This window comes from Micromonospora sp. NPDC049044 (genome assembly GCF_040649215.1).
GTDB lineage: Bacteria > Actinomycetota > Actinomycetes > Mycobacteriales > Micromonosporaceae > Micromonospora.
This window is the reverse complement of the sequence record NZ_JBEZFA010000006.1, coordinates 1-57,671: the sequence shown is the minus strand read 5'-3', so window position 1 is coordinate 57,671 and position 57,671 is coordinate 1. Positions and strand designations below refer to the sequence as shown.

At 71.2% G+C, this 57,671-nt stretch carries 47 protein-coding genes, 1 pseudogene and 1 riboswitch (1 of these 49 running past the window's edge); of the genes and pseudogenes, 27 read left to right on the top strand and 21 right to left on the bottom strand.

Features of this window, described 5'->3' with window-relative positions:
• Positions 1-391, bottom strand: partial view of a UDP-N-acetylglucosamine 4,6-dehydratase (inverting) gene (gene pseB / locus AB0B85_RS06525; RefSeq protein WP_357404256.1) — the start only. 593 nt of this gene lie to the left of the window's left edge; 391 of the gene's 984 nt are visible here — the first part of the coding sequence; its start codon is at positions 389-391; its stop codon lies beyond the left edge, outside the window.
• Positions 392-755: 364 nt separating this feature from the next.
• Here pseB and AB0B85_RS06520 point away from each other — a divergent pair, with 364 nt between their 5' ends.
• Entirely contained in the window at positions 756-2,489 is a 1,734-nt protein-coding gene (locus tag AB0B85_RS06520; RefSeq protein ID WP_357404254.1) for a glycosyltransferase family 39 protein, read from the top strand.
• A gap of 95 nt (positions 2,490-2,584) precedes the next feature.
• Here the strand turns inward: AB0B85_RS06520 and AB0B85_RS06515 are convergent, their stop codons facing one another.
• The gene (locus tag AB0B85_RS06515; RefSeq protein WP_357404252.1) at positions 2,585-3,121 is read right to left on the bottom strand and encodes a GNAT family N-acetyltransferase; all 537 of its coding nucleotides are present in this window, start codon (positions 3,119-3,121) and stop codon (positions 2,585-2,587) included.
• A gap of 73 nt (positions 3,122-3,194) precedes the next feature.
• On the opposite strand from AB0B85_RS06515, the gene AB0B85_RS06510 reads away from it, so the two are divergent.
• The 7 genes from AB0B85_RS06510 (at position 3,195) to AB0B85_RS06480 (ending at position 11,864) form a co-directional block, all read left to right on the top strand.
• Positions 3,195-3,446, top strand: a complete 252-nt coding sequence (locus AB0B85_RS06510) for an acyl carrier protein (RefSeq protein WP_357404250.1) — start codon at positions 3,195-3,197, stop codon at positions 3,444-3,446.
• On the top strand, positions 3,443-4,708 hold the full coding sequence (locus AB0B85_RS06505; RefSeq protein WP_357404248.1) for an AMP-binding protein: 1,266 nt from the start codon (positions 3,443-3,445) through the stop codon (positions 4,706-4,708). Before AB0B85_RS06510 ends, AB0B85_RS06505 begins: the two co-directional genes overlap by 4 nt.
• Positions 4,701-5,456, top strand: a complete 756-nt coding sequence (locus AB0B85_RS06500) for an SDR family NAD(P)-dependent oxidoreductase (protein WP_357404246.1) — start codon at positions 4,701-4,703, stop codon at positions 5,454-5,456. The genes AB0B85_RS06505 and AB0B85_RS06500 overlap by 8 nt, the downstream gene beginning before the upstream one ends.
• Positions 5,440-5,937 carry a hypothetical protein gene (locus tag AB0B85_RS06495; protein ID WP_357404244.1) on the top strand — a complete coding sequence of 166 codons (498 nt, stop codon included), beginning with the start codon at positions 5,440-5,442 and terminating at the stop codon, positions 5,935-5,937. The genes AB0B85_RS06500 and AB0B85_RS06495 overlap by 17 nt, the downstream gene beginning before the upstream one ends.
• A 125-nt stretch (positions 5,938-6,062) precedes the next feature.
• Positions 6,063-10,739 (top strand): DUF6531 domain-containing protein, encoded by a 4,677-nt coding sequence (locus AB0B85_RS06490; protein WP_357404242.1) that lies wholly within the window; start codon positions 6,063-6,065, stop codon positions 10,737-10,739.
• On the top strand, positions 10,736-11,284 hold the full coding sequence (locus AB0B85_RS06485; RefSeq protein ID WP_357404240.1) for a hypothetical protein: 549 nt from the start codon (positions 10,736-10,738) through the stop codon (positions 11,282-11,284). Before AB0B85_RS06490 ends, AB0B85_RS06485 begins: the two co-directional genes overlap by 4 nt.
• Positions 11,285-11,381: 97 nt before the next feature.
• A complete protein-coding gene (locus tag AB0B85_RS06480; RefSeq protein ID WP_357404238.1) occupies positions 11,382-11,864 on the top strand; it encodes a hypothetical protein in 483 nt (160 codons plus the stop codon).
• Between the two features lie 24 nt (positions 11,865-11,888).
• Here AB0B85_RS06480 and pseI read toward each other — a convergent pair whose 3' ends face one another.
• Both pseI and AB0B85_RS06470 read right to left on the bottom strand, forming a co-directional pair.
• On the bottom strand, positions 11,889-12,941 hold the full coding sequence (pseI, locus tag AB0B85_RS06475; protein WP_357404236.1) for a pseudaminic acid synthase: 1,053 nt from the start codon (positions 12,939-12,941) through the stop codon (positions 11,889-11,891).
• Positions 12,942-13,071: 130 nt separating this feature from the next.
• Entirely contained in the window at positions 13,072-14,241 is a 1,170-nt protein-coding gene (locus AB0B85_RS06470; RefSeq protein WP_357404234.1) for a glycosyltransferase, read from the bottom strand.
• 297 nt (positions 14,242-14,538) lie between these two features.
• On the opposite strand from AB0B85_RS06470, the gene AB0B85_RS06465 reads away from it, so the two are divergent.
• From AB0B85_RS06465 to AB0B85_RS06445, 5 genes are all read left to right on the top strand, one after another.
• The gene (locus AB0B85_RS06465) at positions 14,539-15,846 is read left to right on the top strand and encodes an acyltransferase (protein WP_357404233.1); all 1,308 of its coding nucleotides are present in this window, start codon (positions 14,539-14,541) and stop codon (positions 15,844-15,846) included.
• Positions 15,847-15,934: 88 nt separating this feature from the next.
• Positions 15,935-16,318, top strand: a complete 384-nt coding sequence (locus AB0B85_RS06460) for a hypothetical protein (RefSeq protein ID WP_357404231.1) — start codon at positions 15,935-15,937, stop codon at positions 16,316-16,318.
• A gap of 134 nt (positions 16,319-16,452) precedes the next feature.
• Complete coding sequence (locus AB0B85_RS06455; RefSeq protein WP_357404229.1) at positions 16,453-17,223, top strand: hypothetical protein; 771 nt, start codon at positions 16,453-16,455, stop codon at positions 17,221-17,223.
• A 284-nt stretch (positions 17,224-17,507) separates the two neighbouring features.
• Positions 17,508-17,649, top strand: a riboswitch (cyclic di-AMP (ydaO/yuaA leader).
• Positions 17,650-17,879: 230 nt separating this feature from the next.
• Positions 17,880-18,728: a C39 family peptidase gene (locus AB0B85_RS06450; protein WP_357404227.1), complete on the top strand. Its 849-nt coding sequence runs from the start codon at positions 17,880-17,882 to the stop codon at positions 18,726-18,728.
• Between the two features lie 133 nt (positions 18,729-18,861).
• Positions 18,862-19,608, top strand: coding sequence for an alpha/beta fold hydrolase (locus tag AB0B85_RS06445; RefSeq protein WP_357404225.1), 747 nt, complete (start codon positions 18,862-18,864; stop codon positions 19,606-19,608).
• A 32-nt stretch (positions 19,609-19,640) separates the two neighbouring features.
• On the opposite strand, the gene AB0B85_RS06440 is transcribed toward AB0B85_RS06445, so the two are convergent.
• From AB0B85_RS06440 to AB0B85_RS06425, 4 genes are all read right to left on the bottom strand, one after another.
• Positions 19,641-21,329 carry a CDP-glycerol glycerophosphotransferase family protein gene (locus AB0B85_RS06440; RefSeq protein WP_357404223.1) on the bottom strand — a complete coding sequence of 563 codons (1,689 nt, stop codon included), beginning with the start codon at positions 21,327-21,329 and terminating at the stop codon, positions 19,641-19,643.
• A gap of 34 nt (positions 21,330-21,363) precedes the next feature.
• Complete coding sequence (locus tag AB0B85_RS06435) at positions 21,364-22,881, bottom strand: bifunctional cytidylyltransferase/SDR family oxidoreductase (RefSeq protein WP_357404221.1); 1,518 nt, start codon at positions 22,879-22,881, stop codon at positions 21,364-21,366.
• 145 nt (positions 22,882-23,026) lie between these two features.
• Positions 23,027-23,803: an ABC transporter ATP-binding protein gene (locus tag AB0B85_RS06430; RefSeq protein ID WP_357404526.1), complete on the bottom strand. Its 777-nt coding sequence runs from the start codon at positions 23,801-23,803 to the stop codon at positions 23,027-23,029.
• Positions 23,804-23,837: 34 nt separating this feature from the next.
• On the bottom strand, positions 23,838-24,731 hold the full coding sequence (locus tag AB0B85_RS06425) for an ABC transporter permease (protein WP_357404219.1): 894 nt from the start codon (positions 24,729-24,731) through the stop codon (positions 23,838-23,840).
• Positions 24,732-24,909: 178 nt separating this feature from the next.
• Between AB0B85_RS06425 and AB0B85_RS06420 the strand changes: the two genes are divergently transcribed.
• From AB0B85_RS06420 to AB0B85_RS06410, 3 genes are all read left to right on the top strand, one after another.
• Positions 24,910-25,548 carry a TetR/AcrR family transcriptional regulator gene (locus AB0B85_RS06420; protein ID WP_357404217.1) on the top strand — a complete coding sequence of 213 codons (639 nt, stop codon included), beginning with the start codon at positions 24,910-24,912 and terminating at the stop codon, positions 25,546-25,548.
• A gap of 123 nt (positions 25,549-25,671) precedes the next feature.
• On the top strand, positions 25,672-27,792 hold the full coding sequence (locus tag AB0B85_RS06415) for a DUF6077 domain-containing protein (protein WP_357404215.1): 2,121 nt from the start codon (positions 25,672-25,674) through the stop codon (positions 27,790-27,792).
• A 215-nt stretch (positions 27,793-28,007) separates the two neighbouring features.
• Positions 28,008-29,771, top strand: coding sequence for a CDP-glycerol glycerophosphotransferase family protein (locus tag AB0B85_RS06410; protein ID WP_357404213.1), 1,764 nt, complete (start codon positions 28,008-28,010; stop codon positions 29,769-29,771).
• A gap of 58 nt (positions 29,772-29,829) precedes the next feature.
• Here the strand turns inward: AB0B85_RS06410 and AB0B85_RS06405 are convergent, their stop codons facing one another.
• Entirely contained in the window at positions 29,830-30,168 is a 339-nt protein-coding gene (locus tag AB0B85_RS06405; protein ID WP_357404211.1) for a DUF952 domain-containing protein, read from the bottom strand.
• A gap of 101 nt (positions 30,169-30,269) precedes the next feature.
• Between AB0B85_RS06405 and AB0B85_RS06400 the strand changes: the two genes are divergently transcribed.
• From AB0B85_RS06400 to AB0B85_RS06390, 3 genes are all read left to right on the top strand, one after another.
• On the top strand, positions 30,270-30,581 hold the full coding sequence (locus AB0B85_RS06400; RefSeq protein WP_357404209.1) for a hypothetical protein: 312 nt from the start codon (positions 30,270-30,272) through the stop codon (positions 30,579-30,581).
• 87 nt (positions 30,582-30,668) lie between these two features.
• Positions 30,669-31,325 (top strand): response regulator transcription factor, encoded by a 657-nt coding sequence (locus AB0B85_RS06395; protein WP_357404207.1) that lies wholly within the window; start codon positions 30,669-30,671, stop codon positions 31,323-31,325.
• 9 nt (positions 31,326-31,334) lie between these two features.
• Positions 31,335-32,771: a HAMP domain-containing sensor histidine kinase gene (locus AB0B85_RS06390; protein WP_357404205.1), complete on the top strand. Its 1,437-nt coding sequence runs from the start codon at positions 31,335-31,337 to the stop codon at positions 32,769-32,771.
• 8 nt (positions 32,772-32,779) lie between these two features.
• Here AB0B85_RS06390 and AB0B85_RS06385 read toward each other — a convergent pair whose 3' ends face one another.
• The 4 genes from AB0B85_RS06385 to AB0B85_RS06370 all read right to left on the bottom strand — a co-directional run bounded on the left by AB0B85_RS06385 (position 32,780) and on the right by AB0B85_RS06370 (position 37,141).
• A complete protein-coding gene (locus AB0B85_RS06385) occupies positions 32,780-33,742 on the bottom strand; it encodes a TAXI family TRAP transporter solute-binding subunit (protein WP_357404203.1) in 963 nt (320 codons plus the stop codon).
• A gap of 81 nt (positions 33,743-33,823) precedes the next feature.
• On the bottom strand, positions 33,824-34,567 hold the full coding sequence (locus tag AB0B85_RS06380; protein ID WP_357404201.1) for a hypothetical protein: 744 nt from the start codon (positions 34,565-34,567) through the stop codon (positions 33,824-33,826).
• 111 nt (positions 34,568-34,678) lie between these two features.
• Positions 34,679-35,476, bottom strand: a complete 798-nt coding sequence (yaaA, locus tag AB0B85_RS06375) for a peroxide stress protein YaaA (protein WP_357404199.1) — start codon at positions 35,474-35,476, stop codon at positions 34,679-34,681.
• A gap of 51 nt (positions 35,477-35,527) precedes the next feature.
• The gene (locus tag AB0B85_RS06370) at positions 35,528-37,141 is read right to left on the bottom strand and encodes a hypothetical protein (protein ID WP_357404197.1); all 1,614 of its coding nucleotides are present in this window, start codon (positions 37,139-37,141) and stop codon (positions 35,528-35,530) included.
• A 172-nt stretch (positions 37,142-37,313) separates the two neighbouring features.
• Here AB0B85_RS06370 and AB0B85_RS06365 point away from each other — a divergent pair, with 172 nt between their 5' ends.
• Positions 37,314-38,354: a phosphatase domain-containing protein gene (locus AB0B85_RS06365; RefSeq protein WP_357404195.1), complete on the top strand. Its 1,041-nt coding sequence runs from the start codon at positions 37,314-37,316 to the stop codon at positions 38,352-38,354.
• Between the two features lie 203 nt (positions 38,355-38,557).
• Here the strand turns inward: AB0B85_RS06365 and glgB are convergent, their stop codons facing one another.
• From glgB to AB0B85_RS06350, 3 genes and pseudogenes are all read right to left on the bottom strand, one after another.
• Positions 38,558-40,660 carry a 1,4-alpha-glucan branching protein GlgB gene (gene glgB / locus AB0B85_RS06360; protein ID WP_357404193.1) on the bottom strand — a complete coding sequence of 701 codons (2,103 nt, stop codon included), beginning with the start codon at positions 40,658-40,660 and terminating at the stop codon, positions 38,558-38,560.
• A 197-nt stretch (positions 40,661-40,857) separates the two neighbouring features.
• A pseudogene (locus AB0B85_RS06355) lies at positions 40,858-42,903 on the bottom strand (maltotransferase domain-containing protein); the annotation flags it as partial.
• A 105-nt stretch (positions 42,904-43,008) separates the two neighbouring features.
• A complete protein-coding gene (locus AB0B85_RS06350) occupies positions 43,009-43,785 on the bottom strand; it encodes a hypothetical protein (RefSeq protein ID WP_357404191.1) in 777 nt (258 codons plus the stop codon).
• Positions 43,786-43,943: 158 nt separating this feature from the next.
• On the opposite strand from AB0B85_RS06350, the gene AB0B85_RS06345 reads away from it, so the two are divergent.
• Entirely contained in the window at positions 43,944-44,108 is a 165-nt protein-coding gene (locus tag AB0B85_RS06345) for a hypothetical protein (protein WP_357404189.1), read from the top strand.
• A 20-nt stretch (positions 44,109-44,128) separates the two neighbouring features.
• Here AB0B85_RS06345 and AB0B85_RS06340 read toward each other — a convergent pair whose 3' ends face one another.
• On the bottom strand, positions 44,129-45,379 hold the full coding sequence (locus AB0B85_RS06340; RefSeq protein WP_357404187.1) for a DUF222 domain-containing protein: 1,251 nt from the start codon (positions 45,377-45,379) through the stop codon (positions 44,129-44,131).
• A gap of 105 nt (positions 45,380-45,484) precedes the next feature.
• Here AB0B85_RS06340 and AB0B85_RS06335 point away from each other — a divergent pair, with 105 nt between their 5' ends.
• The 3 genes from AB0B85_RS06335 (at position 45,485) to AB0B85_RS06325 (ending at position 47,377) form a co-directional block, all read left to right on the top strand.
• Positions 45,485-46,429, top strand: coding sequence for an inositol-3-phosphate synthase (locus AB0B85_RS06335; RefSeq protein ID WP_357404185.1), 945 nt, complete (start codon positions 45,485-45,487; stop codon positions 46,427-46,429).
• Between the two features lie 115 nt (positions 46,430-46,544).
• Positions 46,545-46,943: a fluoride efflux transporter CrcB gene (gene crcB / locus AB0B85_RS06330; protein WP_357404183.1), complete on the top strand. Its 399-nt coding sequence runs from the start codon at positions 46,545-46,547 to the stop codon at positions 46,941-46,943.
• Complete coding sequence (locus AB0B85_RS06325) at positions 46,943-47,377, top strand: CrcB family protein (RefSeq protein WP_357404181.1); 435 nt, start codon at positions 46,943-46,945, stop codon at positions 47,375-47,377. The genes crcB and AB0B85_RS06325 overlap by 1 nt, the downstream gene beginning before the upstream one ends.
• 119 nt (positions 47,378-47,496) lie before the next feature.
• Here the strand turns inward: AB0B85_RS06325 and AB0B85_RS06320 are convergent, their stop codons facing one another.
• Positions 47,497-48,405: an aldo/keto reductase family oxidoreductase gene (locus AB0B85_RS06320; RefSeq protein ID WP_357404179.1), complete on the bottom strand. Its 909-nt coding sequence runs from the start codon at positions 48,403-48,405 to the stop codon at positions 47,497-47,499.
• 140 nt (positions 48,406-48,545) lie between these two features.
• Between AB0B85_RS06320 and AB0B85_RS06315 the strand changes: the two genes are divergently transcribed.
• Positions 48,546-48,995, top strand: a complete 450-nt coding sequence (locus AB0B85_RS06315; protein WP_357404177.1) for a helix-turn-helix domain-containing protein — start codon at positions 48,546-48,548, stop codon at positions 48,993-48,995.
• A 10-nt stretch (positions 48,996-49,005) separates the two neighbouring features.
• On the opposite strand, the gene glgA is transcribed toward AB0B85_RS06315, so the two are convergent.
• Positions 49,006-50,211: a glycogen synthase gene (glgA, locus tag AB0B85_RS06310; protein WP_357404175.1), complete on the bottom strand. Its 1,206-nt coding sequence runs from the start codon at positions 50,209-50,211 to the stop codon at positions 49,006-49,008.
• A 72-nt stretch (positions 50,212-50,283) separates the two neighbouring features.
• On the opposite strand from glgA, the gene glgC reads away from it, so the two are divergent.
• Both glgC and pgm read left to right on the top strand, forming a co-directional pair.
• Entirely contained in the window at positions 50,284-51,516 is a 1,233-nt protein-coding gene (gene glgC, locus AB0B85_RS06305; protein WP_357404173.1) for a glucose-1-phosphate adenylyltransferase, read from the top strand.
• A 31-nt stretch (positions 51,517-51,547) separates the two neighbouring features.
• Positions 51,548-53,191 (top strand): phosphoglucomutase (alpha-D-glucose-1,6-bisphosphate-dependent), encoded by a 1,644-nt coding sequence (gene pgm, locus AB0B85_RS06300; protein ID WP_357404171.1) that lies wholly within the window; start codon positions 51,548-51,550, stop codon positions 53,189-53,191.
• Between the two features lie 137 nt (positions 53,192-53,328).
• On the opposite strand, the gene AB0B85_RS06295 is transcribed toward pgm, so the two are convergent.
• Together AB0B85_RS06295 and AB0B85_RS06290 are read right to left on the bottom strand one after the other, a co-directional pair.
• A complete protein-coding gene (locus tag AB0B85_RS06295; protein ID WP_357404169.1) occupies positions 53,329-54,249 on the bottom strand; it encodes an NAD(+)/NADH kinase in 921 nt (306 codons plus the stop codon).
• A 90-nt stretch (positions 54,250-54,339) separates the two neighbouring features.
• A complete protein-coding gene (locus AB0B85_RS06290) occupies positions 54,340-57,444 on the bottom strand; it encodes a M14 family zinc carboxypeptidase (protein WP_357404167.1) in 3,105 nt (1,034 codons plus the stop codon).
• Positions 57,445-57,671: the final 227 nt, after the last annotated feature.

The following is a 57,671-nucleotide window of genomic DNA, read 5'->3' as shown; positions in this document are numbered from 1 at the left end:
CCTTGTCGGTGGAGAGCGCGATGACCTTCTTGACGCCGGCCTCGATCGCGGCGTCGACGACGTGCTGGGAGCCGGTGATGTTGGTGGCGATGTACTCGGAGGGGTTGTACTCCGCGGTGTCCACCTGCTTGAGCGCGGCGGCGTGCACCACGTGGTCCACCCCGTGCATGGCCCGGGTGAGCCGGTGCCGGTCCCGGATGTCGCCGATGAACCACCGCAGCCGCGGGTCGTCGCCGAGCTGCTGACGCAACTCGTACTGCTTGAGCTCGTCGCGGGAGAAGACCACCACCCGGGCCGGGTCGGCCTCGGTGAGAATGTGCTTGAGGAACGTCCTGCCGAAGGAACCCGTTCCCCCGGTGATCAGAATGGACGATCCATTCAACTCACTCAATTTGGTGCTCCCGTGGTCGTGGATGAACGGGCGGCCCTCGGCCGGCCGACCGGGGTGAGACGCTAGCCATGGCGGGTTAACTCCCCGACGCTCACGGGTTAACCACGACCCCTGCTCGTGTGAATGCCGAACACCGCGTAGGCAAACACTTCCGGCCCGCCCGCAACCGGCCTGACCTGGCCGGATCGGGCCGCTACAGTGACCGCGCGAGTGACCCGGCAGCCCTGTCCGCGGCCGGCTCCGCGTTCACCCGACATCCGCATCGGCTCGGTGCGAGCGGGTCACCCCACACGTCACCGGCGCGGGCCGAAGGCCCGGCCGGTCGATGCCGAGACCGGTCCGGCCGGCAGTTCTGGAGGCGTTCATGGCATCCGCTAGCGACGTGATCGAACGGCCCGCCGCACGGGCGCGCACACCGGACCCCGCGCCCGCGCGGCGCTGGCTGGTGCCGCTGCTGCTGGTCGTCGGTTGGGTGCTCAGCGTCGCCTGGCGGATGTGGTTGTCCCGGCACATCGTGCTGCCGATCGCGCACACCGACGAGGACAGCTACCTCAACACCGCCCGTGCGCTGGCCGGCGGGCCGGGCGGGTTCAGCAGCGAGAACGACCTGCTGCGCCGGGTCGGGTACCCGATGCTGATCTCGCCGGCGTTCCTCGGGGACCGGGATTTCACCGACGCCTACCGGATCGTCCAACTGATCAACGCGATGGCGAACTCGACGCTGCTGCCGTTGGCGTACCTGCTCGCCCGCCGTCTGCTCCGGCTGCCCCGGCCGTACGCGCTGCTCGGCGCCCTCGCGGCGGCGACCCTGCCAGCCACCGCCTTCTACGCCGGCATCGCCATGATCGACACGGTGATGGCGCCGCTTGTCGTCGGCTGGCTGCTCGCCGTGCACCGCTGGATCGAGCGGCCCGGACCGCGCGCCGCCGCCACCGTCGGCCTGCTGGTCGGCGGGTTCCACCTGCTGCACTCGCGCGGCCTGGTGATCGTGGCGGTGCACGCCGGGTTGGTAGTGCTGCTGTTCGTCCGCCGCCGGATCAGCCCGCCCACTGTGCTCGCCGCGCTGCTGCCGGTGCTCGCCATGGCGCTCGTCAACGCCGCCGTCATCCGCTACCTCGGCGACAAGGTCTACCTGCTCGGCAGCACGCCGGGCGGCGGCACCGTCGACGCGGTCGCCTCCGTCCAGGGGGTGGTCCGCGTCGGCGCGGGCGTCACCACCCAACTCTGGTACCTCGTGGTGATCACCTTCGGGATGGCGGGAGTGGCCTGGGCCGCCGCCGTGCGCGAACTCTGGCGTCCCCGGCACGGCGACGCCGCCCGCTGGACGATGGGCGTGGCGCTTGTGGTGACCGTCGGGGTGGCCGGCGGGGCGTCGGTGATCCTGGCCGGCATCACCGGCAAGCCGCTGGACGCGATCTACGGACGCTACGTGCAGATGTTGGCACCGTTCTGGCTGCTGGTCGGGCTCGGGGTGCTGCTCACCGCCGGCCACCGGGTGGTGCTGCGCCGGGCGGCCGTCGCGGTGGCCCTGCTGGTCGGCGGCGGTGCGCTGATCGCCGTCCGACTCGCGTACGTGGCCAGCCAGGGCCACCGGTTGCGCTACGGCGGTTTCAGCGCCCCGGACCTGGCGGCGTTGACCGGGGGCTGGCGCGAGATGCGGCCGGTGCTCGGATCACTCGTCGGGATCGGCGGCTGCCTGCTGCTCGTCGCCGCAGTGCTGCTGCCCCGACTGCGGTTGCCGATGCTCGGCGTCCTCGTCGTGGCCAACCTCGTCACCATGCAGGTGATCGAGCAGCGCATCGTGCGGCCAGCCGTCGCGAGGACGTCGCCGACGCCCCGGGTCGCCGACATCGGGGTACGCCCCGGCGAGCGGGTCTGGGCCTCGACCGGCGTGCACTACGTCATGCGGTTCAACCTGAGCCACCAGGTGAACTGGACCGACGTCCGCTGGTTCGACGAGCAGCCGCCGGCCGCGGCCCAGGTGGTGTTCGCCAGCTGGGCGCCCGGCCAGCCGGACGACTGGGACGGCACCGCCTACGGGTTCGTCCGGCTCGGCGGCAACCCGGTGCAGCACTGGGCGGCGTGGCGGCGGGCCTGACCCCGGTGGACATCCGCTGTTTCGTGAACGGCGGATGTCCACCGGGAACACCATCGGTTAATGATTCAGGTCCATTATCCGAATGGGTCCGACAATCAACGCTGGCGGCGGTCGGCGCGAGCCAGGGAAATCGGGATGACGGTGATTTCCCGGCCGCCGGACAGCTCCTGTCGCGGGGCGCCCTCGACGAATCGGAACCGCCGGTTCATCTGTCGTACGACGGTATTGTGACCGAGTACCTCGCCGTCGAGTCGATCCAGGTGCAGCCCGTCGAACGCGTACTCGACTGCCTCCCGCATGACCCCCAGCCAGGCGGGCAGCGTCTCGTCTCGTCCAGCCAGCCCGTCGGCGTCCAGATAGAAGCCCCACGCCCCCGTGCGGGGACCGTCGAACCGCAGGTCGAAGAAGGTGACCACGCCGCAGGGCCGATCGTCGCGGACGTACACCAGCACCCGCCGGGACGGGTCGTCGCGGACCGCCGACCACCACCGGGCGTGCTCGTCGGCGGTGATTTCGTGGCTGGTCTTGCTGACCTGACGGTTGGTTTCCTGATTACGCCAGGACAACATCAGGTGAACGTCGTCCACGGTCGCTTCGCGCAGCACGGGCGTCTCGCTTTCTTTGCTGTTCACGTCCGGTCGGAGCACCTTACCCGGGCGTACCGGCAAAGCAGATATGCATTCGTTGGGTTGTAGACTGCGGCGCATGGACGAATTGAGTCGCGCGCAGATCCGCGACCTCATGGCTCAGGTGTTGAAGAACCAGGACAAGGAGCTGCCCGCGGACGACGCGGCGCAGTTGCGGGAGATCGGGTTCCGGTCGCTCGACTTCTCCGAGCTGGCCCTGCGGGTGGAGGACGAGACGGGCGAGGAGCTCAACTTCGACGCCCCCGGCCTGCGTCGCATCGCCACCGTCGGCGACGTCCTCGACTTCCTCGTCGAGCTTCAGCACCAGTGACCGTCGCGACGGCACACGATCACGCACCCGTACCCCGGGAGCCGGCCGGCGTCGACAACCGGATCGTCGTCGGCGGCGCCGCGCTGACCTGGCGGGCGCTGCCGACGCCGACGCTGCCCGACCCGGCCGCGGTGCTCGCCCACCGCGGTGTGCACGCGCTCGCCGCCGCTCGGCAGCACGCCGTGCACGGCACCGAACTGTTGCTCAGCACCGCGGGTCGGGTCGACGCGGCGATGCGGACGGAGTTGCAGGCGGCCGGGTTCACCGTCAGCGTCCTCGACGACGACGGCGTGCACCCGAGCGGCCCGGCCCGGCCCCGAGCCGCCGAGCCCGGCCGGCTGTGGCTGCTGACCTCGGGCTCGACGGGGCGCCCCAAACGGGTCGGGCACACCCTCGACACGCTCACCACGGTGCGGGCCGAGCAGCCCGACCGGACCTGGCTCTGCCCGTACGCGCCCGGCACGTACGCCTGGTGGCAGGTGGTCACCCTGTCGCTCACCCAACCCGGCCAGCACCTCGTGGTGGTCGAGCCCGACGAGCTTGACGACTGGCCGACCATCGCCGCCGCGCACGGGGTCGACGCGGCCTCCGGCACCCCGACCTTCTGGCGACGTACCCTCTACCGCGATGCCGCCGCGCTGGCCCGGGTGCCCCTGCGCCAGCTCACCCTCGGCGGGGAGCCGGTGGACCAGGCGATCCTGGACCAGCTCCGCGCGGTGTTCCCCACCGCCCGGATCTCCTGGATCTACGCCTCGTCCGAGGTGGGGGCGTCCATCGTGGTGCACGACGGGCGGGCCGGCTTCCCGGTCGACTGGCTGGACCGGCAAACTCCGGGTCGGCCGACGCTCTCCGTGCGCGACGACGAACTGGTGGTCAGCTCCCCGCACCACGGGGTCGGGTTGTCCGGCCCGATCCACACCGGAGACCGGGTGCAGATCCTCGACGACCGGGTGCTGATCACCGGCCGGCTCGACTCCGACGAGATCAACGTGGGTGGCAGCAAGGTCTCCGCCGGGGTGGTCCGCGGTGTGCTGGCCGCGCATCCGGCGGTGGCCTGGGCCCGGGTGACCGGCCGCCGTGCCCCGGTGCTCGGCCGGATGGTGGTCGCCGAGGTGGTCCACACCCCCACCGCGCACCCGGATGTCGACGAGGCCGCGCTGGTGCGCTGGTGCGCCGACCGGCTCCCCGAGCACGCGGTGCCCCGCCGGATCCGCGTGCTTGCCGACATTCCCGTCAAGGAGACCCTGAAGAGCGATGTCTGAACCCGTCGTCACCCCGCTCGTACCGCCCAGCACCGTGGTCCTCGTCTCCGGCGGCTCCCGGGGGTTGGGTCTGGCCGTCGTCACCGACCTGCTCGACGCGGGCGTCCGGGTGGCCGCGTTCGCCCGCACCGTCACGCCGGAGCTGGACAAACTCGCCGCCGAGCACCCCGACCGGGTGCACGTCGGCTCGGTGGACGTCACCGATCTGCGGGCCGCGCAGAGCTTCGTCCGCGAGGTGGAGCAACGCCTCGGCCCGATCGACGGCATCGTCAACAGCGCCGCCGTCGGGCAGGACTCGCTGCACGTGCACACCACCACCGACGACATCGCCCGGATCATCGAGACCAACCTGACCGCCCCGTTACAGCTGACCCGGCTGGTGGTCCGCCGGATGCTCGGCAAGGGCATGCGCGGGCGGATCGTCAACATCACCTCGATCTGCGGGCAGCGAGGTTTCCCGGGTCTGGTCGCGTACTCCGCCACCAAGGGCGGCATGGACGCCGCCACCCGCTCGCTCGCCCGGGAGTTGGGCGGCCGGATGCTCGTCAACTCGGTCGCCCCCGGCTTCTTCGCCTCGGAGATGTCCGCCGTGCTCGGCCCGACCCAACTGGACCAGATCGTGCGCCGCACGCCGACCGGTCACCTGACCGAGCCGGCGGAGGTCACGCCGGTGGTGCGGATGCTGCTGCGGGAGCACACCAACATCAACGGCCAGGTGATCGTGGTGGACGGTGCCGCCGCCATCTGAGCCGGCCCGGCTGGTCCGGCCCCGCCCGGTGCCGGTGCTGCTCGCCGCCGCCGAGCAGCACCTGCGGATCGGCGTACCCGCCGACCTGACCGACGCGGTGACCCGCAGCCACCTCGACGACGGCCGCTGCGTCGGCTGGTACGGACCGACGACGCCCGGGTGGCGGGTGGCGATCGACGCGGAACGCGCGAGCGCCCCGGTGCCTCCGGCACTGGCCCGCCGGTTCGGGGTGGACGACTTCTGGGCGCGGTGGACCCGCGCCGAGTGCTGCTGCAAGCTCGCCGACGTGCCGGTGGCGGCCTGGTGGCGTCGCCACGGCCTGAGCACGCCATCCGACGGATTGGCGCTCTGGCGCACCCTGCGGGTGGCCGACCTGGTGGTCACCGTCGGCGTCGCCCCCGCGCCCAGCGCTGTCTGCGCGCCCCGGCGGTGCCGCCACGCCCGGCTTCGTGCCGGCGCGGAGCGTGCGGGCCGCGGCTGAGCGCGGCTCGCTGTCCGCGGCGTCCAGTTGGGCTGCCTTGTGACAGCGGCACCCGCGCACCGTCGGAACGCGGAGCCGGAGGTGTGCCGCGACGGAGACCGGCCCTCGCATCAACTTCACCCGGGATGGCCAGGAGTTGTTTATCCACCCGTTGGTGGGTAGCGGTCTCGGCGGCCTACTCAGATGGCGCGAACTGCGACGGAGGCAGTGGCCATAGTTCGCCGGATGTCTATGTTCGAATGACTGTGGGGCGACCTCAGCGGAGTTCGCCCTTGGTCAGTCGGTGCCGGGCGGGTAGCTGTCCTGTGTCGGGCGCTGCGACGGCCGCGGGCTGGTTGGCGTGGACACGGGGGAGGTCCGGCGCGGTGGCTGAGTTTCCGGGGCATTTGTTCAAAATGGATGGTGATCCGTCGGCGATTCGGTCGTCGGCGGGGCGGTGGTCTGGTTTTGGTTCGGCGGCGTCACAGGCGGCGGCGCAGATCACGGGTTTGGATACGAGTCAGTTCGTGGGTCCGGAGGCGGATCTGTTCCGGGAGGGCCTGAATGCCCAGATGCCGGGGCATTTGCGGGTGACCGGTGATGCGTTCGGCAAGGTGTCGGCGGGGTTGGTGGTGTTCGCGGGTTCGTTGTCGTCGTTGCAGGATCGGATGCGTCCGGTGGCGCAGCGTGCGCCGGGTTTGTGGGCGGCGTTGCAGGCCGCGCGGGGGCGTTCGGATCGGGCGGCGCAGGCGGATGAGCGGCACGAGCGGGAGGTCGCGGATCGGCCGCCGGAGGCGGCGGCGGAGCCGGACACGTATCGGTCGGATGCGGGGGCGGCGGGTGCGGCGTTGTCGCAGGCGCAGCGGGACTGGGACGAGTGCGTGGCCCAGGCGGGTGCGTTGCGGGGTGAGTTGGCCACGGCGGTGCGCGATTGCGTGCGGGTGGTTACTGACGCGAAGGGGTTGCGGTTCAAGGAGAATCCGAAGTGGTGGGACTTGAAGGGGCAGTTCACCAACTTCGTGCGGGACAATCAGGAGTTGTTGGCGCAACTGTCCAGCGCCTTGAAGATCGTCTCCCTGGTCGCGGGTCTGTTGTCGTTCATCCCGATCCTCGCGCCGATCATGGCACCGATCGCGATCGGCACCGCTCTGCTCGCCTCCGCGATCGACCTCTCGATCTACGCCGCCACCGGTAAGGGCAGCCTGAAGACGATCCTGATCGACATCGGGCTGAATCTGTTACCCGGGGTGGGTAAGTTGGCTCGGCTCGGGGCGGGCGCGCTGAAGGGCACCCGCGTTGCGCAGGCCTTCTCCTCGGTGGCCGCCCGGGGTCGCAACATGGGCTCGGTGGCCCGTTGGGGTCTGGCGAGTCCGCGGGCCAACGGCATTGAGGCGATCAAGCGGTTGGCTCGGCTGGATCCGATCGACGTCGCCTGCGGCGACATGGTCCTCACCCAGACCGACGTGGAGTTGCCGGGGGCGTTGCCGCTGCTGCTGTCGCGCACGCACCTGTCGTCGTACCGGTTGGGGAGCTGGTTCGGCCGGTCCTGGGCCTCCACCCTGGATCAGCGCATCGAGGTCGACGAGACCGGGGTCTACCTGGCGACCGCCGACGGCATGACGTTGATCTACCCGACCGGGGCGGACGGTCGTCCCGACCGGTTGCCGACCGAGGGGCCGCGCTGGCCGTTGGCGCAGGATCCGGCGGCCGGCACCTACCTGGTCACCGATGCGGTGCGGGGCTGGACGTGGCACTTCGGGCCGGTGCCGGGCAGCGTGGCGGGTCAGCTTCCGCTTGTCGCGGTGACCGACCGTAACGGTCACCGGGTTGATGTGCGCCACGACGACAGCGGTGCGCCGGTCGAGGTGGTGCACTCCGGTGGCTACCGGGTCCGGGTGCGTACCGAGGAGAACCGGATCGTCGGGTTCGACCTCGCCGGGGACGACGACACCGACACCGAGTTGGTTCGTTTCGGCTACGACGAGGCCGGTGACCTCACCGCTGTCGTCAACTCGTCGGGGTTGCCGCTGCGCTTCGACTACGACATCGACGGGCGGGTCACCCAGTGGGTGGACCGCAACGGCACCGAGTACCGCTACACCTACGACGAGAACGGCCGCTGCGTCGCCACCACCGGCACCGGCGGCTACCTGACCGGCCTGCTGCGCTACGACAGCGACGCCCGCGTCACCACGGTCGTCGACTCCCTCGGCCACGCCACCGTCTACCAGCTCAACGACCTGCGGCAGGCCGAACAGGTCACCGACCCGCTGGGCAACGTCACCACCACCGTCTGGGACCGGTTCGATCGCAAGCTGACCGAGACCGATGCTCTCGGGCGGACGACTCGTTGGTCCTACGATGACGACGGCAACCTGGTCGAGTTCGTCCGTCCGGACGGCAGCCGGGCGACCGCCATCTACAACGAGCTGCACCAGCCGGTCGTCGTGACCGGTGCCGACGGTGCCGTCTGGCGGCGCGAGTACGACGAACGCGGCAACCTGACAATGGTCACCGACCCGACCGGCGCCACCACCCACCACCGGTACGACGAGGCGGGGCGACTCACCGAGGTGATCGACGCGCTCGGCAACGCTTCGCTGGTGACCACCGACGCAGCCGGGCTGATCACCCAGCTCACCGAGGCCACCGGCGCGGTGACGACCTACCGGCGCGATCGGGCGGGTCGGATCACCGAGGTGGTCGACCCGGTCGGTGGCACCACTCGTCTCGGCTGGACCGTCGAGGGTCGGCTCGCCTGGCGGCGGAGCCCGGACGGGGCGAGCGAGGAATGGACCTACGACCCGGAAGGCAACCTGGTCACCCACACCGACCAGACCGGGGCGACCACCGAGTTCGACATTGGCCACTTCGACCTGCCAGTGGCACTCACCGGACCCGACGGCGCACGACTGGCCTTCGCCTACGACACCGAGTTGCGGCTGACCACGGTCACCAACCCGCAGGGACTCGTCTGGCGCTACGACTTCGACCCGGCCGGGCGGCTGGTCACCGAAATTGACTTCAACGGCCGGACACAGACCTACACGTACGACGCCGCCGGCCAGGTCGTCGCCCGCACCAACGGCGCCGGGCAGAGCATCGAGCTGGTCCGCGACGTGCTGGGCAACGTCGTGGAGAAGCGCACCGCCGAGGGCGTCACCACCTACGGGTACGACCCGGCCGGCCGGCTGCTGCACGCCACCACACCCGAGGTCGACCTCCGCTTCGACCGCGATCCACTCGGTCGGGTGCTGGCCGAGACCCGCGACGGTCAGGTGGTCTCCTCGTCCTACGACCTGCTCGGCCGACGGGCCCAGCGGCGTACCCCGGCGGGGGTCGACAGCGTCTGGGAGTACGACGCCGGGCACCGGCCCGTGGCGCTGCACACCGGCGGCGCGACGGTCAGCTTCACCCACGACGCGGCCGGTCGGGAGACCCGGCGTGCGGTCGGCAGCCTCGCCCTGACCCAGAGCTGGGACGCCAACCACCGACTGCTCGCCCAGATCCTCACCGCGACCCCTGCTGCCGACGGAGGTGTGCCGGACCTGGTCGCCCACCGGGCCTACCGGTATCGCGCCGACGGTTACCTGACCGACGTCGCCGACCAGCTCACCGGCGAGCGCCGGCTGGAGTTGGACCGCGCCGGCCGGATCACCGCCGTGCGCGCCGGCGACTGGACCGAGCGGTACGCCTACGACGAAGCCGGCAACGTGACAAGCGCCGCGTGGCCCCGCTCGGATGATGACGGCGCCGCTCGGGGTGAGCGGGAGTACACCGGCACACTGATCCTCCGCGCTGGCAACGTGCGCTACGAACATGACGCCGCTGGCCGGGTCACGCTGCGGCAGCGCAAGGAGCGCTCGACCAAGCCGTCGACCTGGCGCTACACCTGGGACAGCGAGGACCGGCTGATCGCCGTCACCACCCCGGACGGCACCCGGTGGAGCTACCGCTACGACGCCCTCGGCCGCCGGACCGCCAAGCAGCGCCTCGACGCCGACGGTGGCGTGGTCGAGCAGGTCGACTTCGCCTGGGACGGCCCGCGCCTGATCGAGCAGACCCGTCGCGGCGACGACGGCGCCACGACCAGCACCTGGGAGTACGCCCCCGACACGTTCACCCCGATCAGCCAGACCGACGGCCGCGCCGACCAGGACGAGATGGACCGCCGCTTCTACGCGATCGTGACCGACCTGGTCGGCGCCCCCACCGAGTTGGTCGACCCAACTGGAGGCGTTGTCTGGCAGCAGCGCACCACCATCTGGGGCATCCCGACCCACGTCAGCACCGTGGGCGCGGACTGCCCGCTTCGCTTTCCGGGCCAGATCCACGATCCGGAGACCGGCGCCTCGCACAACTACCACCGTTACTACGACCCCAACACCGCCCGCTACGCCTCGTCGGACCCATTCGGGCTTGAGGCGGGCTCGAATCCTCACCTATATGTTCTCAACCCGACCTTCGAAGTGGATCCGCTCGGGTTGATCCCCTATCCGGCGATTACGCCGGGGAAGAATTTCAGGCGACACTACCTGAATCATCGGGCGCTGTTGGCTAAGGTTCTTGACAAGACATACCCGAAGGTGAAGGTCGAGGAGCGAGCCGGTGGCCTCGGGCGTGAATTCCTCACTGATTTGGACGAGATGGTGAAGTCTGACCGGTTTAAGCTGGAGGGTTTGGGCCGGCTCCCCCTCGCCGCGGAGGATGCCCACATTTTTAGGGGCGAGGGCCTAACGCTGGTGACCAAAACGGATGGAGAGTTCTGGACGTTGTTGAAGAGTGGGGAACGTATGGACCTTCATATCGAGATGTTGCCATGATTCCTGCGGAGGCGCGTTTGATAGCGGCAACGGAAAAGTTGTTGTCCAGTCTCGCCGGATCGTCCTTGGAGGACGTGCACATTCCTGGTTTCCTGGACCAGGTCGACGGCATCGGGCATTTCGTTCCGCTTGCCCAGCAGGTCTACCTAGTCTTCGGAGATCGACTTCTGCTCCTGGACTCGGCCGAAAGAGGTGGCTTTCTGACTCTGAGGATTGTTACCTCCATCGATGTTCCCGAGGCTCTCCAGGGTGAGGAGGAAAACTTTTCGGTAGGCGCGGTTGGGTCGCTCTTCATGGACAACTCAGGCGCCAACCTTCGACTGGTGAAGGTTCGTTTTGCTTTAGACTCCGATCATGACCCAGGCCTGGAATCCATCTGCGCTGCTGAATTCTGCTTCAGCGGTGGTAACACGTTGTTCGTAGATCCGTTGTGGCATCTGGGTATTCGCCTGGGGGGTGCTGGTGCCTTCGACGAATGGTGGTTGCGGGCAGGCGGCGAGTCTGGCTCAATGGAGGAGTTTTCTTGGGTTCCATCGGCCGGGTAACCGGGGTCTGCCCGGCGCGACCGGCGGGGCAACCGAGGTCTCGGGCCGCGAGCCAACCCATCGATCATCGGGGCCTGCCGTGCACGCGATGAGCTGCATGATCAGCTTGGGAAAGGCTCAATCAACTCTTCGGACGGACACGATGAATGCTGCGCAGCAGTTGGCGGCCATGCCTGTGGCGGAGGTGGTGGTCGACCGGGCCATCGTTCTCGACTGGTACGACGGGCCCCTGGAGGGCTTCGCGAGACTCGCTGCCGTGGAGGCGGTCTGGCATTTCCGGGTTATTGCCGAGCGCACCGGCGGCGACCTTCCGGATGATCGTCTCTACCAGTTCAGTCAGGTAGTAGCCACCGATGCCCTTGATCGCCTCGACGAGGCTTTGGGAGGGGCCCCCGATGACCCTCTCTGGATACCTGAGTGGGCATTTCCCGACCACGCCGCCCGCCAGCACGCCGACCGCCTGGTAGCGGATCTGATCGACCACGCCGCCGGGCAGCGGGTCATCATCCGTTCCGTTGATCTGCGCTTGGTCGATGCTCTCTGGGTGACGACCGGAAAGATTGCCAACGGGATCCAGTAGGGGAAGTTCCCGCCAGCCGCACCGTCAGATCAGGTCCCAGCTCAGCGGGGTGCCGCGCGGGACGTCGGTGGCGAAGGTGCGCCCCAGCACCCGGTCGATCTCCACGGGTGCCAGCCCGCCGGCCGGTCGGATCGACCGGACATTGTGGCTGGTCACCGGGTCACCGGCGCGCACGTCCTCGACCACGAACAGCGAACGGCGGAACCGCAGCCCTTCCCGCTCCGCCGGGGTCGGGCCGATCGCGGTGCCACCCAACGCCTCGTACGCCCGACCGGACTCGGCGACCAGCGCCGTCAGCTCCGCCGGGTTCAGCGAGAAGTCCGAGTCCACGCCACCGTCGGCCCGGTCCAGGGTGACGTGCTTCTCGATGAAACAGGCACCGAGCGCCACCGAGGCGACCGCCACCCCGATGCCGGGCGTGTGGTCGGAGAGCCCGACCGGCACGTCGAACGCGCCAGCCAGCACCGGCAGCCGACGCAGGTTGCTGTCGGCCGGTGGTGCCGGGTAGGACGCGGTGCAGGCCAGCAGGACGATGCCCGCAGCGCCGCCGGCCCGGGCGGTGCGCACCGCGGCGTCGATCTCGGCGACCGTCGCCATCCCCGTGGAGATCACCATCGGCTTGCCGGTGCTGGCCACGAGCCGGATCAGCGGCAGGTCGACAAGCTCCGAAGAAGCGATCTTGTACGCGGGCGCGTCAAGCGACTCCAGCAACTCCACAGCTGTCGCGTCGAACGGTGACGAGAAGACGGTCAGGCCACGCTCGCGGGCCCGCTCGAAGATCGGTGCGTGCCACTCGTACGGGGTGTGCGCCCGCTCGTAGAGGCGGTACAGGTTCTCCCCACCCCACAACTCGTGCCCGCTGGAGATCCGGAACGCCGGTGTGTCGACGTCGATCGTGATCGTGTCCGGCCGGTACGTCTGGAGCTTCAGCGCGTGCGCCCCGCTCGCGGCCACCGCGTCGACGATGGACAGCGCCCGGTTCAGGTCACCGTTGTGGTTGCCGGACATCTCGGCCACCACGAACGGTCGCTCCCCGGCACCGACCAGGTGTGGTCCGATCTTGATTGTCGCCGTCATTCCGACCTCTGTTCCGGTATGCCCGCACCCGCGTGCGGTGGTGCTGCTGTCGTCGTCCACCCGGCGGGCGGACGACCTGGAAAACACGTGTACCGGGAGTCGAGTCGACTCCCGGCCTGGCCTGCGGTGCTCACGGCAGCCGGCCCCCGGCCAGTGCGTCCCGCCGCTCCGCCGCGATCCCGCTGCCCCGAATCGCCGCGACGTCCGCCCCTCGACCCGGGTCCTCGTCGGCGCTCACCGGACCGACCGCGACGCCGACGGCCCCCCGCGGGGCACCGCGGCGCAGGCGACCCGCGACCCGGTGCGCCTGACGCAGCGCCGAGTACGCCAGCCAGTCACCCCGCCCGACCAGGCGGTGCTTGAGCCCGGTCACCCCGGCGGGCAGCGGATAGCCACCGGCAGGCAGGTACCGGCGGTAGTGCTCGGCGGCCCGGTGGAAGAAGTCCCGCCGCAGGTGCGGGTGCAGCCGGTCGTCGTTGCCCACCACCACCAGGTAGTGGCTGATCATCAGTTGGAACAGTTCGGCCTGCAACCGCTCGTCCGGGTGCCGGCGGGCGACCCAGTCCAACAGGCGCTCGTACTGGGCGAACGCGTCGAAGTGCCGGCCACTGCGGGTGGAGGTGATCGCGCCGTGCCGACCCTGCCGGTAGAGGTAGCAGACCCGGTTCAGCACAGAGATCTTCTCCGCGCCGATCAGCAGCGGATGGCTGAACGGGATGTCCTCGTACCAGCCGGGGAAGAACCGCAGCTCCAACTGGTCCAGGAAGTCCCGGCGGACCACCTTGTTCCAGGCGGTGTGCTGCACCCGCAGCAGTTGCGGCTGGTCGCCCAGGCGGGTCACGCCGGCGATTCCGTGCAGCAGGTGACTGCTCGCGTCGACCTCCCGCCGGCCGTCCTCGTGCACCCGCAGGTGGTCGAGCATCAGCACGTCGGGCTGGTGCTGGCGCAGCCGGTCCAGCACGGCCGGGATCGTGCCCGGCGGCACCCAGTCGTCGCTGTCGATGAACCAGACGTACCGGCCGGTGGCCACGTCGAGCCCGGCGTTGCGGGCCAGGCCCAGACCCACGTTGCTGCTCAGGTGCACGACGCGGACCCGGTCGTGTCCGGCCGCGTACGCGCGGAGCATGTCGCCGCAGCCGTCCGGTGAGGCGTCGTCGACGGCGATCAACTCGACCGCGTCCGACTCGCCGGCCGGAATGTCGGCCCGGATCGATTCGAGGCACTGGTACAGGTACGCCTCGACGCCGTACACGGGCACGACGATGCTCAGCAGCGGTGCGTGCGTCGGCTCATTGACCACGCCGCCACCTTCGACGACCTGGGTGGCCGGCCCCGGAACCGCACGTGGCCGCCGATGGTGGAGTCGCTGAACTCCCGCCCAGCGGAAGGTTAACGCCGACCGGTCGGCGCCGGCCCCGACCCGGGTGCGGCGGGCCGGTAACCGGTGGGACACGTCCGGTTCACCCGGGAGTGACCCGGTAGGGTGCCCCGGGTGCGGCCCTGCCGGGTCGTCGCGGGCGTCGCTGTCGTGCCGTCCACGCCGCGCCGAGGAGGATACGAACGTGCTGGTGACCCTGCCAAGCCTCGGCATCCGCCCATGACGAGCGCCGCCGCGACGTCAACCGCCAGGCCCGTCCCCGCTCCGTCCCGGCTGCCCTCGCTCACCGGGCTGCGGTGGATCGCCGCGCTGCTGGTCTTCGGGTTCCACGCGGGCACCATGCGGATCATCGCCGAGCCGGACTACAAGGCGGTGGTCGACAAGTTGTTCAGCCTCGGCCTGTCCGGGGTGCAGTTCTTCTTCATCCTCAGCGGATTCGTGCTGGTCTGGTCGGCCCGGGCCGGCGACTCCCGGCGTACCTTCTGGCGGCGACGAATTGCCAAGATCTACCCCAACCACCTGGTGCTGTGGGGGGCGACGTTGCTTGTCGCCTGGTGGTTCGCCGACCCGGTGCTGCCGGCCGCCGCGCTGGAGAACCTGCTGTTGTTGCAGGCCTGGGACCCCCGGCCGGGCTGGTTCTACAGCATCAACACGGTGAGCTGGTCGCTCTCCTGCGAGTTCTTCTTCTACCTCTGCCTGCCGCTGGTGCTGCCGCTGCTGCGCCGGGCCCGGCCGAAGCTGCTCTGGGCGCTCGTCGTCGCGATGCCACTGCTGATCCTCGCGCTCTGGCCGGCCCAGCACCTGGTGCCGGAGGTGAGCCGCTGGTGGTTCACCCAGATCTTCCCGCCGGCCCGGTCGCTGGAGTTCTGGTTGGGCGCGGTGGCGGCCGAGTTGATGCGCCGGGGTCTCTGGCGTGGCCCCGGGCTGACCTGGGCCAGCGTCATCTTCGTGGGTGTCTGGGCGGCCGCCGCGCAGTGGATTCCCGCGGAGTTGTGGACCACGTTGCTCGCTGTCGCGTACCTGCTTGTCATCACCGCCGCCGCGGACGCGGACGTGCGGGACCGGCGGTCGCCGTGGCGGTCCCGGCCGCTGGTCTGGCTCGGCGAGGTCTCCTTCGCCTTCTACCTGGTCCACGTGCTGGTGATGACGAGCGTGCTGCGCTTCACCGGCGACTGGGGGACCGGCTTCGCGGGTTGGCGCGGCCCGGCCGTGGTGCTCGGTTTCCTGCTGGTGACCCTGCTCCTCGCCGCGCTGCTGCACCGCTACGTGGAAACCCCGATGATGCGCCGGCTCGCACCGCGCCGTCCGGCCCGATCGGCGTCCATCCCCGGACAACGCACCGCCGCGACGCGGACCAGCGGCACCGCCGCGACCCGGACCAGCGGCACCGTCGCGACGCGGACCAGCGGCACCGCCGCGACGCGGACCAGCGGCACCGCCGCCGAGACCGACGGCGCGGGGACCCGGACCGAGGCCGACGGGCCCGACCAGACCGGCAGCCGATCAACGTACGCGGACACCCGCTGACGCCGTCCGACCTGGTCAACGGGTGCGGCGGCGCGTCGACACGCCCGTGGTCGATGCGCCACTGTCGGCACGACGGTAGCGTGGTGACGTGCTTCCGGTCGCGCTCACCTGTCCGCTGTGGTGGGTGGCGCGCTTGACGACCCGGGTGCTGACCAGCCTCGCCGTCGTCGCGGCCCTGGCGCTCGGCGCCGGTCCGGCCTCGGCCGCCGCGCCAACGTCGCACCCCGGCGTCACGTCGAGCGTGACCGCCGGGTCGCACCCGAGCGCCGCATCGAGCGTGCGCGTCGTGTCGGGTGCGGGTGCCGCCGAGGAGGCCCTCCCGGCCTGGTCGCTCGACGCGCAGCCGACGCTCCCCGAGGGTCTGGGTGCCGCCGCGACCGCCGCGCTGCCGGTGCGCCTGGCCGGGCCCGACCGGCGGTCCCTCGTCGACGCCTCCAGCGGTAGGACACCCCGGGGTCCACCCGGGCGCTGAGCCACCGGGGCAGGCGCCCCGTCGCCGCACCCTGTCGATCCACCAGCTCCGCCTTCCCGCCGATCCGTGGCCCGCCGTGGCCCGCTGGCCGGCGGGGCTCCCCATCGCTCTGTTTCCTCCGCGAGGTGCCGACCATGGAGACCGCCGTCTTCTACCAGTTCGTAACCGAGGTGCCGCAGGCCGCTGCGATCTGGTCGGCCCTGCTCCTGCTCGCGCTGGGCGTGCTGGCCGTGCTTGTCGCCCGGCCCGAACGGGACCGGCCCACCGACGACCCGTCCCCGGCCGCACCGACGGCGCGCGAGGTGGCCGCGGCCGAACTCCTCGACAGACGCCGGTACGCCGAGGAGGTCGCCGTCGCCGCCGCTGGCGCGGCCAGGACGGCCCAGCGGCGACGCGATGCCTGGCTGACCAGTCAGGAAGCTGTGGAACGCGCCTGGACGCGGTACGACGAGGCGGACACGGCCGCCCGCCGCTTCGCGGGTTGCGGGGCGCTACCCACCCCGGACACCCCCCGCACCCCCGCTGAGTACGCCGCCCGGGAGCGCTACCTGCACCGCGCGGCGATGGCGGCGTACTGGCGTGGCGACCTGAGCATGGCCCAGCTCAGCGATGTGTTCGGACACCGGCGGGGCTGGGACCCCCGGCGGCACCCGGTCGAGCAGGAAGCGCTGCTCAGTCGGTCGATCCGGGAGGAGAGACGGGCCGACTACCAGGCCGCCGCCGACGCGGAGCGGGCCCTGTGGCGGGCTGCGGAGTTGGCCGCCGAGTCGGCGCGCAGCCTTGCCGAGGAGGCCGCAGCGGCAGCGGCCCGGCTGCGGCCGAGTCGGGCGCCCGCGCGCCGGCTGGTCCGCGGGGCGGTGCGTCCCGCCGTCGTGGCACGCTGGCGCCCAGCCCGTGTGGGTTGAGCCCGATCCGTTATGTGAGCCCGCTCACGGGATTCCAGAATCGGGCGTCCGGCACGTTCGGCTCGATTGTTCACGGCGTTCTGGCCGCACTCTCGGCGACCTGTCCGGTTGTGGCCCGTAGGCGTCGCCGTAACCGCTTGTCCCATCGAGTCACGTCATCGGCAATACGCGCAGAAATTGCCGTGCAGTTTCGGGTTTACGCAGGTGGGCCTGGCTTGGCACCGTGTGGTTGGGCCAGTAGTGTCGTCCCGTCCGGTGCGGTAATCGATCGCAAGACGCGACGCCGCGCCGACCCGCTCAATCGTGATGAACGAACCGGGGACCCATCAGTAAGTCCGGGGTGAATCCGCGAGCATCGGCCCGCGGTAGGGCGATCTTCCCGCCCGAATCCGTCAGCTAACCCGGTAGGCGGTGTCGGAAGGAGTTCCATTCTCGTGCAGCACCTCCCCACCCCTCGGCTGTTCCCTCGCCTCCACGGCGCAGCGGTGCCCCCGCTCATTCGTCAAGCGACGGTGAGCTGACCCCCGGGTCATCGCCTAACCGCCCGGCCCCGCCGGGCGTCCCCTGAGCGGTTCACCATCCGCGGACCACAGTCCGCGCGCTGGCGCCTGCCCGGATGCCGGTCCGGCCCCCGGTGTGCCGCTCTCCCCCCGACCGTGGAGGACCCCGTGAAGCACACCCTGCAGCGTCAGCTCCGTCGCATCGCGACCGAGCGCCCGTACCAGATCATCGCCGCCTCCGCCGCGGCCCTCGTGATCGCCGGCACCACCGGCACCCTGCTCACCACCGCCGACGACGCGCCGGCCGACCAGCGCACCGCGACCACAGTCGCCGAGCTGCGCAGCGACGTCGCCGCCTCCCGTGGCGAGGTGCGCGACGCCTCCCCGTCGGCCACCGCAGCGCCGACAAGCGCCGCCCCGGCCACCAGCGCCGCCGCGCCCGCCGCCAAGGCCACGAGCAACCCGGACCTCACCCGTAAGCCGACGCCGCCGAAGCCGCCCGCGACCAAGGTGCTCGACTACGAGTACCAGGCGCAGAACACCTACTACAACTGCGGTCCGGCGGCCACCCGTAACGCGCTCAGCGCCGCCGGGATCGACCGTACCCAGGAGGAACTCGGCGCCGAGCTGGGCACCACCGAGATGGGCACCAACTCGGCCGAGGACACCACCCGGGTGCTCAACGCCGAGGTGAAGGGCTCCCCGTACCGGACCCGGATGTTCGCCGGCGCGCCCAGCCCGGCGCAGATGGACCGCCTCCAGGCCGATGTCGTCAAGGCCATCACCGACGGCCGGGGCGTTGTCGCGAACGTCGTCGGCGACGCCACCGACACCGACGGCGGCTGGCACTCCTACGGCGGCGGGCACTACATCGCCGTCGTGGGTTACAAGGACAACGGCCGTACGGTGCGCATCGCCGACTCGGCCAACGCTGCCGACCCGTCGTACTGGATCACCACCATCGACCTGGCCAACTGGATCGCCAGCCGGGGCTACTCCGCCTGACCCGGGCACGCTGGACCGCAGCGGGCGCCGTCCCCCACAAGGGGCCGGCGCCCGCTGCGTCTTCCACGGCGGTCCGCGGTACGCCCCGTCGACGACTCTCGTACCGGGCCGGGAACCGTGGGAGACTGCGGCCGTGGTGGATGAATCGGGTGGTCACGCCGGTCGAGGGCCGGTCCTGCTGCTGTTGCACGGGATGGGCGCGACCGGTGACGTGTGGTTGCCCTGGGCGCCGCATCTGGCCCACCACTGGCCCGGTCGGTGGCTGGCACCGGACCTCGCCGGTCACGGCTGGGCGTCGCCGCTGCCGTCGTACTCCTTCGCCGGCTTCGCCCAGCGGATCGCGCAGGCACTCGCCCCCGACGACCGGCTCGTCGTGCTCGGGCACTCGCTGGGTGGCGTGGTCGGCCTCGCGTTGGCCGCGCGCGACGCCGGGATGCCGGTGGACGCGGTGGTCGGGTTGGGCATCAAGGCGCTCTGGTCACCAGCCGAGCTGGAACATGCCGCTGAGCTGGCCGCCCGCCCGGTGAGCTGGTTCGCCAGCCGTACCGAGGCGGCCCGTCGCTACCTGCGCGTCTCCGGGCTGACCGGTCTGCTCCCGCCGGACCATCCGGTGGTGGACGCCGGCCTTCGTCAGGTCGACGGTCGCTGGCGTCTGGCCATGGACCCGACCGCGTTCGCCGTCGGCGAGCCCGACCTGGCCGCGCTGCTCGCGGCCACCGACGTGCCGGTGGTGCTGGCGCGCGGCGAGCACGACCCGATGGTCACCGACGAACAACTCAAGGAGTACGGCGTACCGGTCGCCACGTTGCCCGGGCTCGGGCACAACGCTCACGTGGAGGACCCAGCGGCCGTGTTGGCGCTGCTCGACCCGTACCGCTGAGCGTCCCGGGGCGGGTGGGCCGACAGTCCGGGTCAGGCCAGAGGGGAGAGCTGCCGGGCGCGCTCGGCGGCGGGGTCCTGTGTTGCCGCCAGTTCCCGGCGGGCGGCGGTCAGGAACGCGTCGGCGTACGCCTCGGCGGGGAAGTCACCCAGGTAGCGTCGGCGGGTGGCCCAGCGCTCCGCGGCCAGCGGATCGGTGTCCAGCAGCGCGGTCAGCATGTCGTCCAGGTTGGACAGATCCCGGCGCAGCACGTAACCCGACGCGGCAAGCGGGAACCGTTCGGCGAACCGGTCACCCTCGTCGCCCATGTCGGTGACCGCGTACGGCTTGCTGGAGTAGAGGTAGTCCGAGATCACCCCGGACACGTCGGAGACCAGCGCGTCCGACCGGTTCACGCACTCGGTCAGGCTCAGCTCGCGGGCCGCGGCACCGACGACGTGCTGGCGGCCGGTGCGGGCCCGATCGGCGACGAGCAGTTCGGTGAGCCGGCCCAACTGGCGGGCCGAGGCCGGGTTCTGTGTCGTGTACGGGTGCGCCCGCAGGATCACCGTCGCGCCGCGCTCCAGCAGCCGACGCAGCAGCCCCTCGGCCACCGGCAGCGAGCAGTAGTCGGCGTCGGCGTGATGCCCGGTCCACGTCGGGGTGTACAACACCGTGGGGTGCGCCATCCCCGGCTCCGGCTCGGACCGTACCTGGATCGACTCGACCTGCGGGCGGCCGACCACCACGAACTTGTCCGCCGGGATCTGCACCCCGGCGCGGGCGTACCTGTCGATCGCGGCCGGGCCGGCCACGAAGATCCGGTCGAAGATCCCGGACACCGGGTTGGCGCTCGGCGCCTTGTCGCTGTCGCCATGGTGCAGCTGGACGTGGGTGAGCTGGGTGAAGCGGATGCAGTGGCTGTTCTTCGCCCCGTGGTTGACGTAGAACGCCACACGCAGGCTCGGCACCAGCGCCTCGTCCATCGCCCGCAGGGTGGGGCAGTAGACCACCGGCGCGTCGGTGGCGGCGGCGATCGGGGCCAGGAACTCCGGTTCGCGCAGCACCACCAGGAACGGCCGGCCGATCCGTTCCAGGTACGGCAGCCACATGGTGACCTGGTATTCCGAGCCGGGCGGCGCGGAGAAGTAGAGCAGGAACTCCGGCTGGTGCCGGCGCAGCGCCCGAGCCACCGGCCCGCCACCGGCGCCCGGCCGGAACCGCCGCCGGGCCAGGTCCAGGGCGACCACCCCGGTGCCCGCGCCGACAAGCAGACTCACTGCCAACGCCACGCCGGCCGGCAGGGTGAGGGCGGCAGCGAGCGCCAGCACGGCGAGCAGCCCGAGCAGGGCGGTGCCGAGCCGGTCGGCGAGCAGCGGCGTCCAGGCGCGGACCGGCAGGTTCGCCGTGCGGACCTCCAGGTTGCCGGCGGTACGCAGAGGCCCCACCAGCAGCACCAACCCCAGGAGGACCAGGGCGGTGGCGACGAGCGTGAGGTTGAACCCGTCGTCAAGACGCCGGGAGTAACCGACAAGGATCGCGGCGGCGATGAGCGTCGTCTCCGCGACCAGGTCGGCGGTGGGTCGGATCCGCTGTTCGGCGGCCGCGGCGGCCAACGCGGCGACGGCCAGCGCCAGCCCCCAGCCGGTGGCGCCGGTGAGTGCCAGCACGACAAAGGCCAGCACGGCCAACCCGGTGCTCAGGCACCGGGCGGCCAGCTTTCGGACCAGGTCGCCGCGCATGTTGCTCCGTTCGTGGTTCCGCCGCCGGTCGGTGTCAGCTCGTCGACGCCGCGCCGGCCGGCGCCGCGACCTGACTGGGCCCGCTCTGGGCCGGCACGCTCGGCGTGGGCCCGTCCCCGGGTGCCCGGCGTACGTCGATGACCTGACCGGTCAGGTCGGAGATCAGCACGTCGAGTGACGACTGGGCGACGGCCTCGGCGGCGAGCAGGGTGTGCTCCGGCTCCTCGCCGAAGGCCCGCGTGCGCATCGGCGTGGCGGTCCGCTCCGGGTTGATGCAGTTGACCCGGACGCCCACGTCGGCCCACTCGTCGGCGAGCGCCTGGGTGAGGTTGACCAGGGCGGCCTTGGTGGCCGAGTAGAGGGCGTAGCGGGCCCGCCCCCGGGTGTAGGAGCTGGACGTGTAGAGCAGGAGCTGGCCCTTGGTCTGTTGCAGGTAGGGCAGCGCCTGGCGGGCGATGGTCACCGGGCCGACGAAGTTGACCTGGAGCACCCGGTCCATGGTCTCCTCGTCCATCTCGGCGAGTTCGCCCCGCTCCAGGATGCCGGCGGTGACCACCACGTGGTCGATCCGGCCGGTGGCCTCGAACGCGGTAGTCAGCGCGGCCTCGACGTCCTCGGCACGCTCGACGTGGGTGCCGGTGCTGGAACGGCTGAACGGGAAGACCTGGGCGCCGTAGCGCCGGGCCAGCTCGGTCAGCTCGTGGCCGATGCCGTAGCTGCCGCCGAACACCACGATGGTGCGGCCGGTCAGCTCCTCGCTGTAGCTGCGGTGGTCGGTCAGCCGGGGCGCCTGGGCCGCGGCGAGCTGGAAGAGCTTGTCGGCCAGGTGCACGTCGACCGGGTGGGTGACCTTGATGTTCTCGTCCGAGCCGTCGATCACCCTGATCGGGGTGCCGGGCAGGTAGCGCAGCACCACGCCGCAGTCGTCGGTGGCGGCGAAGTTCGGGTCGCCCTCGGCGATCCGGTACGCCTCCCGGATGGTGGGGGAGCGGAACGCCTGCGGGGTCTGCCCCCGGCGCAGCCGGGACCGCACCGGGATGTCGGTGATGCAGTCGTTCTCGTCCACCTGGATGATCGTGTCCGCGGACGGGATGGCCACGTCCACGGCGTCGTAGGTCCACAGCGCGTTGACGCACTCCCGCACGATCCGACCGCTGAGCAGTGGGCGTACCGCGTCGTGGAAGAGGATGTTGCAGTCCTGGGGGCCGACCGCGTCAAGCGCGATCCGGGTGGTGGCGTTGCGGGTGTCACCGCCCTCGATCACCTTGGTGACCTTGCGCAGGCCGGCCTTCTCGACGATCTGCCGGGCGTCGTCGACGTGGCCGGTCGCCATCAGCACGATGATCTCGTCGATCTCCGGTGCCGCCTCGAAGACCGCCAGGGTGTGCTCGATGATCGGCTTGCCGGCGATCTTGAGCAGCTGCTTGGGGATGCCGAGGCCCAGCCGGGTCCCGGTGCCGCCGGCCAGGATCACGGCCACCGTCCGCGAGGGCCGCCACGGCGTCGGGTGCTCCGTTGCGGCGTCCGGGCCAGTGGTCTGGTCCTGCGTCATTGCCGGATCCTCACTCTCAGGGATGCGTTAACGGAAGGTTCCGCCCGAGCGGCGACGGAATGAACCTTAACGCGCGGATCGCGCCGCCCCAACGCGGGCGACGCGGTCCATGGCGCCGTGTCGATGCCGGACGTTCGCCGGCGCTCTACTTGCTGTTCGCGTACGCCTCGTAGGCCCGAATGACCTCGTCGGTGGGCCCGTCCATCCGCAGTACGCCCGATTCCAGCCAGATCGTCCGCTCGCAGGTGTCCCGTACCGAGGAGAGCTGGTGGCTGACGAGGAACACAGTGCCCGCGCCCTCGCGCAACTCCCGTACGCGCTGCTCGCTGCGCTTGCGGAAGCCCTTGTCACCGGTGGCGAGCGCCTCGTCGATGAGCAGCACGTCGTGCTTCTTCGCGGCGGCGATGGAGAACCGCAGCCGGGCCGCCATGCCGGACGAGTACGTCCGCATCGGCAGGCTGGCGAAGTCGCCCCGCTCGTTGATCCCGGAGAATTCGATGATCCCGGCGGCCTGGTTGGCCACGTCGTCCGGGTGCATGCCCATCGCCAGGCAACCGAGGGTGACGTTGCGCTCGCCGGAGAGGTCGTTGAGCAGGGCGGCGTTCACGCCCAGCAGCGACGGTTGCCCCTGGGTGTGGATCGCCCCCCGGTTGACCGGCAGCAGGCCGGCGATGGCCCGCAGGATGGTGGACTTGCCGGAGCCGTTGCTGCCGATCAGCCCGATCGCCTCGCCCCGGTACGCGGTGAACGAGACACCCTTGACCGCGTGCACCTCCCGGATGTTCGGCGCGTGGGTGCGCTTGACCAGCCGGCGCAGCGCGGCCACCGGGGTGGTGCCACCGGTGGCACCCTGGTGCACCCGGTAGATGATGTGCGCGTCGTCCACGACCACTGTCGGGATGCGCTCCTGGGTCGACGTCATCGTCGCGGTCGCCTCGATGGGGGCGTCGAACTGCTCAACCACGGCCGTACTCCTGTTCGCCGCGCCAGAAGTAGAGGAAACCGCCGACGCCGGCGACCACTGCCCACCCGCCGCCGACCAGCCAGAGCTGGGCCAGCGACTCGTTGAGCAGTGGTGCTTCCTCCAGCAGCGTGTACCGCGCGAGCTCGATGTAGACGAGCAGCGGGTTGTACTGCACGAGCGTCGTCGCCCAGGCGGGCAGCCGTTCGAAGAGGCTGACGCTGTAGAGGACGCCGGAGCCGTACATCCAGGTGCGCAGGATGAACGGCATGACCTGCTTCAGGTCGCTCGACTTGCTGCCCAACCGGGCCACCGCGAGCACGACACCTGCGTTGAACACCGCCTGTAGGAGCAGGGCCGGCACCAGCAGCAGCCACTCCAGCGTGATCGGCTCGCCGGTGACGAGCACGATGCCGATCAGCACCACCATCGAGGCCAGCAGCTGCTGGAACTGCGTGAGCGTGGTGGACAGCGGCAGGCTGGCCCGGGGGAAGTGCAGCGCCCGGATCAGCCCGAGGTTGCTGCTTATCGACTGGGTGCCGGCCAGGACCGCGCTCTGGGTGAAGTTGAAGATGAACAGCCCGGTGGTGAGGTAGGCGATGTAGTTCGGCATGTCGTTCTGTGCCAGCACCACCCCGAAGATCAGGTAGTAGACCGCCGCGTTGGTGAGCGGGGTGAGCACCTGCCAGAGCTGGCCCAGCTTGGCGTTGCTGTACGAGGCGACCAGCTTGGCGTTGGCGTACGCGGCGATGAAGTGCCGGTAGGCCCATAGTCGGCGGCTGTACTCGACGACGCTGGGGCGCTCACCGGCGACCCGTAGCCCGTGCCGAGCGGCCAGCTGCGCCTGGGTCAGGCCCGTGTCGGGGTCGACCAGCGCGGTGGTGGCCATGGAAATGGCGCTCCGATCTTTCGTGCAGACGGGTGGCTCGCGACGATGGAATCCTAGTGGGAACTGTGCGCGGGGCGCCGCCTCGTCGCTGCGTGGACAGTAGTCCGAAACACGTCGGGACGCAACCGTATCGTCGTTGCGCTACTCTGGGCACCGTGACCTGCGATAAGAGTGATTGTTGACGACCGAGAAGAGGCGTGCCCCGGCCGGAGCGGCGGTGCTGCGCGACGAGATCACCGCGGCGATCCGGCGCGCGCTGACGCAGGAGCTCGCCGCCGTCGGCTACGGCCGGCTCTCCATCGAGGCGGTGGCCCGCCGGGCCGGCGTCAGCAAGACGGCGATCTACCGGCGCTGGAACTCGAAGCTCGACCTGGTGCTGGAGATCGTCGCCGCGGCGGCGCACGGCAAGCTGCCGGCCCTGGACACCGGCACCCTGCGCGGCGACCTCGCCCTGCTGTTCCAGGCGGTGGCGCACGCGCTGCGCCACCCGCTGGCCTCGCAGATCATCCCGGACCTGCTGGCCGAGGCGGCGCGTAACCCCAGCATCGACGCGACCCTGCGGCAGGTGCTGCACGCCCGTCAGCAGGAGATCGGCGGTCGCCTGGTCACCCGCGCGGTGCAGCGCGGCGAGCTACCCGCCGACACCGACCCGGACGCGGCGATCGACCTCATCGTGGGCCCGCTCTACTGGCGGCTGGCCATCGCCCGGCTCCCGCTCACCGACAGCTACCTCGACAACCTGGTCGAGTCCGTGGCCACCGGGCTCGGCGCCGACAGCGCCCTACCGCGTCCCCGGGCCGCCCCGATATCGGGTTGACCAGCGTCCGACACTCCGTCGCCCGCTGCGCCGGTCACCCGGTCCGACTCCGCTACGCTGCCCCCTGAAACCCGGTCGGCAGCGTGCCGAAACCCCTCATCCGCCTGACGAGTAAGGACGACCGTGGCCAACGTCGACAGCATCGCCGTAGCGCCCGCCGACCCGGACCCGGCACGGCCCGCACCGGCATCCCGTCCCGGCGGCCGGCCCGCGGCGATGTCCCGGGTGCGCGCGCTGGTGGCCGTCGCCCCGGCGGTGCTCACCGACGGTGCCGTGCTCGCGTTCGCGCTCTTCACGGTGATCTACCACCTGGCTTTCCTGGGTGACCTGCGTCCGTCGGTGACCTTCAAGATCTGGCTGGTGGCCTGCGTGGTGCTCGCGGCCGTGGTCCTGCTGCGCGCCCGCCGCCGGTTCGTCGACGTCGCGGCCCGCACCGAGCGGGCGGTGCCGGTCGACCCGGCACCGGCCGAGCCGGACGGCCCACGGCCCGCCGTCGACCGCCGGTTGCTGATCGGGGTGCTGGTCGCCGCCACGGTGGCCGCCGTCTCCGCCGCCGTCACCGCCGGTGAGCGGATCACCGTGTGGTGGTGGATTCCGGCGGTGACCGGCCTGCTCGCCGCGATCGGCGGGATGGTGCTGGTGCGCAAGGTCTGGCTGCGCGGCCCGGTGTCCAGCACCGTCGCCCCGGCACCCACCGCGGCCCAGTCGGCGTACGCGCTGATCGTCTCGGTGCTTGTCGGCATCTCCTCGTTCTTCATGGCCCGTAACACCCCGGACGACGTCTACTACGTCGGCAAGTCGGTCTGGATCGCCGATCGGGACCTGATCCCGATCAACGACTTCCTGTTCTCCGAGAACGTGCTGCCGGCCATGGGTTCGCAGCCGCCGATCCCGTCGATCGAGGCCTTCGACGGCGCCTTCGCCAACGTCGTCGGCATCCACGCCAGCTCGGCCCTCTGGTACGTGCTGCTGCCGATCATGGCGGTGATCGCGGCGCTGGCGCTCTGGCGGCTGACACACCGGTGGGCTCCGCGCCGTCCGGTGCTCGCCTTCGCCGTGGCGCTCGCGTACCTGTACCTCGTCGCCGGTGGGGACGCCGCACTCGGCACGTTCCACCTCCTGCGGCTGCACGAGGGCAAGGGCATGTTCGTCTCGGCGGTCATCCCGCTGATGTGGCTCTATCTCACCGAATGGTTCGACACCAGGTCGCGGCGCAGCCTGTTGCTCATCGTCGCGCTCTCGATCACCGCAATCGGTCTCACCAACACCGCGGCGATCATCCTGCCGATGCTCGTCGCCGCCGCCGGCTTCGCCATGCTGCTCGTCGGCCGCGGCAAGGACGCCGTCATCGCGGCCGTCGCCGCCCTCGCGTACCCGATCGGCTCGCTTGTGGTCTCCCGCCTGCTGCTCGGCGGGATGACAGCGGCCGGCGCGGACGACGCCTTCTTCGACGCGGCGTACACCTACCGGCGGACCCTGCTGTTCGGGGTGGTGGGGGTGATCAGTGGACTGGCGCTGTGGTGTGGCCCACTGCTCGCCCGTCGGCGGACGCCCGCGCTGCTCACCGCCGGTGCCACGCTGGCGTTGAGCGTGATGTTCGTGCCCGGCGTGCTTGAGGTGATGAGCGCGTTGAGTGGGATCTCGGTGGTGCTCTGGCGCGTACCGTGGCTGCTCGCCCTGCCGACGCTCATCGGTCTGCTCAGCACCGTGCGCGTGCCGACGCCGAAACCGTCGCGCTACCGTGCGGCGGCCGGTGGGATCGCGGTGCTGCTTGTCGCCTCGTTCGCGCTGTTCGCCACCCCGATGTGGTCGGCGAAGAGCTGGGTCGAGGTGCACGAGCGCCCCACCTGGAAGCTTCCGCAGCAGCGTCAGGCGATCTCTTTCTGGATCAAGGACCTGGACCGCCCGCAGGGCATGCTGCTCGCACCGAAGACGATCATGCGGACGTTGCCGGTCGTCACCAGCGAGGTCCGGGTCGTCCTGCCCCGGGACTTCTACCTCGTCGAGTACGACCTCACCTCCCAGTTCGCCAAGGACCGGCTGTTGCTCGCCGATTTCGCCGACGGCACGACCAGCCCGTCGCCGGCCGAGCTGACGCCGGCACTGGACCGCCTGAACGTCGGCACCATCTGCGTCTACAACGGCAACCACTACGCCCGCGACACCGCGCCGCAGCTCGGCTACCAGGAGTTCGCCACCCGCAAGGCGCCCGGCGCGATGACCTGCTTCGGACGGGTCGGCTGACCGCTCGCCCAGCGCCGCGCGGCGGTGCCTGGTGCGCCGGGCCCGCGACTTTGACCGAAATAGTGCGGGATACCCGAGCGACACCGAGCTGTCCCTTCGCGTTAAGGTCGCAGTCGTGCGCAGCCGGCTGCGGTTGACCCGCTGCGCTACGGGGGAGTGACGTCGGCCCATCACGGGCGCCGCCCGCAACGAAATCTCGTAGGGAGCGAACTCGTTTGTTCGGCACGTTGACAGGACGCCTCGGAGTGGCCGCCCACAGTGCGCTACTGGTTCTGGCCTACCTGGTCATGCTCGTCGGTGGTGTGTTCGGCTGGATCGGCCTGTTCGCCATCGCCGGGCTGGCCGCCATCATCGGCGAGTTCGCCGTCGCCCGCTGGTCACCCCCGTCACAGCTGCTGCTGGAGAAGGTGGGCCTGCACTGGTCGTACCGACAGCTGACCCGGGACCTCGCCGCCGTGTTGCTCGTCGTCGCCGAGGTGCGGCTCAGCGGCGGTGAACTGACCCTGCTGCTGGCGCTGCCGGCCGCGGTGTGGGTCGTGTCGGTCTTCGCCGGGGCACTCTCCATCATGATCGAGCGCCGTAATCCGCTCTCCGCCATGGTGCGCAACATCGAACTGGGTGAGCTGCGCTCCGCACCCCAGCTGCCGGGCTGGGTGGCGGCGGTGGCCGGGGACCGGATGCCCCTGCTCAACCTGCTGCTGGTGCCGGCCGCCGTGGCCGCGGCGGTGCAGCACGACGCGACGCCGTTCTTCGCCGCCGCCGCGGTGGCGGTCGTGGCGACCGGCGTGGTGGGCGCCATCACCGCGCTCACCTGGCTGCGCGGCCGGGGCCGGAGCACGGGCGAGGGCCCGCTGCTGCCCGCCGTGCAGCGTTGGCTGGACAGTTACCGGCCCGAGGTGGCGCTCTACTTCGCCGGGCCGGCCAAGGACGTCTACCAGGCCAACATGTGGCTCGCCCCGACCGAGGCGCTCCAGCAGCGCGCGGTGGTGCTGCTGCGCAGCCGGGACGCGTTCCTGGAGTTGGCCGACACCCGGCTGCCGGTGATCTGCGTACCGGCCGGGGTCGACTTCATGAACCTCGACCTGCGCGGCATCCGCGCGGCGCTCTACGCCGCGAACGTCGGCGCGAACATCCACATGCTGCGTGAGCCGGGCACCAAGCACGTCTTCGTGGGGCACGGCGACAGCGACAAGCAGGCAAGCGTCAACCCGTACAGCAAGGTGTACGACGAGGTCTGGGTCGCCGGCCTGGCCGGCCGGGAACGCTACGCCCGCGCCGGTGTGGGGGTCCTCGACTCGGACATCGTCGAGATCGGCCGCCCGCAGCTCGCCGGGGTGCACACCTTCGGCGCCGAGTCGGTGGACCGGCCGTTCACAGTGCTCTACGCCCCCACCTGGGAGGGTTGGCTCGACGACGACCCCTACCACACCTCGCTGGTGCTGATGGGCGAGCGGATCGTCAAGGGGCTGCTCGCCACGACGCCCCGGCTGCGGCTGGTCTACAAGCCGCATCCGCTCACCGGGTCGCGCTCCCGAGCGGCCAGGGCGGTCCACGACCGGATCGTGGCGGCCATCCGGGCCGCCGGTGGTGACCCCAACGCGTCCTCCCTGGACGGCACCGCTCACCTGGTGGTCACCGGCCGTACGCCGGCGCTGTTCGACTGCTTCAACCAGACCGATCTGCTGATCAGCGACGTGTCCAGTGTGGTCTCCGACTTCGTGCAGAGCCAGCGGCCGTACGTGGTGGCCAACCCGTCCGGCCTGTCGGAGGACGACTTCCGCCGGGAGTACCCGACGGCGCGGGCCGCGTACCTGCTCTCCAAGGACTGCGGCGAGCTGGAGAAGATCGTGGCACTGACCCGGGCCGGCGACGACCCGATGACCGAGGCCCGGCGGGAGCTGAAGACCTACCTGCTCGGTCCGGCCGAGGCGAACCCGATGGACCGGTTCCAGGAGGAGATCACCCGCCTCTGCCGCTGAGCGGCAGGTACCGCCCCGCGCGCCCGGCCCGACACCGATCGGGCCGGGCGCGACCGGTTCAGCCCAGCAGGTCGGCCACCGCGTCGGCGGCCGGAGTGTCCGCCGGCAACGGCTGCGCCGCGACGACCGCCGCGACCGGCAGCGGGCCGTACAGGTGCGGAAAGAGCTGCCCGCCGCGCGACGGCTCCCACCGCAGCGCGTCACCCAGCCCCTCCTCGGCCACGCTGAGCAGGGTCAGTCCGGTCGCCCCGGCGAAGTGTCGGCGGGCCGTCTCGACCACCTGGTCGGCGCCGGACAGGTGGATGAAGCCGTCCTGCCGGTCCACGGCGGAGCCGGGGAACGCACCTGCGACGAGGGCGTCGTCCCACTCCGTGCTCGACAGCAGTTTGTAGATCATCACGGCAGCCTACGGGTGCGCCCGCCGCTTTTCGCCGGTACCGCCGCGCCCGCCACCCCGGGCCGGGCATGCTCAGGTCAACGGCCGCGGAGGGATGGGCGATGCAGAGCTACGACGACGACTGGACCGACAGCCAGCGCGCGCTGTACGACGAGTGCTACCGGGCTGGCGGCGAGTGGGCCGAAGATCCGGACACGCCGTCCGATGACGTACAGCACGTGATCAACCTGGCCGAGGCGGACGACGACGCCTTCACCGACGCCGAGATCGACTACCCGCCCCTCGTCGACGCGGTCACGCAGGCCAGCGGGGTCACCGTGACCAGTGTGCCGGCCAGCCACGAGGACCCGGGCTTCCGCGGCTTCACCGACGGCGTCCGGGACGCCACCGCCGACGACGTGTTCGGCCTGTAGCCGGATCCGACGCAACACGCGACTTCCCGCCGGGCGCGCGCTTCTGCCACCATTCGCAGAACAGCGCTGCGACGGACGGGGGCACGGGTGCGGATCCTGCTGGTGGAGGACGACCGCCGGGTGGCCGCCGCGCTCTCCTCAGCCCTCACCCGCCGGGGCTACGAGGTCGAGCACGCCTCCACCGTCGCCGCCGCGCTCTCCGCCGCCCCGTGCGACCTGGTGCTGCTCGACCTGACCCTGCCCGACGGGGACGGCACCGACCTGTGCCGGGAGCTGCGCCGGCGCAGCAGTCAGCTCGGCATCATCGCGGTGACCGCGCGAGGTGAGGAACGCGACCGGGTGCTGGGCCTGCGGCTCGGCGCGGACGACTACGTCGTCAAGCCCTTCTCGATGGTGGAGTTGCAGGCCCGGATCGAGGCGGTGCTGCGCCGGGCCGCGAACGCCGCACCGGAGCGGCACGTCATCCAGGTCGGCTCGGTGCACATCGACGTGGCCGCGCGGACGGTGACAGTGGACGCCCGTGCCGTCGCGTTGACCCGCAAGGAGTTCGACGTGCTGCTCTCGCTGGCCCGCCAACCCGGGGTGGCGGTGCCCCGCGACCGGATCCTGCTCGACGCCTGGGGCACCACCTGGGCCGACCGGCACACCGTCGAGGTGCACGTCGGGTCCCTGCGCGGCAAACTCGGCGACGCCCGCCTGGTGGAGACCGTCCGCGGCGTCGGCTACCGGCTGCGCGACGCGTGAGGGGCTGACGTGCGTCGTCGACTGGTGATCAGCTATCTGCTGCTGATGGTGCTCGTCCTCATCGCGTTGGAGACGCCGCTGGCGGTCACCATGGCCAGCCGCGAAACCGAACAGGTCCGGGCCGACCGGCTCGCCGACGCGACCCGGTTCGCCTCGCTCGCCGGGCCCGCACTGCGCGACGGTGGGCCAGGTCCGATCGAGCCGGAGCTGACCAGCTACGACGACCTGTACGGGATCGGAGCCGCGATCGTCGACCGGGACCGGAGCACACCCGTCGCGTCGCCGCGGTGGCGGCCCACCCCGGGCACCGCGTCGGTGCTGGACGTCGCGCTGTCCGGGCAGCAGACAAGCGCCCCCGAGCTGGTCTGGCCGTGGACGACCGGCCCGGTGGTGGTGGCGGTGCCGATAAACGACGGTGGTGAGGTGCTCGGCGCGGTGGTGATCGTGACCCCGGCCGACCCGATCCGTCGGGAGGTCGCCGCGTGGTGGTCGCTGCTCGCCCTGGCCGGCCTGCTCGCGGTGCTGGCCTGCGTGCTCACCGCGTTCGGGCTGGCCGGTTGGGTGCTGCGCCCGGTCACCGAGCTGGACGCGGTCACCCACGAGATCGCCGAGGGTGACCGGGGCGCCCGGGTGCAGCACCGGCCGGGCCCGCCGGAGCTACGTCGGCTCGCGGCCAGCTTCAACCACATGGCCGACGTCGTGTCCGACGTGATGGACCGCCAGCGCGCCTTCGTCGCGCACGCCAGTCACCAACTGCGCAACCCGCTCACCGCGCTGCGGCTACGGGTGGAGGAGCTGGGCCCCAGCCTCACCGACCCGGAGGGTCGGGCGGAGCACCAGTTGGCCCTGGAGGAGACCGACCGGCTGGCGTTGGTGCTCGACGCGCTGCTGACTCTGGCCCGCGCCGAACGGGAGGAGAACGAGCGGGTCACCGTGGACGCCGCAGCGGTGGCCGCGTCCCGGGTGGCGGCGTGGGCGCCGCTGGCCCGGCACCGTTCGGTAGCGTTGCGGCTGACCAGCACCGACGCCCCGGCGTACGCACAGACCGTGCCGACAGCTGTCGACCAGGCGCTGGACGCGCTCATCGACAACGCGGTGAAGTTCAGCGGGGCGGGCGGGGCGGTGACGGTGTCCGTGTCCCGTCGCGACGACGGGGTGGCCCTGGAGGTGCGCGACTCCGGTCCCGGCATGACCGGGAGTCAGCTCGGCCAGGCGACCGAGCGGTTCTGGCGGGCGCCGGACGCGCAGAACGTGGATGGAGCGGGGCTCGGCCTGACCATCGCCGCCGTGCTTGTGGACGCGTCCGACGGGCGGCTGACCATGCGCCCGGGGGAGTCGCGCGGACTGGTCGCGGCCCTGTGGTTCCCCGCGCCGGACCCGGACGGGTCGGCGGAGCCGGTGACCGGCGAGCGCGCCACCGACCTGCGGCAACCCCTGTCCCGGTAGGGCCGCCGTCAGGGTTTCTCCGCCCGGTACCAGGCGGCGGCGCCGGGGTGCAGCGGCAGCGGCGCGGTCACGATCGCCGAGCGAGGGCTCATCCGCCCTGCCGCCGGGTGCGCGGCGGCCAACTCGGCCCGCCGGTCCATCAGCAGCCGGGTCACCTCCCGGACCAACGAATCCGGCAGGTTGGCCCGGACGATCAGATAGTTCGGGTCGGCCACCGTGGTCACCGCGTCCAACCCGTAGACCGAGCGGGGAATGTCCCGGGACACGTACACCTGGCCGTAGCGCGAGCGCAGCTTCTCGGTCCAGCTGCTGAGGTCGACGATCCGGGTGGCGCTGCGCCGGGCCAGGTCCGCGATGCCCCGCACCGGCAGCCCACCGGAGAAGAAGAACGCGTCGATCTGCCCCGAGCCCAGCGCCGCGACCGAGTCGTCCAGCCCGAGCCGTTCACGGCGTACCGCGTCGCCGCCGAGGTCGGCCACCTCCAGCAGCCGGGTCGCGGTGATCTCGGTGCCCGAGCCAGGTGCGCCGACGGAGACCCGCCGGCCACGCAGGTCGTCGAGGGTGCGAACCGCGCCGCCGCCCGTGGTGACCAGGTGCAGCTGGTCGTCGTACACCCGGGCTATCGCCTCGACCGAGGAGTTTTCCGCGGCGTTCGTGGGTAGCACGTCGGCCTGGGTGAAGCCCAGCTCCGCGTCGCCGGAACCGACCAGGTGGATGTTCTCCGCCGAGGCGGCGGTGATCACCACGCTGGCGTGGACGTCGGGCAACTCCCGGTTGAGGATGGCCGCCAGCGACTGCCCGAACGCGTAGTAGACGGCGGTGGGGCTGCCGGTGGCGATTCGGATCGACGTCTGCTTGGTCGGGGTGTCCGGGCAACCGGCAGCGCCCAGGGTCATGGTCAGCAGCACCGTCAACAGGGCTGCCGTCCGCGCGTACGGACGCCGGGGCCGGCTGGAGGAGGTACGTCTCACGCGGTGCACTGTGCGCCGTCGGACCGGTGCGCGCAAGCTCCGGACCGCCGGTGTGCCGGGTGGGTGTGGCCCGGCCGCCGGTCAGCAGGCCGGGTGACGGGCCGCCGGCCCGGCCGCTCCCGCCGACCGAACCGGGCCGTGCGTTGATGTGCCCTGCGTCGGTGTGCCGTGCGCCGGTGTGCGCGCCGGCTCCACCGCCGCGTTGCTCAGGATCCGCGCCCGGTCCGGGCCGTCGGCCACGCTGACCAGGAAACAACCAGTACCGGCGCGCAGCCGGGCCGGGACGTCGAGCACGGCGGCGCTCCGAATCAGCACCGCGGCCAGCTCCCGGTCGGCGAGCCGCACACCCAGGATGTGCCGGCGGACGTGCCGCCCGGCGGCCAGCAACGCCGAGCGCCAGGCCGCCGCCGCGAGTCGGGTCACCAACAGTCGGCGGGCCGGCGAGGTGCCGGACAGCGGCGCACCGAGCAGCGCGCGTCGCCCCTGCCGCCAGCCCGCGTCCAACATCAAGGTGTACGCGCTCCGCTGCTCCTGCGGCACCCAGAGCCGGTGCAGCTCGTAGCGGCGGCGCAGGCCCCCGACGGCTACCTCGTGCGTGACCGGAATATCCAACCGGGCGAGCAACTGTCGCATCCGCTGCGCGGCGTCCTCCCGATTGAACTCCACCCCCGGTACGGGTGCCGGACTCGGCCGGGCGGCGGTCGGCGGCGGCGTGCAGCGCAGCAGGCAGGCGGCCTCGAACGCGTCGCCCAGCGTCAGCCAATCCAGCGGGGGCGGCGGCGCCGGCGAGCGCGGCCGGTCGAGCACTGCGGGTTCGCGGGTCAACGAAGGCTCCCTCGTCGGAGTCTGGGTTCCCCTACCGTGGCCCCTGACGCCTGGTTACGGAACTCCTCCGGCCCAGCCTTGAGCAAATCTTGCGGCTGATCGGACCGCCAGCTACAGCTCGGTGACCACCAGGTCCACCTGCCGCACCCGGCCGGGTGCGGTGGCCTGCTCCTCGACTGTGTGCTTCAACTCCCGCAGCGTGCCGAGCAGTTCCGCCGCCGAGCGCGGTCGGGCGCCGGCCACGAGCAGGTCCCGGACCAGCCGGCCCTTTGTCGCCTTGTTGAAGTGGCTGACCACCGAGCGGACCGGCACGCCGTCGACCTCCCGTTCGTGCAGCACCCGCAGGCTGACGGTCCGGTCGGCCACCTCGCCGCGCGGCGTCCAGGTGGCCGCGTACGCGCCGGAGCGTAGGTCCAGCACCGGGCCGCGCCCTGCGGCGGCGTCCACCGCCGGGGTCAGCTCCCGGCGCCAGTACGTCGACAGTGCTCCGACGTCGGGCAGGCGGGCGCCGATCGGGCAGCGGTACGGGGGGATCCGGTCGGTCAGCCGGACCGCTCCCCACAGCCCGGAGCTGATCAGGATCGACCGGCGGGCCGCCCGTTGCGCGGTGGCCGGCAACGAGGCCAGGTCCAGCGCCTCGTAGAGCACCCCGGTGTAGAGCCGTTCGGCCGGCGCGGTGGCCGCCGCCCGCAGTCGGGCGTTGCGGCGCAGCTCGCCCCGCTGGCCCCCGCTGAGGCCGAGCGCCGCCAGTGCCGTCGCCTCGTCCGGCCCGGCGCTGAGCGCGACAAGCGCGTCCAACACCCGCTCCCGGGCCGGGTTCAGCTCGGGCAACGAGAGCCGGTCCGGGGTCCAACGCCGCCCGGTGCCGGCGTCGGCCTTGCCCTCCGAGGGCGGCAGCAGGATCAGCATCTGGTCTCCTCGACGGGCGGTTCGGCGGCCCGGCCAGCGTACGACCTGTCGTCAGCGCCAGGGCCGCACCGGGGTCTCGGGGTGGTACACGCGATAGCCGCCGACCTCGCGGACCGGTGCGGCGTCGGCCCGGTCGGCGAGCAGCCGGCGCAGCCGACGCTCCATCGGCGAGTCGATCTCCACGACGTAGCCCGGCCGGGCGGCCCGCCCGACCTGCCGCCAGTACGGGCGGTACCGGTTCTGCCCGGGGGACAGGTCGGCGTCCAGCACCGCGCAGACCACCGTCTCGTCGGTGTTGAAGATCAGTCTGTTGCAGGTCCAGTAGTCCCCGTACACCTGGTGGGGTCCGTTCTCGCGCAGCGCGGTGGCCAACTCCCGGGCCTGGCGTTCCTCGGTCCGTGACGCGGCGGTGCCGGTGGCCGCGAAGCGCACGGTGACCACGAGCGTGGTGGCGGTCAGGGCGACCAGCACGACGGTGGACAGCACCCCGGCGAGCCGGCCCAGCGTGCTGCTGGTGCCCCGCCAGGCAGTCAGCGCCGCCACCCAGAGCGGCCAGAGCGCCGCCGGTAGCGACAGTTGCAGCACCGACAGGTAGCGGGCGTTGTCGAGCGGGCTGGTCGCGGCGAGCGGGCTGCGGACGTACGACAACAGGGTCAACGCGGCGCCGACGACAAGCGCGAGTTGCACGACCGGCCCGACCCGCTCCCCGCGCGACGCCGCCCGACGGTACGCGAGCACCGCGAGTGCCGCGCCGGCCACCAGCAGCACCGGGTACAGCACGCCGAACCACTGCTGCCACCGGCCGCAGCCGTCCACCGGGCAGAGCCCGTGCGCCAGCGGTACCCCTTGCAGCAGGCCACCCCGGAGCCGGTCGGACCAGGGCGGCTGCGGCCCGGCCTTGGTGCTGACCTCCCGGAACACGGTCAGCGAGTCCTCACCCGGCCCGGCACGCAGGTTGTCGAGGACCATCGGCGCGATCCCGACCACGACCCCCGCGACAAGCAGCAGGCCGGACCAGCCGAGCAGTTCGCGGCGCAGCGCCCACACCAGCGCCAGCCCGGCCACCGCCAGGTACGGCAGGATCAGCCAGTCCGACCAGGCGGCCAGCCCGACGAGCAGGCCGAACAACGCGGCCGCGAGCCGTCGGCGGCGGATCGTGCCGACGGCCAGCCCCACCGTGATCAGCAGCATCAGCAGCACCGCCGGCTTCACCTCCGGCCGTCCCCCGACGACGGTGAGCTGGTCGCGGACCACCCGCTCGCCGCCGAGCGCGAGCAGGCCGACGACGACTGTGGCGAACCACGGCGCGCAGAGCCGGCGGGTCAGCCGGTGGATCAGGTAGAGGAACAGCGCGTACAGGGCGAGCATCGGCAGCCGCAGCACCGGCCAGCTCGGCCCGGCCACCGCCACCAGCGGGGCGGCCAGGTACGACTCCAACATCCCCATGTAGTGCTGGCCGTAGAGGAAGACCGGGCGCTCCCGGCCGTGGCCGATGTGTAGCGCGGCGAGGCCGAAGGTCGCCTCGTCGCTGTTCGACACCGGCACCGTGTACAGCGTCAGGACCAGCCGGTACCCGACGCCGGCCAGCCCGAACAGCAGCGCGACGAGCGCCGGCCGGTCGAGTCGCGGGCGCCATCGCCCACGGTGCTGCTCTGGATGCGACACGACCAACGCCCCCGTCGTCGTCCCGACCGGAGTGTTTCACGTTCGGCCGGGCCACCGAGGTGGATCGGCGCAGCCGGGCCGGGCCGGTTCGGCTCGACAGCGGCCGGCTTGGATCGGCGCAGCGGGGGCCGCTCGCGTGGCCGCGGCTGTCGACGTGTGGCAGGGTTGGCGCGTGCCACCCACTCCTGCCGGCCAACTGGCCATTCCGAGCCTGCATCGGGCTGCACGGATCGAGGACGCCGTCCACCAGCTCGTTCAGCGCCGGCTGCGGCGCACCGGCTGGCGGGTCAACATCGTCGCGTACACCGGCTACGGCGCGCCGGGGTGGGTGCGGGTGATGTGCCGGGTGTTGCTGGGCCGCCCGGACACCCGCCAGCGGGGCCGGCTGGACAAGGTCCGCGGCTGGCGTAGCTTCACGACACTGCCCAACAAGCACGTCACGGTGACCATCGAGGCCGGCGGGGTGCGGCACGAGACGCAGGCCGACCGCAGCGGCTTCGTCGACACGCTTGTCGAGGCGGACCTGCCACCGGGCTGGGGCACGGTACGCCTCAGCGTGCCGGACGCCGACCCGGTCGACGCACCGGTGCGCATCCTCGACCCGGAGGTCAGGTTCGGCATCATCTCCGACATCGACGACACGGTGATGGTGACCGCGCTGCCCCGACCGCTGCTCGCCGCGTGGAACACGTTCGTGCTCGACGAACACGCCCGCAACGCGGTGCCTGGCATGGCGGTGCTCTACGAGCGGCTGGTCACCGCGCACCCCGGCGCACCGGTCTTCTACCTCTCCACCGGCGCGTGGAACGTGGCACCCACCCTGACCCGCTTCCTGTCCCGGCACCTCTACCCGGCCGGACCGCTGCTGCTCACCGACTGGGGCCCGACCGCCGACCGCTGGTTCCGCAGCGGGATGGAACACAAACGGTCCACGCTGGCCCGGCTGGCCAAGGAGTTCCCCGAGGTGCGCTGGCTGCTTGTCGGCGACGACGGCCAGCACGACCAGGAGATCTACCGGGAGTTCGCGGCCGCCCACCCGGAGAACGTCGCAGGGGTGGCGATCCGCCGGCTCTCGCCGACCCAGTCGGTGTTGGCTGGCACCCTGCCCGCCCCGGCGGGTCGCCCGTCGTCCGGGCCGGTGGGGCAGAAGTGGCTCTCCGCGCCGGACGGCGCGGGTCTCTGGAAGTTGCTCCGCGACGCCGGGCTGGTCTGAGCGCACCGGTCGGCGTGTCGGCCGAGGGTTGCCGCGCTGCGCTATCTGGAGGATCCGCAACCCCGCAGAGGGCTGGGTCCGCGCCAAGTCGATGAGCCCTCCCATGATCGTGCTCGATCCAGGAAACAGGCCCCTTCGGCGGGAACGAGGCCACTACAACCAGGATCGAGCACGATCAAGCCAGGCAGGCATCGCGGCGCGGGTCAGCCCTGGCGGAGCCAGACGGCACCCAGCGGCGGGATCTGGAGGGCCGCCGAGGCGACCATGCCGTGCCACGGCACGTCCTCGGCCCGTACCTCGCCCAGGTTGCCCACCCCCGACCCGCCGTAGTGGTGCGCGTCGGTGTTGAGCACCTCGGTCCACGTGCCGCCAGCCGGTAGGCCGATCCGGTAGTCGTGCAGGGGCTGGGCGGAGAAGTTCGCCACGCACACAAGTGTCGAGCCGTCCGGGGCGATCCGGACGAACGACACGGTGTTGTTGGCGACGTCGTCGCCGGCGATCCAGCGGAAGCCGGCCGGTGCGGTGTCCTGTGCCCAGAGCGCCGGGGTGTCCCGGTAGACCCGGTTGAGGTCGGCGACGAGGCGCTGCACCCCGGCGCGGGCCGGGTCGTGGAGTAGGTACCAGTCGAGGCCGCGCTCCTCGCTCCACTCCCGGTCGTCGGCCAGCTCGGAGCCCATGAAGAGCAACTGCTTGCCCGGGTGCGCCCACATGTACGCCAGCAGCGCGCGCACGTTCGCCAACCGCTGCCAGGTGTCGCCGGGCATCTTGCCGGCCAGCGAGCCCTTGCCGTGCACCACCTCGTCGTGGCTGATCGGCAGCACGTAGTTCTCGCTCCAGGCGTACGCCAGGGAGAAGGTGAGCTGGTGGTGGTGGTGCTGGCGGTAGATCGGGTCCTTCGAGGTGTAGAGCAGGGTGTCGTGCATCCAGCCCATGTTCCACTTGAACCCGAAGCCCAGCCCGCCCTCGGCGGTGGAGCGGGTGACGCCCGGCCAGGCGGTGGACTCCTCGGCGATCATGACGACGCCGGCGTGGTGCTTGTAGACCGTCGCGTTCACCTCCTGCATGAGCGCGATGGCCTCCAGGTTCTCCCGTCCGCCGTACTGGTTCGGGGCCCACTGGCCGTGCTCGCGGGAGTAGTCCAGGTAGAGCATCGAGGCGACGGCGTCCACCCGCAGCCCGTCGACGTGGAACCTGTCGCACCAGTAGAGCGCGTTGGCGACCAGGAAGTTGCGCACCTCGTTGCGGCCGAAGTCGAAGACGTACGTACCCCAGTCGGGGTGTTCGCCCCGGCGCGGGTCGGGGTGCTCGTAGAGCGGGGTGCCGTCGAAGCGCGCGAGGGCCCACTCGTCCTTGGGGAAGTGCGCGGGCACCCAGTCCAGGATCACGCCGATGCCGGCGGCGTGCAGCCGGTCCACCAGGTGCCGGAATTCGTCCGGGTCGCCGAACCGGGAGGTCGGCGCGTAGTACCCGGTGACCTGGTAGCCCCAGGAACCGCCGAACGGGTGCTCCATCACCGGCAGAAACTCCACGTGCGTGAAGCCCAACTCGGTGACGTACTCGGTGAGCTGCTCGGCCAGTTCGCGGTAGCTCAACCCGGGCCGCCACGAGCCGAGGTGCACCTCGTAGACGCTCATCGGCTCCTGGTGCGGCTGCCGCTCGGCCCGGCGGGCCAGCCAGTCCGCGTCGTTCCACAGGTACGTCGAGTGGTGCACCACGCTGGCGGTGGCCGGCGGCACCTCCGCGTACGCCGCGAGGGGGTCGGCCTTGTCGCGCCACTGCCCGTCGGCGCCGAGGATCCGGTACTTGTAGCGGGCCCCGACCCGGGCGTTGGGCACGAACAGCTCCCACACGCCGGTGGAGCCGAGTGAGCGCATCGGCCAGCCGTCGTCGGGCCCCCAGCCGGTGAAGTCGCCGACCACCCGCACGCCGCGGGCGTTCGGCGCCCACACGCTGAACGCGACGCCCTCGTCGAAGACCCGGGCGCCCAGCGCGTCCCACAGTCGCTCGTGCCGGCCCTCGCGGATCAGGTGCAGGTCCAGCTCACCGAGGGTCGGTGGATAGCGGTACGGGTCGTCGTGGGTGGTGCCGTCGACCTCCACCCGGTAGTCGAGCACCGTGCCGTCGACCTGGGTCTCGAAGACACCCGCGTCGTGCACCCGCTTCATGGGATGCCGTTCGTCGCCGACGAGCAGCACCACGTCACCGGCACCTCGGCGCAGCGTGCGGATCGTCGTTGACGCGTCGGCGGGGTGCGCGCCGAGCAGCGCGTGCGGGTCGTGCGTCGCGCCGGTGATCAACTGGTCCATCGGTCGTCCTTCGGGGCGGCGTCGGTCGGTGCGGAGGCGGGCGGGCGGGGCTTCGCTGAGCGGGGAGGGGCCGGGCGGGGAGCGGCCGGCCGGGGAGCGGACGAACGCGAGGCCGCCGCCGTGCCACCGTCCGCAACCGAGCCACCGTACGCTGCCGTGCCAGTGCTGGCGGTCGGGTCAGCGCCGGTCGTCGGCGTGGGGGTCGTCGGCGCGGTGCCGCCGGACAGGTCGTCCGGGACGTCGGTGACGGTGAGGTCCGCCGGTTCGACGACGGCGGGTGCCGGAGCGGAGGGCGCGACCGGGCGGCGGACGGTCAGCACGTGCGCCGGTTGCAGGTACGGGTCGAGCCGTACCGCGTTGCGTTGACCCCAGTCGTAGCTGGTGCCGGTCAGCTCGTCGTACACGGTGAACCGCTCGTGCCAGTCGAAGCCCAGCTCCGGCATGTCCAGCGTCGTGTTGCCCCACTGCACCTCACGCGAGTCGAACGAGCAGATCACGATGACGGTGTTGCCGGTGTCCGGGTCGTGCTTCGACCAGCACAGCAACGCCGGGTTGTCGATCTCGTGGAAGCGCAGGTTGCGGAGCTGGTGCAGCGCCGGGTTGTCGCGGCGTACCCGGTTGAGGGTGGTCAGGAACGGTGCCAGCGAGCGGCCCTGCGCCTCGGCGGCGGCCCAGTCGCGGGGACGCAGCTCGTACTTCTCGTTGTCCAGGTACTCCTCGGCCCCCGGCCGGGCCACGTGCTCGAACAGCTCGAAGCCCGCGTACATGCCCCAGGAGGGGGAGAGCAACGCGGCAAGCACCGCCCGGATCTTGAACATCGGCGGGCCGCCGTGCTGCAACGAGGAGTGCAGGATGTCCGGCGTGTTCGGCCAGAAGTTCGGCCGCATGTGGTCGGCCGACGCGACAAGCTCCTCGCAGTACTCCCGCATCTGCGCGGCCGTCGTGCGCCAGGTGAAATAGGTGTACGACTGGGTGAAGCCGATCTTGCCGAGGCCGTGCATGATCGCAGGCCGGGTGAACGCCTCGGCCAGGAACAGCACGTCCGGGTCGACAGCCTTGACTTCGGCGATCAGCCAGTGCCAGAAGTCGAACGGCTTGGTGTGCGGGTTGTCCACCCGGAAGATCCGAATGCCCTCGCCGACCCAGTGCAGCACCACCCGCAGCACCTCGGCCCGGATGCCCTCCGGGTCGTTGTCGAAGTTGACCGGGTAGATGTCCTGGTACTTCTTCGGCGGGTTCTCCGCGTACGCGATGCTGCCGTCGGCCCGGGTGGTGAACCACTCCGGGTGCTCGGTGACCCACGGGTGGTCCGGCGCGCACTGCAACGCCAGGTCCATCGCCACTTCCAGGCCCTGTGCCGCAGCCGCCTGGATGAAGGCCCGGAAGTCTGCCGGCGTACCCAGGTCGGGGTGGATGGTGTCGTGGCCGCCCTCGGCGGCGCCGATCGCCCACGGCGAGCCCACGTCGGTCGGCCCGGCGGTGAGCGCGTTGTTGCGGCCCTTGCGGTTGACCCGACCGATCGGGTGGATCGGCGGCAGGTAGAGCACGTCGAAGCCCATCGCGGCCACGCCCGGCAGCCGCTCGGTGGCGGTGGCGAAGGTGCCGGAGCGGCCACCCACCGCACCCTCGGAGCGGGGGAAGAACTCGTACCAGGCGGAGAAGAGGGACCGCTTGCGGTCCACCCAGATCGAATACGTGTCACCGGTGGTGACCAGCTCCCGCACCGGGTGCGCCCAGAGCAGGTCGGCCAGGGCGAGCGCCGGGCCGACCCGCTGCGGCAGGGGCAGGTCGGTGTCCGCGACGGCGGTGAGCGCCTCGGCGACCCGCTGCCGGTCGGCGGGCGGAACGAGGTCCCGGGCGGCGGTGAGCACCCGCGCCCCCTCGGCCAGGTCGTTGGCGAGGTCCTCCGGGCCCTGCCCGGCGGCGATCTTCTTGGTCACCGCGTTCTGCCAGGTCAGGTACGGGTCTCCGAACGCCTCGACGGAGAACGTCCACTCGCCGACGGCGTCCGGCGTGATGACGGCGTGCCAGCGATCCTGGCCGGGTTCACCGGGGCGCATCCGGGTGAACGGCAGTGTGGTGCCGTCGGGGCCGGCCCACACCACGTTGCAGCCCAGCGCGTCGTGCCCCTCCCGGTAGGCGCGCGCCGACACCGGAACCGGTTCGTCGACCACCGCCTTGGCCGGGTACCGCCCGCACGAGACGACGGGGGAGACGTCTTCGATCGGGAACCGTCCAGTCACCCCGCCAACCTACTGCGCGAGATCCGTTCGCGCGCGGCCAAGCACCCCAGGTGCCCTTCTCCGCGATGATCGGATGCCCAGGTGTTCCAGGAGGTGTCGCGGGACCTACCCCGCGCGCCGGCCGGTGTTCGTCGCCCGCCAGGACGGCCAATCCTGTGGCCAGGTGTCGGGCCAGTCGTCGACCCGGGCGGCCAGCCCGATCCCGGTAGGGCCGAGCACACCTCTGGAGACCCGTTCGGCGACACCGGAGATCTCCACCGCCGTCAGCGGCGCCCACCGGTGGAGCCGTTCGCCGAGCGCTCCGTCGACGAGAGCCTGCGCGTGTTCCGCCGGCATGCCGGCGGCCGTGAGGAACCACCGCAGGGTGATCTCGCACCATCCCGGCCAGTCGTCGTCGTACTCGGCGACGGGGGCGGCGGCAAAATTCATCAGCTCCGCGACGGCGGCCTCCCAGGCGGCGGCGGCGTCAGCCGCGCCGGCGGCCCGCGCCGGATCGAGCGACGGCAGAATCCGGTTGAAACGCTCGGCCAGACTCTCCAACCAGCGCCGCCAGGCCGCCAGCGAGTCGGCGACGAACACCGGTGCGTCAGTCGGCGTCGGGATGCGGTCGATCACGAAGCCCAACCGCTCCCTCTCCCAGGGCCCCCAGTACCAGCGGTAGGCCCACTGGCCGTACCGCTCGGACAGGATCACGCTGACGGCGTCGACCCAGGCGAAGGTTTCTGACTCCCCGAGCCACCCAACGCCGTCGCGGAAGGCCGGCGGGGGAGGCGGCGGAGGAACCAACGCCCGGACCGTTACCGACATATCGACCGGGTCGAACGGGTGCCGCGCCGGATCGACGTCCGCCCACGTCGCGAGAAGTGGTCCGTGGTCCGCCATGGCTCAGCATGGTGCCAGCCGGCCGTCCTGACGTGAAACCAATAAGCACGAGAGACCCAATGCCGCACAGTTGGACGAGCCTTCGTCGGATAGTCCGTTGCCGCCCGAGCACCGTGCCGCCTACCTCCTCGACGTGGCCGGCGTCCATGCCCGGGCAGGTGACATGCTCAGGGGCGGGCCGGACGCTGCTTGACGCGGAGCGCGTCGCGCACAGCGAGGTGCACTACCGCCCGGCGATGCGGAACATGGTCGCCGTCGTGTGGCGAAACGCCGCCGCGCCAGCCGAACTGGCCCAGCTCGCCGCCGCCCTCCACGTTGCCTGACGAACGTCGCTCGCTCGCCCCTAACTGCGTCGGTGGTAGTGGTTGCGGCGGGGGACCTGTGTGGGGTCGAGCCAGGCGGGTGGGACGAACTCCGGGTGCCCGTCGCCGCCGAGCCGGATGGCCCAGTCGCCGTGGTGCAGGTGTCGGTGGTGGTGGCCGCAGAGCAGGACAGCGTTGTCGAGGCTGGTCGGGCCGCCGTCGGCCCAGTGCCTGATGTGGTGGGCGTCGCACCAGCGGGGTGGGCGGTCGCAGCCAGGGAACGCGCAGCCCCGGTCGCGGAGCACCAGGGCGCGGCGTAACGGCCCGGTGATGAGGCGGCGTTGTCGGCCCACGTCGAGGGGTTGACCGGCGCCGCCGAGGACGGTCGGCAGGAGGGCGGCGTCGCAGGCGAGCCGGCGAACGGCCTCGGGGGTGAGCTGAAGGCCGGTGTCGAGGGCGCCGACGCCCAGCTCCCGCGTCAACCCGTCATAGGCCGTGGTGATGACGATCTGGGTGGGGTCGCCGCCGTGCTCGGGCAGCTCGCCGGTGCGCAGGGCGAGTCGGCAGACGTCGGCCAGGGCGTCGTGGCGACGTTGGCCCGGGGTGCGGGTGTCGTCGGGGCCGGTGGGGGCGGTGAGTGGGTCGATGGCGGCGCGCAGCGCGGCGGCGGCTTCGGCGTCGAGGACCCCGGAGAGGCGCAACCGTCCGTCGGACTGTTCGCTGACGGTGATGTGTCGGTCGCGGCCGGCTCGTGACTCCTGCGCCCGCAGGGCCGCCTCGGCGGCGGCGTCGGCGACCTCCGGGGCCACGTGGTCGAGGATGCGGGTGCCGAGCCTGCGCAACTGGGCGGCGTCGAACTGTGCCGCCCAGTCGACGAGAACGCCGACGGCCTTGTCGGCGGCCTCCGCGCCAGCGACGACGTGCACAGTCTCGACCGTCTCGGCGATGACCCGGACCTGCTCCTGATCGGCCACCCCACCGGCCAACGCGTCACGCACCCCCGCCGGTGCGGCGTCGAGCGTCGCGGCCAGCTCGACCAAACGGCGGGCGGCGCCGACCCCGAGGCGCAGCCGGTCGCGCAGCCACACGGCCGTCGAGGACGCGCCCTGTGCGGTGGCGGTGCCACGCCCGTCCAACTCGCGCACCAGGGTCAGCTTGACTGCGGCGAGGCGTTGCTCGATGCGGTGCGTGGCATCCAGGGCCGCCACGAGGTCGCGCTCACCAGCGGCCCAGACGGCCGTGTCGAAGCAGGCCGTCACCGCGGCCTCTGCCTGCTCCAACGTATCGATCACCACCAGAGAATAGAACAGGTGTACGACATTTTCCGGATCGACGCTCGCCCCTCCGGAGTGGGTCGGCGCGCCACGGCGTGCGCGGCGGTGGCGTAGCCTCCGGCCATGATCGAACGGGTGAAGGTGGCGGTTGTCGGCGTCGGCAACAACACGTCGGCGTTGGTGCAGGGGCTCGCTCTGCACCGCCACAGCGGCAGCCTGGTCGGGATTCGCAGGCCGATGATCGACGGGCTCGGGGTGGGCGACATCGACGTCGTCGCCGCGTTCGCCACGTCCGAGGAGAAGATCGGCAGGGACCTGACCGAGGCGATCTTCCTGCCGCCCAACAACTTTCCCCGGCTCAACTGCGACCTGCCCAAGGCGGGTGTGCCGGTCACGAGAGGCCTCGTCGACGCGACAGGGGTGCAGTGGGTGGCGGCGGCACTGGCCGGGGCGGAGGTGCTGCTCTACTCGGCGCCGAGTGGCCGACCGGACGTCGCCCGGGCGTACGCCGAGGCAGCGCGTACCGCGGGCGTCGCCTTCATCAACACCACAGCCGACCCGATCTCCCGCGATCCGGACGTGCTGAGCGGTTTCGAAGCGGCCGGTCTGCCGCTGATCGGCGACGACCTGGCCAGCCAGTTCGGCACCTCGGTGCTGCACAACGCGCTGCTGCGGCTGCTCAAGGAGCGGGGCCTCACCCTGGTCAGCTCCTACCAGGTCAATCTGGGCGGCACCGAAGACTTCCGCAACCTGGTCGAGAACCCCAACACCAAGAAGCAGTCCAAGCTCAACGCCCTGGCCGGGGCGGACCGCGTCGAGGTGGCTCCGCTCGGTTACCTGCCGCATCTCGGGTCGCAGAAGGTGGCTCACCTCAACCTGGAGGCGCAAGGCTGGGGCGAGACAACCGTGAGCCTCGACGTGAAGCTGAAGGTGCACGATCCCAGCGGCGCCGCCGGGGTCAACATCGACCTGATCCGCATCGCCGCCGCCGCGCTACGGAACGGACGTGGTGGTCACTGCGCCGAGGCGACCTCATTGCTGAAATCTCCGCCTGGAACGGCGATCTGAGCGTGGCTCCCGCGTCGCGTCAGCACCAGGACCGCGCGGGTGGGGTGTCGACCGTACGGGTGAGGAATGCTCGGCCCGGGGCGGCGGCGCGGGCTGGCGGTGAGTGAATGGGCAGATGACAATCCTCGCGATCGTCGTCGGCGGTGGTATCGGCGCTACCCTGCGTTACCTGCTGGGCCTCGGCTTCGCGCCGTCCACGCCACCTGACTTCCCCTGGGTCACCTTCGCTATCAACATGGTGGGCGCCTTCGCTCTCGGCGCCGTGATGACGCTGCTGGCGGCACACCGGCTGCCCGGCCCGTGGGGCAAGCCGTTCCTGTCCACCGGGCTCATCGGCGGGTTCACCACCTGGTCGCACTTCATCGTCGAGTCCGACCAGCTGATCGGGGCGCGGCGCAGCGGAATCGGCATCGTCTACCTGGTGGTGTCCATCGTCCTCGGAGTGATCGCGGCAGCGCTCGGCGCCCGCCTCGTGGAACTGCGCACCGGGCGTCCGACGGGGAGGGGCGCCTGATGTGGGTGGGCATCGGGGTGTTCCTGGCCGGCGGGCTCGGAGCGCTGAGCCGCGCCGGCATCGATGCCCTTGTCAAGCCGTGGTGGAAGGCGCGGGCCACCGGGTCCAGCAAGGCGTTCCCGGCGAGCACCTTCCTGATCAACGTCTCGGGCGCTTTCGTGCTCGGCATCGTCACCGGCTACGCGGTGAAACACACCGCCGCCGGCGCGCAGGACTTCGCCACGATCGTCGGGGTCGGCTTCCTCGGGGCGTACACCACCTTCTCCACCGAGGAGTGGCACACCCTGGGACTGCTGCGCAGGAACGCCGCGGTCGAGGCGTTCAACGTGCTCGGCAGCCTCTGCGCCAGCCTCGTGCTGGCCGCGCTCGGCCTGTGGATCGGCAGCAGCTCTAGCCCGCCAAGCCTGACTACCGCAGCGCGCTCGGGTCAGTGAACGAGACCACCGCACGGGGCGCCGGGCACCCGAAACGAAGGCGGCCATGCGCCCCGGCAGAAAGGCGGCCGTGCGCCCCGGCAGAAAGGCGGCGTGCGCCCCGCGCGGCGGACTCGTCGTCACCTTCCGATCTTGTCCAGGTCGGCGAGGTCCTCGTCGGAGAGCGACAGCCCCGCGCCGGCGACGTTCTCGCGCAGGTGCGCGACTGACGACGTACCCGGAATGAGCAGGATGTTCGGCGAGCGCCGCAGCAGCCAGGCCAGGGCGACCGACATCGGTGTCGCGGCCAACCTGTCGGCCACGGCCGACAGGGCTGCAGACTGGAGCGGGCTGAAGCCGCCGAGCGGGAAGTAGGGCACGTAGGCGATGCCCTGTTCGGCGAGCGTGTCGATCAGGTCGTCGTCCTGGCGGAAGGCCAGGTTGTACATGTTCTGTACGCACACGATCGGCGCGATCGCCTGCGCCTCGGCGACCTGCTGCGCCGTCGCGTTGCTCACCCCGAGGTGCCGGATCAGGCCCTGCCGCTGGAGGTCGACGAGCGTCTCGAACGGTTCGGCGAGCGAGCCGGGTTGTGGGCCTTCGGCGTTGCCGAGCCGCAGATTGACCAGGTCGAGCACCTCGACGCCGAGGTTCTCCAGGTTCTCGTGGACCGCCCGGCGCAGGTCGTCGGGCTTGCGGGCGGGGGGCCAGCCGCCCTGCTGGTCGCGGGTGGCGCCGACCTTGGTGACGATGTGCAGCGATTCGGGGTACGGGCGCAGAGCCTCCCGGATCAGCCTGTTGGTGATGCGTGGCCCGTAGGCGTCGCTGGTGTCGATGTGGGTGATGCCGAGTTCGACGACCTCGCGCAGGACGGCGAGCGCGCCGTCGTGGTCGGCGGGCGGCCCCATGACCCACGGCCCGGCGAGCTGCATGGCGCCGTAGCCGAAGCGGGTGACGCTCAGGTCGCCCAGCATCCAGGTGCCGCCGGGGAGGGAAGGCTTGCCGCCTTGAAGGGCGTGGGCGTCGTCGGTAACGGAAGTGGAGCGCATGTGCAGGCCTCGGATTTCAGGTGGAGTGCGGCGCGATCAGTGCCGCGCAGGTACCTGCTTCACTCTGGTCGGGTAACTTCCTGCTGGGAAGTAGGCACTTCAAAGTGCGTAACACACCGACAGGTGGGGGAGTGGCGCGGATGGCGACGACGACGGCGGCCCAGCAGAGAGCACAGACCAGGGCGCAGTACGACGTATTCCTGGCCGAGTGCCCCAGCCGCAAACTGCTCGACCGGATCTCCGACAAGTGGGTCACGTTGATCCTGGCCGCGCTGGGCAGCGACGGCTCCCACCGGTTCGGCGCCGACTGCGCCGGTGAACCCCGCCCGCTGCGCTACTCCGAGCTGTCGCGCCTCCTGGCCGGCGTCAGCCAGAAGATGCTCACCCAGACGCTGCGCTCCCTGGAACGCGATGGCCTGATCACGCGAACGGCGACGCCGACCGTGCCCGTCACTGTCACCTACGAGCTGACCGATCTCGGCGTCTCGCTGCACCAGATGATGCGCGGCCTGAAGGGCTGGGCCGAGACACACATGGACGAGGTGCTCGACAACCGCGCGACGTACGACACCCGCGCCTCCGCGGGATGACCTGGGCGGGTCAGGCCTCCAGCAGCGAGCGGTAGACGTCGAGGGTCTGGCGGGCGACGGAGTCCCAGGAGAAGTGCTCGACCGCGCGCCGACGACCGGCCTGACCGAACCGACCGGTACGCGCCGGGTCGGCGAGCAGCGTGTTGATCGCCGACGCCAGGTCCGCGACGAACTTCTCCGGCTCCAACGGGGTCCCCGACCCGTCGCTGACCTGCTCGATCGGCACCAGCAGGCCGGTCTCGTCGTCGGACACCACCTCCGGGATGCCGCCGGTCGCGGTCGCCACCACGGCCGTCTCGCAGGCCATCGCCTCCAGGTTGACGATGCCCATCGGCTCGTAGATCGACGGGCAGGCGAAGACGGTGGCGTGGGTGAGCACCTGGATCACCTCCGGCTTGGGCAGCATCTCGGCCACCCAGACCACGCCGGAGCGGTTGGCCCGCAGCTCCGCGACAAGCCCCTCCACCTCGGCGGCGATCTCCGCCGTGTCCGGCGCGCCGGCGAGCAGCACGAGCTGCGTGTCGGCAGGCAACTCCCGGGCGGCCCGCAGCAGGTAGGGCAGCCCCTTCTGCCGGGTGATCCTTCCCACATAGACCACGCTGGGGCGGGACGGGTCGATGCCCAGCCGGTCCAGCACGTCGGTGCCGGGGTCCGGGGCGTACTGCACGGTGTCGATGCCGTTGTAGACCACCCGGACCTTCGACGGGTCGATCTGCGGGTAGGCGGTGAGCACGTCGTTACGCATCCCCCCACTGACCGCGATCACCGCGTCGGCGGCCTCCATCGCGGTGCGTTCGATCCAGGACGAGAGCGCGTAGCCGCCGCCGAGCTGCTCGGCCTTCCACGGCCGCAGCGGCTCCAGGCTGTGCGCGGTCACCACGTGCGGCACGCCGTGCAGCAGCTTCGCGGTGTGCCCGGCCAGGTTCGCGTACCAGGTGTGGCTGTGCACCACGTCGGCGCCCGCCGCGCCGGCGGCCATCTCCAGGTCCACGCCCATCGTGCGCAGCGCGGCGTTCGCGCCGGTCAGGCCGGGTGATTCGGCGTACGCGGTGACGCCCGGCTCGGTGCGCGGCAGGCCGAAGCAGTGCACCCGCACCTCAGCGAGGCGGCGCAACTCCCGGGCCAGGTACTCGACGTGCACCCCGGCGCCGCCGTAGACCTCCGGCGGGTACTCGCGGGTGAGCAGATCGACGCGCAGCGGGGTGGGTTCCGTCATGACCCCGCACCCTAGTGCAGAAGAGTCCCCGTACGAGTGGTGAAGTGCGACGCGGGTGGATAGCGTCGGGGCATGGCTGCCAAGGTGCTCGCGATCGTCCTGGCGGGTGGGGAGGGCAAGCGCCTGATGCCACTCACCACGGACCGGGCCAAGCCGGCCGTCCCGTTTGGCGGGATGTACCGCATGGTCGACTTCGTCCTCTCCAACCTGGCCAACGCCGGCTATCTCAAGATCGTCGTGCTGACCCAGTACAAGTCCCACTCCCTCGACCGACACATCACCAAGACCTGGCGGATGTCCACGCTGCTCGGCAACTACGTCACCCCGGTGCCCGCGCAGCAGCGTCGTGGCCCGTGGTGGTTCGCCGGCTCGGCCGACGCCATCTACCAGAGCTTCAACCTGATCAATGACGAGCAGCCCGACTACGTGATCGTCTTCGGCGCCGACCACATCTACCGGATGGACCCCCGGCAGATGGTGGAGGACCACATCGCCTCCGGCGCCGCGGTCACCGTCGCCGGCATCCGCCAGCCGCTGTCGATGGCCGACCAGTTCGGCGTCATCGAGGTCGGCGAGGACGGCCGGAAGATCCGAGCGTTCCGGGAGAAGCCCACCGACGCGGTCGGCCTGCCCGACGCGCCGGACGAGATCTACGCCTCGATGGGCAACTACGTCTTCACCACCCGGGCGCTCTGCGAGGCGGTCGAACGCGACGCCGCCGACAAGAGCAGCAAGCACGACATGGGCGGCAGCATCATCCCGATGCTCGTCGAGCGGGGCGAGGCGAACGTCTACGACTTCCGCGACAACGAGGTGCCGGGCAGCACCGACCGGGATCGTGGCTACTGGCGCGACGTGGGAACGCTCGACTCGTTCTACGACGCGCACATGGATCTGATCAACGTGCACCCCGTCTTCAACATGTACAACTTCGACTGGCCGATCTACACCGAGCAGCCGCCGTGGCCACCGGCGAAGTTCGTCCACCAGTGGGGTGAGCGGGTCGGCCGGGCGGTCGGCTCGATGGTCTCGCCCGGGGTGGTGATCTCCGGATCGCTCGTGGAGAACTCGATCGTCTCGCCGAAGGTGCGGGTGCACTCCTGGGCGCACGTCGAGGGCTCGGTGCTGATGGAAGGTGTGGAGATCGGCCGGCACGCGGTTATCCGGCGGGCCATCCTGGACAAGAACGTGTTCGTCCCGGAGGGCGTCGAGATCGGCGTCGACCTGGAAAAGGACCGGCAGCGCTACACCGTCTCCGACAATGGCATCGTGGTGATCGGCAAGGGCCAGAAGGTCGTGCCGTGACCGACCCGCACTCCCCGAGGAGGATCCCGCAGTGACCCACCCCCGTGCCGGCCAGCCCGCGGAGCCCGCCGACCTGGTCGACGTGCCGCGCCTGGTGACCGCCTACTACGCCGAGCATCCGGACCCCACGGACCCGGCCCAGCAGGTCTCCTTCGGCACCTCCGGGCACCGCGGCTCCAGCCTGCGCAACGCGTTCAACTCCGACCACATCCTGGCGGTCACCCAGGCGCTCTGCGACTACCGGCGGGAGCAGGGGCTGGACGGGCCCCTCTTCCTCGCCCGGGACACCCACGCGCTGTCCGCGCCGGCGGCCGTGGACGCCCTGGAGGTGCTCGCCGCCAACGGGGTCACCGTGCTCGTCGACAGCCGCGACGGCTACACCCCCACCCCGGCGTTGTCGCACGCGATCCTCACCCACAACCGGGGGCGCACCAGCGGGCTCGCCGACGGGATCGTCATCACCCCGTCGCACAACCCGCCGGACGACGGCGGCTTCAAGTACAACCCCACGAACGGCGGGCCGGCCGACACCGACGTGACCCGGTGGATCCAGGACCGCGCCAACGCGATCCTCGCCGCCGGGCTCAAGGAGGTCCGCCGGATCACCTACGCGCGGGCTCGGGCCGCCGACACCACCGGGGAGTACGACTTCCTCGCCCACTACGTCGACGACCTGCCCGCGGCGATCGACATCGACGCGATCCGCGACGCCGGGGTGCGCATTGGCGCGGACCCGCTCGGCGGGGCGAGCGTGGCGTACTGGGGCGAGATCGCCGAGCGGCACCGACTGGACCTGACCGTGGTCAACCCGACGGTCGACCCGACCTGGCGGTTCATGACCCTGGACGGCGACGGCAAGATCCGGATGGACTGCTCCTCGCCGAACGCGATGGCGTCGCTGATCGCCGCCCGCGCCGACTTCCAGATCTCCACCGGCAACGACGCGGACGCCGACCGGCACGGCATCGTCACCCCGGACGCCGGTCTGATGAACCCCAACCACTTTCTGGCGGTGGCGATCGGCCACCTGTTCCGGACCCGTAGCGAATGGGGTCCGGCCGCCGCCGTGGGCAAGACCCTGGTCTCCTCGTCGATGATCGACCGGGTCGCCGCGGACCTGGGTCGGCCGCTGCTGGAGGTGCCGGTCGGCTTCAAGTGGTTCGTGCCCGGCCTGCTCGACGGGTCGGTCGGCTTCGGCGGCGAGGAGAGCGCCGGGGCGTCGTTCCTGCGCCGCGACGGTTCCACCTGGACCACCGACAAGGACGGCATCCTGCTCTGCCTGCTCGCCTCCGAGATCCTGGCCACCACCGGGCGTAGCCCGAGCGAGCACTGGGCGGAACTGGCCGAACGCTTCGGCGCGCCGTCGTACGCCCGGATCGACGCCCCGGCCAGCCGGGAGCAGAAGGCAGTGCTCGCCAAGCTCTCCCCGGAGCAGGTGACCGCCACCGAGTTGGCCGGTGAGCCGATCACCGCGACCCTGACCACCGCCCCCGGCAACAACGCCCCGATCGGTGGCCTCAAGGTCAGCACCGAGTCCGGCTGGTTCGCCGCCAGGCCCTCGGGCACAGAAGACGTCTACAAGATCTACGCCGAGTCCTTCCAGGGCCCCGACCACCTCAAGCAGATCCAACAAGAAGCCAAAACCCTCGTAGACCAAGCCCTAACCCAGTCCTAACCCCAAACCCCACCCCCCACCCCACACCCGCGTTGATCATGAAGTTATTGCCACGACACGCCGCGCGGCATGGCAATAACTTCATGATCAACCGTGTCGGGTGGGGTGGGGTGGGAGGTGGGGGAGGGGGTGGGGGTTTAGCAGGGTGGGGGGATTTCTTGTTGGGCGCGGCGGCGTAGTTCTTCGGGGAGCAGCTCGCGGAGCTGCTCGGGCAGGAACGGCAGGTCGAGCAGGGTCATCTTCAACTGGTTGCGTTCCTGGTAGCGCAGCGGGTCGAAGCGGACCACCAGACCGGCGTTGCGGCGGTACGTGATGTCCACCGCCCCCTCCGTTGCCGCGTCGCGGAACACCAGCCCGTCCATCTCCACCACGACCGGCGACGAGTCGGGCCGCAGCTCCAAGCGGATCTTCTCGTCCGGTGAGAGCACCACCGACCGGGAGATGCCGGCCATCGGCGCCGACGGCGTGATCACCACCGAATCGGCGGCGGGGGAGATCAGTGGGCCGCCTGCCGCGTAGCTGTACGCCGTCGAGCCGATCGGGGTGCTCACCACCACGGCATCGCTGCGGTAGTAGCCGTACTGCTGACCGTCGATGCCGAGGGTGACGCTGACGAAGCCGGAACCGGGCTGGCGGACCAACGCGATGTCGTTGAACGCCACCACGTCGTCGCCGCACACGTCGCAGGCGAGGCAGGCGTGCGACTCGACTGTGAAGTCCTTCGACAGCAGCCGACTCAGCGCGTCGGGCAGCTCCGGCGGCTCGATTTCGACGAGAAACCCCAGGTGACCCAGGTGTACGCCGAGCACCGGCTTCGGGTCGCGGATGGCGGAGCGCAGCGCACCCAGCATGGTGCCGTCCCCACCGATGCTGATCAGCGCGTCGGCGCGGGTGGCAACCTCCTCGGCCGGTACCGGTTCGACGCAGGACGGCACGCGGTGCTGGTCCTCCTCGCTCACCATGAGCGTCTTGTGGTGGCGCGTCGCCCACCGCTCGATGATCCCGACCACCTCGGTGACATCCCGGGTGGGGTGCAGCACAAGTCCCAGCCCCGACACCCGTACAGCTCATCACATTCGTGGTGGCCGCACCCGTCGTACACCGAAGGTGCGCCGACGGTCGGGGACCGCCGGCGCACCTCGCCGCCGTCAGGGCCGGGGTCGACCGCTGAGGTGCCTCAGCGAGCGGGCGACCAGGTCGTCGCGGGCAGCCGGGGGCAGCCCCTCCAGCCCGAAGCCCAGATAGACGGTGTCGTCGGTGACCACCACCGAGCCCTCCTCGAACGCCCGCTGGCTGCGCGACCAGTCGGTGGCGTTGCCACCGGACCCGGCCGGTGGCCCGGCCACCGTCCAGCCGCCCAGGTCGGCCGACTCGAACGAGGTGTCGGCCACTGTCGCCCCGTCGACAACCACTCGGGCGTCGTCCAGGAAGACGCCGAGCCCCTGGGTCGACCAGTCCGAGGCGTACGTGATCGACACCTCGACCTGCTTGCCGGCATAAGCGGACAGGTCCGTGACGAACTCCTTCCAACCGCCGGAGGCGCCGGACGCCGCGTTCCAGCTGCCGGTGCTGCCGGTGGGCGAGCAGTCCGCGCCCTGGTAGTGCGTCAGGAACGGGTGCACCTCACTCCAGTTGCTGAGACAGCTCTCCCCGGTCGCCGTGCTGGTCTTGCCGTTGACGTCCGGCAGGGTCGTCCAGTTGTCGCTGCCCACCTCGTGCGCCTCGACGAAGAGGAAGTCCCAGTCCTGCTCGATGTCGTACGAGGTGAAGAAGCGCAACTCCGCGGCGCTCGCCCCGGTCAGGTCAACAGTGCGGGTGAGCCGCTTGTACGACTCGTCGCTCTGCCCGCTGTGCAGGTACCACTCGCCGGTCCGCGGATCGAACGGCGCGCCGCCCGGCCGGGTCCAGCCCACCGGCGCGGAGCTGGCGAACTGGGGGAACTCGTCCGGCGGCAGGAAACTCGACGTGGTCAGGAACGATGCGCTGTGCTCCTGGTTCTGCGCCGACCCGGGCGCGTTGAGCTGCCCGCTGAAGCCGGTGAACGCCCCGTCGATCCCGGCGACCGGGTACGGTCCCCCGTCCGGTGAGGTGCCGCCGTCACTGACGTAGGTGTGCGCGCCCAACCAGTACTGCTGGAAGTCGTTGAGCAACGGCAGGCAGCTGGCGGAATCGGCGTCGGTGCACTCGGGCGGTGCGTCCGGGTGATAGACGTACGACCCGTTGGCGCCCTGGGCGTACAGCGCGTACTGGCCGCTGACCAGGAGCTTGCCGCCCTCGTTGAGGTAGTCCCGGACGGCCAGCTCGGTGGTGAGCGCCGCCTTGGCCGTGGTGCCGGGCACCTGCCCGGGGGAGCGCAGGATGACGTCGTCGCCGGTCTCCCAGACCACCGCCTTGTAGTGCGACAACACGCCCAGCGGGTGGGGTGCCTCGCGTCCCATCGCGTCGAAGTCGTACACGTCGCTGCTGCGTCCGGCGGCACGCAACGACGCCGCGACCTCGTCGGCGTACTTCGCGGTGGTGCCGGTCTGCGTCGGGCTGAGGCCGGTGACGTCCTCCATCGCGAGGACCAGCACGTCGCCGCCGATGTCGTTGTGCACCCGATAGGTGAAGTGTTCGCTGGCCACCACCCCGGCTCGCGGTTTGTTTCCGGTGAACCAGACCTCCACCCGGTCACCCGGCTTCGCGCCGGTGACGGTGCCGCGCAGTTCGGCGTAGTAGTCGTCGTTCGTGTCGCCGTACCGCTCGCCGCCGCGCCACTCGCGGACCGCTACCGTCTTCGGTCGGCCGCCGTTGACCGTGTAGTGCATCCGGACGTTCTTCAGCGCCCGACGGGTGATCGAGGCGACCTGCTGGGTGCGCCCGTACGAGGTGTCGAACGCGTCCACCACGAAGTCCGGGGTGCTGCGACCGACCACCGACACCGGGTCGTCCGGGTCCGCCGCCGAGCGGGCCACGGCAAGCGCGAACGGCAGGTTCTTCTGCACCTCACCGGCGATGAGAGCCTCGTCGTCGGGGAAGATGAAGCCGCTGACGCAGTCCTCCGGGCGCCACTCGTCGTCCGGGTCGACCGCCGAGGCGGCCTCGCAGGTGGACATCTCCGGGGTGAAGCCCAGCGTGCCGTACTTGACGGTGGCGTGGCTGTCGGTGTCCCCGTTGGTGGTGTACAGCTCGGCGGAGATGTCCGGGTCGTAGCCGGGCACCGCCGGGTGCGCGTCGTCACCGGCCATCGTCTCGTAGATGACGTCGTCCGGGGTGGGGGTGCTCACCTGCCAGCCGACGCCGTAGAGCAGCAACTCGGCCGCCGAGTGGTAGTTGACGAAGAACTCGAACCCGACCCGCTTGAAGAGCCCGTCCAGGGCTTTGGTCTCCGGCTCCGAGTTGGGGCCCGGGCCCCGGTAGGTTTCGCTGTTCGGGTCCGGTGACGAGCCCTCGTTGTCGTACCCCCACTTGTAGCTGAAGTTGCGGTTGAGGTCGACACCGTCGCCCGAGGTGATCTGCCCGTCGCCGTTGTTGTCCCGCAGGTTCTTGCGCCACAGCCGGTTGCCGGGGGTGAAGGTGTGGTCGTAGCCGTCCGGGTTGGCGACCGGCAGGAACCACAGTTCGGTGGTGTCCAACAGGCGGGTGATCTCCCGGTTGGTGCCGTAGCTGTCAAGCACGTGGTGCATCAGCCGCCGGGTCATCTCCGGCGTGATCCACTCGCGGGCGTGCTGCGCACCGGCGTAGAGCACCGCCGGTCGCCGTCCGTCCGGGACGGTCCGCGCGTTCTTGGTGACCTTGAGGGCGACGATCGGCTGGCCCTGCTGGCTGCGACCGATCGTCTGCACCTTGGCGAGCTTCGGATACCGGGCCGCTGTGGCGTTCAGCTCGTCCCGCAGACCGCCCGGCTCCCCGTAGGGCCGGAAACTCGCCCAGCCCGCCGCGGCCTGCTCCCGCAGCGCCTGCGAGGCGTCCTTGCCGCGAACCTTCTTCACCGCCAGCGGTACGCCCTTGTCGGTCAACCGTTTCGCCTGCCGGCGGCTGAGGACCGTCTCGACGGTGGTGCGGCCGGATGAGTCCGTCTTCGCGTCGTGGCCGAGGTCGACCCCCGCCGCGCGCAACTGCTCCCGCTGTTTCGCGTCGACAGTGCCGACGTACACCTCCAGGCCGTCGCGGGCGCCCGGTTCGGATGGTGGCCGCGCGCTGGCGGGTGGGGTCAGTGCCAGTGCGCCGAGCAGGGTGACCACGCTGGCGATCGCCAGTCGTCTCGGTCTCATCGCGCCTCCTTGGGTGAAGGACCTGTAGGCGCGAGCCTTCGGTGCGGCGTGATCGATGTCAATAGTTCGATGGGCGCGAGGTGGCTGCCCGTGTTGGTGTGGGTGCCGGCTGTGATCATGTGGTGGGCTGGGCTAGGCCGTGTCTTCAAAGGTTCACAGCCATTGGAGTAGCGCGGCGATGGTGACGGTGGCCTGGTACGAGGTCGCGGTCTTGTCGTAGCGGGTGG

Excerpts from the sequence above, each read along its gene's own strand:
- glgC (WP_357404173.1), top strand. The coding sequence starts at position 50,284 with ATGGCTGCCAAGGTGCTCGCGATCGTCCTGGCGGGTGGGGAGGGCAAG.
- AB0B85_RS06405 (WP_357404211.1), bottom strand. The coding sequence starts at position 30,168 with ATGATCTACAAACTGCTGTCGAGCACGGAGTGGGACGACGCCCTCGTC.
- AB0B85_RS06500 (WP_357404246.1), top strand. The coding sequence starts at position 4,701 with ATGTCTGAACCCGTCGTCACCCCGCTCGTACCGCCCAGCACCGTGGTC.
- AB0B85_RS06520 (WP_357404254.1), top strand. The coding sequence starts at position 756 with ATGGCATCCGCTAGCGACGTGATCGAACGGCCCGCCGCACGGGCGCGC.
- pseI (WP_357404236.1), bottom strand. The coding sequence starts at position 12,941 with ATGACGGCGACAATCAAGATCGGACCACACCTGGTCGGTGCCGGGGAG.
- AB0B85_RS06430 (WP_357404526.1), bottom strand. The coding sequence starts at position 23,803 with ATGACGTCGACCCAGGAGCGCATCCCGACAGTGGTCGTGGACGACGCG.
- AB0B85_RS06490 (WP_357404242.1), top strand. The coding sequence starts at position 6,063 with ATGGCCAGGAGTTGTTTATCCACCCGTTGGTGGGTAGCGGTCTCGGCG.
- AB0B85_RS06435 (WP_357404221.1), bottom strand. The coding sequence starts at position 22,881 with ATGACGCAGGACCAGACCACTGGCCCGGACGCCGCAACGGAGCACCCG.
- AB0B85_RS06350 (WP_357404191.1), bottom strand. The coding sequence starts at position 43,785 with ATGGCGGACCACGGACCACTTCTCGCGACGTGGGCGGACGTCGATCCG.
- AB0B85_RS06315 (WP_357404177.1), top strand. The coding sequence starts at position 48,546 with ATGGCGACGACGACGGCGGCCCAGCAGAGAGCACAGACCAGGGCGCAG.
- AB0B85_RS06455 (WP_357404229.1), top strand. The coding sequence starts at position 16,453 with ATGGAGACCGCCGTCTTCTACCAGTTCGTAACCGAGGTGCCGCAGGCC.
- AB0B85_RS06290 (WP_357404167.1), bottom strand. The coding sequence starts at position 57,444 with ATGAGACCGAGACGACTGGCGATCGCCAGCGTGGTCACCCTGCTCGGC.
- AB0B85_RS06510 (WP_357404250.1), top strand. The coding sequence starts at position 3,195 with ATGGACGAATTGAGTCGCGCGCAGATCCGCGACCTCATGGCTCAGGTG.
- AB0B85_RS06335 (WP_357404185.1), top strand. The coding sequence starts at position 45,485 with ATGATCGAACGGGTGAAGGTGGCGGTTGTCGGCGTCGGCAACAACACG.
- AB0B85_RS06425 (WP_357404219.1), bottom strand. The coding sequence starts at position 24,731 with ATGGCCACCACCGCGCTGGTCGACCCCGACACGGGCCTGACCCAGGCG.
- AB0B85_RS06465 (WP_357404233.1), top strand. The coding sequence starts at position 14,539 with ATGACGAGCGCCGCCGCGACGTCAACCGCCAGGCCCGTCCCCGCTCCG.
- AB0B85_RS06320 (WP_357404179.1), bottom strand. The coding sequence starts at position 48,405 with ATGCGCTCCACTTCCGTTACCGACGACGCCCACGCCCTTCAAGGCGGC.
- AB0B85_RS06485 (WP_357404240.1), top strand. The coding sequence starts at position 10,736 with ATGATTCCTGCGGAGGCGCGTTTGATAGCGGCAACGGAAAAGTTGTTG.
- AB0B85_RS06325 (WP_357404181.1), top strand. The coding sequence starts at position 46,943 with ATGTGGGTGGGCATCGGGGTGTTCCTGGCCGGCGGGCTCGGAGCGCTG.
- glgB (WP_357404193.1), bottom strand. The coding sequence starts at position 40,660 with ATGGACCAGTTGATCACCGGCGCGACGCACGACCCGCACGCGCTGCTC.
- AB0B85_RS06480 (WP_357404238.1), top strand. The coding sequence starts at position 11,382 with ATGATCAGCTTGGGAAAGGCTCAATCAACTCTTCGGACGGACACGATG.
- AB0B85_RS06400 (WP_357404209.1), top strand. The coding sequence starts at position 30,270 with ATGCAGAGCTACGACGACGACTGGACCGACAGCCAGCGCGCGCTGTAC.
- yaaA (WP_357404199.1), bottom strand. The coding sequence starts at position 35,476 with ATGCTGATCCTGCTGCCGCCCTCGGAGGGCAAGGCCGACGCCGGCACC.
- AB0B85_RS06440 (WP_357404223.1), bottom strand. The coding sequence starts at position 21,329 with ATGCGCGGCGACCTGGTCCGAAAGCTGGCCGCCCGGTGCCTGAGCACC.
- glgA (WP_357404175.1), bottom strand. The coding sequence starts at position 50,211 with ATGACGGAACCCACCCCGCTGCGCGTCGATCTGCTCACCCGCGAGTAC.
- crcB (WP_357404183.1), top strand. The coding sequence starts at position 46,545 with ATGACAATCCTCGCGATCGTCGTCGGCGGTGGTATCGGCGCTACCCTG.